Consider the following 56,202-nt stretch of genomic DNA (forward strand, 5'->3'; position numbering starts at 1 on the left):
TTGCTCACCCGTTTCTGCTGTTGAAGCAAAAACGTAAAAAGATTTGTATTATCAATAGATTGGAATTTTTTATCGGTCAATATTTTGAGGGTTTCACGTCAAAAGTTTTAATAGCGCGGTCATTTGACGCACCCTAAACTCCCCAATAGAAACATTCTGAATCACCTCGCTCGTTCATCTTGCGCCGCCCATGTTCGTGTGATTGCCGCTGGCCCCAAGCCCTGCGGGCGCTGCCGTGCGCGCATGGGAAACGTGCCTGATCCTCTAAGGAACCCCCATGCAGCGCAGAGACTTCTTATCATCGGCCATCGCGCTGGCGGCTGCGTCGACATTACCCGTTGCACGCACCGAGGAAATTACCGGTGGCCAACCCTGGGAACCGGCCACGGCCAGCCTGCCAGCGTTGCCCAGCGTACGTCAGGGCGGCCTGGCGTTCTTCAATCAACATGAATTTCAAACCACCGAAGCGATTGCCGAACGGTTGATTCCAACGGACGAGCTGTCGATCGGAGGCAAGGAAGCCGGTTGCGCGACGTTTATCGACCGCCAATTGGCCGGTGACTACGGCAAGGGCGCCACGTTGTATCGGCTGGGACGTTTCGTCAAAGGTACGTTCGAGCAAGGCACGCAGTCCGCACTCACCCCCGCCGACCGCTGGCGCAAGGGGCTGGTAGCGATTGACGAATACAGCCAGGGGCAGTTCGGCAAACCCTTCTTGCAACTGCAAGGCGAGCAACAGGACCTGGTGCTGCACAGCTTCGAAAAAAACGCGGTCAAGGTTGGTTCCGAGTTTGACGACGGCGCCAAGGAGATCTTCGAACAGGTGCTGGCCAACGTGCGTGAAGGCTTCTTGTCTGACCCGATCTACGGCGGCAACAAAGGCATGGCGAGCTGGAAAATGCTTGGTTTCCCCGGCGCACGCTATGACTTCCGTGACGTTATCGCCAAGAAGGGCCAGAAGCTCAACATCATCCCCACCAGCCTGATCGATAACACGCTCTGATCCCCTAGAACACTTGAGTGATGAGGCCTTGCCATCATCGCCGACTGACCGTGATTCGCTGTAACGAAGAGGAATTCCTGAATGTCCAATGTACGCCCCAAAGTCGACGCAGTGATTGTCGGCCTCGGCTGGTGCGGCTCGCTGATTGCCGAAGAACTGACCCGCGCCGGGCTGAATGTCATCGCGATCGAGCGTGGTCCGTGGTTTGAAACCGCCACTGATTTTCCGCCCTCGGTAGACACCGACGAGCTGCGCTGGGACACCCGCCGCAGCATGCTGCTACCGCCGGCCATCGAGACCACCACGTTCCGCAACAACCGTTCGCAAACTGCCCTGCCGACCCGCGACTGGAGCATGAACGAGTTGGGCTACAACGTCGGCGGCTCAGGTACGCACTGGGCCGGCATGGCGTGGCGCTTCCTGCCGTTCGACTTCGAGCCTTACAGCTTTACCCTTAAGCGCTACGGCAAGCAGCAGATTGAAAAGGGCCTGATCGTGCAGGACTGGGGCGTCACCTATGACGACCTGGAGCCCTTCTATGAGCGCTTCGAACGGATCGCCGGCGTATCGGGAAAGGCCGGTGTGTTGAAGGGCGAGAAGATCGACGGCGCGAATATCTTTGAAGGCAACCGCAAGAGTGAATTCCCGCTGCCGCCACTGGCGACCACTCGGCTGACCGACCTGTTCACTGACGGCACCAAAAAACTTGGCCTGCACCCGTTCATGGTACCCGCCGGCCAGGCGTCGCAGGCCTACACCAACCCGCTGGGAGTGCGCATGGGGCCTTGCACCTACTGCGGTTACTGCCTGTATTACGGCTGCGGCAACTTTTCCAAGTCCAGCCCCAATGCCTGCGTGATCCCAGCATTGATGCAACGCAGCAACTTTACCGTACTGACTGAGTCGGCCGTGCTGCGCGCCAACCTCGCCGCAGACGGAAAAACCGCCACCGGTGTGAGCTACCTGGACCGTAATAAGATGGAGTGGGAGCAACCGGCAGACATCGTCATTTTCTCTGCCTTCCAGATGCAAAACGTACGCTTGCTGTTGCTCTCGAAAATCGGCAAACCCTACAACCCCGAAACGCGCACCGGGGTCGTGGGCCGAGCCTACAGCTTCCAGACCGTGTCCGGTGCCAATCTGTTTTTCGAGGACGAACAACTCAATCAGTACATTGGCGCAGGCGCCCTCTCCGCCCAGGTCGACGACTATAACGGCGACAACTTCGACCACACCGGCAAGGACTTTATCGGCGGGGCCGGAATCCTCGTGGTCGCCCGTGGCGCACGCCCCATCGGTAACGCCGATGCCGTGCCGCCAGGCACGCCACGCTGGGGCAGCGAATGGAAAAAGGCCTATAACCATGCCTTCCAGAACGGCACATTCATCTTCAACCAGGGCACCAGTTTTTCCCACGACGAGTGCTATCTAGATCTGGATCCGGAGTACCACGACGCCCACGGTGACCCGTTGATTCGCGTGACCTTTGACTACAACGAAAACGATCGGCGCATGGCCCGTTTCACCGAAGAAAAAGCTGTAGAAATCGGCAAGGCCATGGGCGCGAAAATCGTTAACGGCTTTGATGCCGCCGCAGTCAACTACGGGCCGTACTTACCGTCCAGCGACCACACCATCGGTGGCGCGGTCATGGGCCTGGACCCGAAAACCAGCGTACTCAACCGCTATCAGCAGAGCTGGGATGTGCACAACGTATTCGTGCTGGGCGCCTCGTCGTTCCCCAACAACGCCGGCTATAACCCCACCTCGACCATCGGGGCCCTGAGCCTGTGGACCGCCAAGGCGATCATCGATCAATACCTGGCCAAACCCGGTCCACTGGTGGAGATGCCAGCATGAACCCGCGTCTTCGCATGGCCTTGACAGCCACCGCCGTATTGTCCCTGGGCTCGGCCATCGGCCTGTACGGTGCATTCAGCGTTGCCGATGCGGCGGACAGCATTGCACAGCCAGGGCAACAGGCCGACCACAGCGCCGGGATAAAGGCGCCCAGCACTCAGCCACAGGAAGACCCCGCCGTAACGCGCGGCCGTTACGTTGCCATAGCCGGTGACTGCGCGGCCTGCCATACCGACCCCCATCGTGGAAAACCCTTTGCCGGTGGCTATGCACTGGAAACGCCGTTCGGCAAGCTGCTCGCCAGCAACATCACCTCCGACAAAAACACCGGCATTGGTGCCTGGACTGAGCAGGAGTTCACCCGAGCGGTGCGTGAAGGCAAAGGCCGGCATGGCGAGAACCTTTACCCGGCGATGCCCTATAACGCCTACGTAAAAGTCAGCAACCAGGATATGCACGACCTCTGGGCGTACATGCAAACGGTTCCGGCGGTAAATAACGAAGTCGTGTCCAATCAACTGCCCTTCCCGTTCAACATCCGCCTGATGATGACGGGCTGGAACCTGCTGTTCTTTGATAACACGCCGTTCAAACCGGTGGCAGGTGCTACCGAACAGATCAACCGCGGCGCCTACCTGGTCGACGGCCTCGGGCACTGTGCGGCTTGCCATACGCCGAAGAATTTCCTCGGTGGTGACAAGAAGGGCGCGTACCTGCAAGGCGGCGAACTGGCGGGCTGGCATGCACCGGAAATTACCGCCAACCCCTACGTCGGTATCGGCGGCTGGAGCGATATGCAAGTGGTGCAATATCTCAAGACCGGCAGTAACCACGTGGCCGTAGCGTCCGGGCCGATGGCCGAAGCGGTCACAAACTCGACCCAGCATATGCGCGATGAAGACCTGTTCGCCATAGCGGCCTACCTCAAAACTCTGCCGGGCTCGGACGTTCGCAGCCCTCGCCCGCTCCACGCCAGCGACAAGACCATGCAACAAGGCGCCAACGTGTACTCGGCCAATTGCTCGGCGTGCCACAACAGTGATGGCAAGGGGATCAATCAACTGGCGTCGAGCCTGGCTGGCAACCCCGGAATCCAGGCTGAAAATGCGCAAAGCTTGATCACCACGGCGCTGGAAGGCGGGCGCGGCGCGGTGACCCTCGACAATCCCACCAGCGGCGCAATGCCCAGCTTTGCGTGGAAGCTATCGGACCAGCAGATTGCGGCAACACTCTCCTACATCCGCAACAGCTGGGGTAATGCCGCGCCGCAGGTGACCGCCCAACAGGTTGCAGAGGTACGCGAGGCACGCAAATTGCCAGCGCAATTGAGCGCGGACGGCACATCTCGCTGACACCATATCGGGCCTGCCGGTACACTCACAGGCCCACCCTCTCACAGGAAGCGTGCTTGGCATGAGCAGCACAGTCAAACGTCACGGTCTGTTGAAGGTCGCAGAATTGGCGGGGGTCAGCCTGAGCACCGTGGACCGTGTGCTCAATGACCGTGGCAAGGTGTCTGATGTTAAACGGCGCAAGGTGCTGACCGTGGCACGCGCCCTGGGCATCCGCCCGGGCCTGCCTGCGCCATTTACCGGCCCAATGATTGTCGATGTGTTGCTGAGCGACAGCGCCACCGACCACTTCAAGCGGCTGGTTGCAGCCTTCGAACGCCAAGCCCAACGCCTCAGCGCCCACCTTACGCTGCGCCATCAACGCTGGGCGGAGGGCGCACCGCAGCAACTGCTCGACGCCCTGCGCAAACCGCGCTCGCGTCGCCACGGCATGATTGTGGTCGCCCCCGATACGCCCACCGTGCAGCAGGCGTTGAACGCAATCGTGCAGGGCGGCACGCCCACCGTTTTACTCACCAGCAACCTCACCGATGTACAAGGTGCTGTGTATGTCGGCATCGACAACCACGCCGCGGGGCGCAGCGCCGGACGGTTGATGAGCCAGTGGGTCGGGCCGCAGCCGGGGCTGGTTCTGCTGGTGGTCAACTCACTGGCCTTTTTTGCTCACCAGGAGCGGGCCAAGGGCTTTATCGACGTGATGACGCAGCATGCCCCCGACACACGCGTTATCGGCCCGATCGAGTGCTTCGACGACGATGAACTCACCCGCGCAGTCGTCGCGCAATGCCTTGCAGATCAACCTTTGGCAGGGCTATACGACACCGGCAGCGGATCGCTGGGTATTCAAGCGGCCCTTGCCCAGGCAGATGCACACCCCGTGTGGATCGGTCACGAGGCCAGCGCATTGCATGCAAGCCTGCTACGCCAGGGCGTGATGTCGCTGGTACTGGACCAAGACCCGGAAGGCCAGGTGCAAGCCTGTATCGATTACCTGCTGCATCAGCAGGGAATAGTCGATGCGCCCCCCGTACTGTCGCTGGCGATGAAGATCGTTATCGACGAAAACCTCTGACCTCCCAAGACGCGTTCTGCCATTCAGTTTCGATCAATAAGTCACAGCATAACCAATCAATAATATTGACACATTGTAATACAATTAATTAGAGTGATTTTCGCACTCACTACCTACGCGCGTCGTTTGCTTTTACGAGTTGATTGACTCCATTCATCCACACAACGGCGACCCGCATTGCGATAAGTGCGAAATCATTCACCTTAAAAACAAGAAGACCATGATGAAAAATGAGCGCATTACAATCGGCAAAAAGGCACTTGGGTTGGGCTTGTGCATGGCGGCTGCGCTATGCGGCGCAGGGTGGGTCAACGCCCAAACACTTCCCTCTTCACCCACCCAGCATCGGCCTGCAATGGCCCCGCTGCCGATCGTTAAAACCTTGCGCGTCTACGTGCTCGATTGTGGACAGCTGATATACAACCACCCGGAGTCTTACAACCTGACGCGTGAGGAAGTGGTTGATACCAACATGCCGGTCACCTGCTATCTGGTCATGCACCCCAAAGGCGTTTTGTTGTTCGACACCGGACTGTCTGACCGTTTGATTGGTCGTCCGGTGTATGAAAATGCCATCGATGGGTACGGGCAAATCGTTACCAAGACACTGCTCAGCCAGTTGGCCGACATCGGAGTCGCACCCTCGGACATTAACTACCTCGCGCTTTCACATTCGCATTTCGATCACGTGGGTAACATCAGCGAATTCCCCGCCTCAACGTGGCTGACTTCCAAAGCCGAGCAGGACTTTATGTTCAGCGCACAGGCCACTCCGGAGAACGCGGCCTCTTTTGCCTCACTCAAACACAACCCACAGCAGTTGTTTAAGGGCGACCACGATGTTTTTGGCGATGGCTCAGTCATTTTGAAACAAACCCCTGGCCATACCCCCGGCCACCAATCGCTGTACGTGAAGCTCAAGCAATACGGCGGGGTCTTGATTTCCGGCGACCTTTACCACTATCCCGAAGAACGTACGAAGAACCGTATGCCTGACAAAGAAAAGCATGCCGGCACGCCAGAATCGCGACAGGCCATGGAAGATTTCCTCATGCAGACCCACTCGCAATTGTGGATCGGTCACAGCACTGAGTTCGTGCGTAACGCGCTGAAATCGCCTGCCTGGTACGACTAAGCATTAGCGCCACACAACGGGGGCCAATGTCGGAAGTGGCCCTCGTCCAGCGCGCTCGTCAGGTACGGAAACGCCGGACCAGACTGTCCAGCTCCGCAGATAACCCGGCCAAGCCTGATGACTTCAAACGCGCCGATTCAGCCAACTCTGCGACACGTTGCGCATCGCCATGGATCTGGCTGATATGCAGATTGATGCCTTCGGCGACCTGATGCTGCTCCTCTGCTGCCGTGGCGATTTGAGTGTTCATGTCTCGAATCACATCCACTGAATCGCGGATCAGGCCAAAGCTGGTGCGCGCCACGCCGATACGACTAACCGACTGTTGCGAGACATCCAGGCTGGCACGCATCTGGTGTGTAACAAGCCCCGTACGCTTGGCCAAGGTGCCCAGCAGGCCGTCGATCTCGGCGGTGGAGTCGGCCGTGCGTTTGGCCAACGCCCGAACCTCGTCTGCGACCACGGCAAACCCACGACCCTGTTCGCCAGCGCGTGCAGCTTCGATGGCGGCGTTCAGCGCGAGCAGGTTGGTTTGCTCGGCGATTGAACGAATGGTGCCAAGGATCGACTGGATATCGTTGCTGTCACGCTCCAGTTGTTGCATCGACTCGGCGGACTTCTCGATTTCATGACTCAACTGATCAACGCTGCTGACCGCCGCATCAATCTGCTGCTGACCCTCGCGCGCTTTGCTCCAGCCGCTGTCCGCTGACTCCGCAGCCTGACTGCAGGCACGCGCAATCTCGTTGGCGGTGGCCACCATTTCATGGAACGCAGTGGACACCATATCCACGGCCTCACGCTGGCGCCCTGCAACCTCAGCCATGTCGCTGGACACCTGCGTGGCGGCGTTGGATGTGGTCAGAATATTATGCGCTGCTTGGCCGATGCTGCTGATCATGCTGCGGATCGCGGTGAGGAATTGGTTGAACCAGCTGGCCAACTGCGCCGTTTCATCGTTACCGCGTATTTGAAGGCTTTGGGTCAGATCGCCGTCGCCTTCAGCAATGCCTTGCAGGCCGCTGGCGACGCTGCGGATCGGTCTTACGATCAAGCCTGCGAAGCTCGCCCCCACCAGCGCAAACACCAGCGCCAGCACGCCGGCAATGGTCGCAATCACCCACGCCAAGTGGGTCGCCGAGCTCATCACTTCCTGTTGTTTGATCAGGCCCACAAAACTCCAACCCAATTGGTCGGAAGGCCAGACATTGGCCATATACCGTTCACCGTTGAGCTCAACTTCAAACGCACCTTTGCCGGAGCTGGCCAACTGTTCATAGCCGCTGCCGATCTCTGAAAGCGTCTTGAAGTTATGCGCAGGTTGCTGAGGGTCAACCAACACCTTGCCGTCGCGTTCGACAAGCATCAGGTAGCCGCTCTCGCCGAGTTTGATGTGCTTGATGATTTCGGTGAGTTGTTGCAACGACACATCGATGCTGATCACGCCGCTGTTGCTGCCCAACTGGGTATCGATGCTGCGAACGACACTGACATACACCGCATCCTTAGGCGCGTAGTAGTAAGCGTCAGTGCGCAGGGTCTTGCCCGGGCTGCTCATCGCAGATTTATACCAAGGCCGCTCACGAGGGTCGTAATTGGCCCGGTTCGGATTATCAGGCCAGGACACAAAACCGCCCGCGCTGTTACCGAAGATGATGTTGGAATACGCCGAATGGCTATTGGCCAAGTGCGCATAAAACTCAAAGATCTGCTTATCCAAGGCGCCCTGCGCAATGCTGGGAGCATTGGCGCCGCTATAGTTTTTCAGGCTGCCGTCAACGTTGCGCAATAACGGCTGAGAGGCAAGGTAATCCACGTTCTGGCGAATACTTTCGAAGTACAACTGCATGGCCGTGTCGACCTGGCGTATTTCGCGGTTACTGCCCTCGATAAAATCATCGCGGGCGTCATTGCGCAAATCCATGACCACCAGTGTCGCAATCAGGCACACAGGCAAGCAGGCGATCACCACAAACGCCCAGGTCAATTTCTGTTTGACGTTCATCTGCACTCCGGAATGTTATCGAGTCATTTTTATAAGAGGGTTGCGTAGAACGAGGTGGCCCTGAGGTTGTGGCTTGGTTACGCGCGGAATGGACAGTAGCGGGCGGCCGCAAAAAATAAAAACAATAAGATTTAAGTTTTCATACAAATAATATTGATCAGTAACCAACAGTCGAGAGCGTCTGGAATCAACGGTATATCGGGGGCTCATGGAGCACGCAGATTGAGCCTTCCGACGCGCCAGGAAAGGGTGGATAGCGATTCATCACCAAGGGATCGTGCCCTGGGACAATGTGATGTTCGGAGTCGGCTAATGATCTGATTCGGGCCCAGCCACTGCGCATATCGTCCACATTGAAGACGATCGGGAATGGACGGTCCTCAATGAAGTTGCGGTAGTAGTGGCTGGCGTCTGAGGCCAGAACCATCCAGCCTCGGCGGGTAAAAATGCGCACGACTTGCAAGCCCATGGTGTGCCCGCCCACCAGGTGCACCGACACGCCGGGAGCCAATGTGGCGTCGCCTTCATGGAACTGCACACGCCCGCGGTAGACCTCGCGGACCATCCCGACTACATTTTCGACGTCATAGGCCTCGTGCGCGCATTTGTGAGCCATGTGCCGCCCAGTCGCAAACAGCATCTCGTTGTCTTGAAGGTGATAGGTAGCCGCAGGGAACAGATCGAAGTTGCCCACATGGTCGTAATGCAGGTGGGTAATGATCACGTTGTCGACGGCGGCCGCATCAATACCGAGCATCCGCAATGATTCAGCCGGGCAACGAATCAAGTCTCGCCCACGCTGGCGGGCCGTGGCCTGGTTGAAGCCGGTATCAATCACCCAGGTGCCGGTACTGTTGGTCGCGACCCAGATAAAGTAATCCATGGGCATTGGCCCATCGTGCGGGTCGCCGCCCAGGAAGTTCGAGGAGGCGGTGCGCCGATGCTCGGCATATTTCACCGCGAACACGTCAAAAGGCTCAATCGTGGGGGCGATGTTCATGGTTTTAATACCCAGGAGTTGGAAGAAGAGCCGGGGCGTAGCAATGACGCCCCGGACGGTAGCGCGCAGCTTGTCGACTAGCCGTGGCCGTCGATGATGCGGTACATCTCGGTGTGATCGGTCTGAGGCGTGGTGCTTTGCGCCGCCTCCTGCCAGACCGCCAGGCACTCATGGCCGAGCTTCATCTGCTGCCCCATCTGCTCCGCAAGGGTGACAGCGATTTTCAGGTCTTTGACCATCAGTTGCAACGCGAAGCCTGAGGCGTAAGTGCCGCTGAGCATGAACTGGTTGACCTTGTTGGCCGTGGTGAAGTTACCGCCGGAAGCATTATTGAGCACGCTGGTCATCACTGCCGGATCTACGCCGAATTTCTCACCCACATGCAGCGCCTCAACGGTGGCCAACAACCCGGTGGCAGACACAAAGTTGTTCAGCGCCTTGACCGCATGACCTGCGCCATTTGGGCCAACATGGGTTGAGTTACCCATGACGTCCAGCAGCTCGCGGTGTTGCTGGAGCACGTTGGCGTCGCCACCCACCATGATTTGCAGCGTCCCGGAAATAGCGCGTTTCACACCGCCTGAAACCGGGGCATCCAGAAAGCTCAGCGAGAACTCACTTAACTGTTCAGCCAACGCCTGGGTTTCGAGAGGCTCGGAGGAGCTCATGTCGATGATGCATGCCCCCGGCGCCAGTCGCTTGGCGACGCCGTAATCGCCCACCAGCACCTGATTCACGATGCGGGAGTTAGGCAACATGGTGATAACGATACGGACGTCGGCCAGTGACTGTGCGTTTTCCAGGCGATGGGCGCCCACTTCGGCACACAACTCGCCGACAGCCTGATCGTTGGTGTCGCTCACCAATAAGGGGTAACCGGCCTTGGCAATGAGACTTGCCATCGGGCGCCCCATCATCCCCAATCCGATGAACAGAACTGTAGGACGCATGCCTTGGTTGACGTCGTTCATAGTGTTTCTCGCTTGTAGAATTATTCTCTAGCCACTTTGCACACAAACTGTGGCCTGCTTTGTGAGAACACCCTAAGCATTGTAATACAATCTGTCAATATTACATCTAAGCCATTAATCGCTATCTTCCAGCATGCCTAGCGCAGCATTTTCGGCGTTCTTGATATGCAGTTGCGCAACCTCGCGAGCGCCTTCCGCATCGCGGGCCTTGATGCGAGCCACCATTTCGTCAATTTCCGCCAGACTCTCCGCCAAACGTTCAGGGCGGGAGAACGAGGTAGCGCGTAGCAGGTTGATACGCGACAGGAGGCCCTGGAGCACCTCGTTGATCAGGCGGTTACCGCTACCACCCAGCAGTACGTCGTAAATTTTTGTCTTGGCGACCAGCAGAGCTCGACGATTGGGAATCTTCGCCTGCGCGTGCAACTCCTTCACAGTTCGCTCCAGCGCTTTGATCTGCGCCGCATCCGCCAAGCGCGCAAATTCGTGCACCGCAAAGCCTTCAAGCAAGGCGCGCAATGCATAGAGTTCCTTGGCCTCGCGAATATCCAGGCTGGCGACCACGGGCCCTTTGTGCGGCACGATCACCAGTAGTTTTTCCGCTTCCAGTCGACGCAGTGCCTCACGCAACGGCGGCCGACTCACCTGCAACAACTCGCACAGTTCACGCTCGACAAGCCTTTCGCCTGGCGCGAAGCGGCCATTCATGATCGCCTCACGCAGAAAGGTCTCGACTTGGCCGCGCAAGGTTTCCGGCCGGCCCATCACCGGCATTTCTTCGTTTTCCATTCCCGTCTCCGTGGCCTTTGGTGACATTAGGCACACCTACGATCTGATTGATTGACCGGCTTATTGTATTGCAATTTTTTCCTATCCGCTGTGCAACAACCGTGTTGTTGATGCTGTAATATTGTAATACAGTGATACGAATCGAGTGATAACTTCACTACACAAAAACAATCGATTCAGAGGAGATCCCCTATGCAAATCAGAGCCGCCGTGCTGGACCAGATGGGTTTGCCGACTCCATTTGCCCAAAGCCGACCTTTGCGCATCGAGACGATTGAGCTACGAGACCCGGGACCCGGCGAGGTATTGATCAAGATCGCCGCAGCCGGCATCTGCCATTCCGATCTGTCCGTGATCGAAGGCGTGCGGCCACGTCCGCTGCCGATGGTAATCGGGCATGAAGCCGCGGGTGTGGTCATGGCGGTCGGTCCTTATGTCGACGACTTGGTTGTGGGTGATCATGTCGTGACTGTGTTCGTCGCCTCCTGTGGCCATTGTGTTGAATGTTCGGGCGGGCGCCCTGCTCTTTGCGGCCCCGGTGCGGTGGCGGGCGCGGCCGGCACGCTGCTGCGCGGTGATCGACGCCTGCAGCGCGGGGAACAAGTCCTCAATCATCACTCGGGCATCTCCGCATTCGCTGAATACGCCGTGGTTTCGACACGCTCTCTGGTGCGCGTGGCCCGAGATATTCCCTTGGAGCATGCGGCACTGTTCGGCTGCGCCGTCTTGACCGGCGTTGGCGCAGCGACCAATACCGCCAGTATCAAACTGGGCTCGACCGTCGCAATCGTCGGCATGGGTGGCGTAGGCCTGGCGGCGCAGCTAGGCGCGCTAGCGGCGGGCGCCAGCCAAGTGATCGCTATCGATACCAATGCGGAAAAACTGGCGATGGCCAAATCGTTGGGGGCGCAGCATGTGTTTAATGCGGCCGACCCGGACCTGGTCGAAGCCATCCGCGACCTGACCGGCGGCGGTGTGGATGTGGCACTGGAATTCGCGGGGGCATCCGCCGCGTTGCAAACGGCCTGGAAAGTCGGCAAGCGCGGCAGCGAGGTAGTCACCGCCGGCCTGGCTCGACCGGACGCGACATTCGAGGTGCCGATGGTCGGCCTGGTGGCTGACGAGCGCACCTTGCGCGGCAGCTACATGGGCAGCAGCGTGCCCAGCCGTGACATCCCACGCTACCTGGAATTATTCCGTCTCGGTCGCCTGCCAATCGAGAAGCTGGTGACGCACCGATTGACCCTGGATGAGATCAACGTCGGCATGGATCGGCTGCGTGACGGTGAAGCCGTTCGCCAGATCATCACGTTCGATTGAGCAGGAGTGTCGCCATGTACCCTACAGACAAGTTCTACATTGATGGGCAATGGGTCGAGCCGATGGGCAAGGCCACGTTTACCCTGATCAACCCGGCTGACGAGCAAGCCTACGGCGAACTGGCCATGGGCAACGCCGACGATGTGGAGCGCGCAGTACACGCTGCACGCCGCGCGTTCGCGGACTATTCACGCTGGACGCCTGGGCAGCGCCTCGATTTGCTTGAGAGGGTATTGAGCATCTATAAGCGCCGATACGAAGAGTTTGCCCAGGCGATGACCCTGGAAATGGGCGCGCCAATTGCATTTTCCCGGGCGGCCCAGGCGGCACGGGGCTCGCTGCATATCGAGGAAATCATTCGTGTTCTGCGCAACTTCGAGTTCGACGAGCAGCATGGCACGACCCGGATACGTCGCGAAGCGATCGGTGTATGTGGGTTGATCACTCCGTGGAATTGGCCGATCAACCAGATCGTGGTGAAGATCGCACCGGCGCTGGCGGCCGGCTGCACGATCGTCCTCAAGCCCAGCGAATTCTCTGCGCTCTCAGCCTTGCTGTTTGCCGAGGTGCTGGACGAAGCGGGCGTACCGCCAGGGGTCTTCAACCTGGTCAATGGCGACGGACCCAGCGTGGGCCACGCTATCAGTGCACACCCGGATATCGACATGGTGTCGTTCACCGGCTCTACCCAGGCCGGCGTCCGCGTGGCGAAAACCGCGGCCGACACGGTAAAACGCGTCGCTCAGGAGTTGGGGGGCAAGTCGGCCAATATTGTGCTGGGCGATGCTGATTTCAGCCAGGCAGTCGCCAAGGGTATCGCCGCGTGCTTTACCAATAGCGGGCAATCCTGCTCGATCCCGACCCGCATGCTGGTACCGGCAGAACGTATGGCCGACGTGGTGCGAATCGCTCGCGCGGAGGTCGCGAAGTACCGTGTCGGTGATCCACAGGATGAAACCACTCAGCTGGGGCCGTTGGTCAACAGGGCTCAGTTCGAGCGCGTACAAACCCTTGTGCAGCAAGGCATTGATGAAGGCGCCGAGTTGATCTGCGGTGGCGTCGGCCGTCCCGAGGGCCTGCAGCAAGGCTATTACGCCCAGCCCACGGTGTTCGCCAACGTAACCCCGCACATGACCATCGCCCAAGAAGAAATCTTCGGCCCCGTGCTGTCGATCATTGCCTATCACAGCGAAACAGAAGCGATTGAAATTGCGAACGGCACGCCCTACGGCTTGGCGGCCTACGTGCAATCCGCCGATTTGAACCACGCCCGCGACATAGCCGGTCGCCTGCGTGCTGGCCAAGTCCACCTGAACTATCCGCCGGCCGATATCGGCGCGCCATTCGGCGGCTTCAAACAGTCCGGCAATGGTCGAGAGTGGGGGGCACACGGGCTGATGGAATACCTGGAAACCAAGGCCATCGTGGGCTTTGCACCTGCAAACTGAACACGCCAATAAAAACAATACAGGTTGTGAAAAAATGAAAACGACTGCTGAGTCGGTGGACTTGAAATCCACCCAAGGTGTAGACCGCTCTACGCTCAAGGTAATCGCTGCCGCGTCCCTGGGCACCGTGTTCGAATGGTACGAATTCACCCTGTATGGCGCGCTTGCGTCGGTGATCGCGCTTAATTTCTTCTCCGGCCTGGATACCGCCACCGGGTTTATCTTCGCATTGCTGACCTTTGCGGTCGGCTTTGTGATGCGACCGGTTGGCGCCATTGTATTCGGACGTATCGGCGACCGCATCGGGCGCAAGAAAACCTTCCTCATCACCATTGTGATCATGGGTATTTCTACGGTGGCGGTGGGGTTGTTGCCGACCTATGAATACGCCGGGATCCTTGCGCCCAGTCTGTTGATCGCACTGCGGATGCTCCAGGGTCTAGCGCTTGGCGGCGAATATGGCGGAGCGGCGACATACGTCTCCGAGCACTCAACCAATCGCCAGCGCGGCCTCAACACGGCGTGGATCTCGGCCACCGGCACCCTGGGGCTGCTGCTGGCTTTCGGTGTGATCCTGACGTGCCGGTACATCAGCGGCGACGACTTCAACACCTGGGGCTGGCGCATCCCATTCCTGTTCTCGCTGGTGTTGCTGGGTATCTCGATATCCGTGCGGATGGGCATGGAAGAATCGCCGGCGTTCAAGAAAATGAAAGCCGAGAAACGCCTGTCAAAATCACCGCTGCGCGAAACCTTTCTGGACAAGGCCAACCTGCGCCGCCTGATAATCGCCTTGTTTGGCATTTGTGGCGGCATGACCTGCGCTTACTACATCGCAGTGCTGTACCCCACGTTCTTCATGACCCAGAATCTCAAGGTCGATCCTCAACAAGCCAACACCACGCTGACGCTGGCGTTAATGACGGCACTGCCAATGTTTTTGCTGGCGGGCTGGCTGTGTGATCGCCTCGGACGCAAACCCGTCCTGTTGGCGGGGTTCCTGATGTCGGCACTGTCCATCTTCCCCATCTACAAAGGCGTTGCGCTCTACGCCAACCCTGACTTGATGGCCGCAGAACAGCGCACGCCGGTGACGTTGGTCACTGACACGTCTCAATGCTCGTTCATGTTCAATCCGACCGGTACCCGCACCTTCAGCAGCCCGTGCGACGTTGCCAAACAAGCCCTGTCCGCAACCGGCATCAGCTACGAAACCCAGTCGCTTCCTGGGCAAGCCCACGCGGTGATCAAGGTGGGTTCGGCACAGTTGATCTCTGAAGGCACGGTAGGCCTCGATGCGGCGGTCGCCAAGGATCGCATGGGTGCGCTGAAAACCTCGTTGCAGAGCCAATTGGACCAGGCGGGATACCCCCTCAAAGCCGACCCGGAGAAGTTCCAGCGCGGCAAGGTGTTCCTGCTGTTGATGGCGCTGGTGTTCTGCGGCGTGATCTCGCTGACGCCGGTTGCTCCCATGCTGGTGGAAATGTTCCCGGCGCGTATTCGTTATACGTCCATGTCGTTCCCCTACCACTTTGCCAGTGGCTGGATCGGGGGGCTGCTGCCCACCATCGCCTTCGCCCTTTCGGCACAGATGGGCAATATCTACTTCGGCCTTTGGTATCCGGTGGCGTGGATCGGCGTGTCGTTTGTAGTTGGTCTGTTTTTCCTGCGCGAAACGCGCGATATCGACATCAATCTCTAACCTCCCCTCCCGTGAGCCAGGTGAAACCATGAGCAATAACGAGCTGTTTGATAAAGGCTTCGAGAATCGCAAAGCCGTACTAGGTGCCGCCCACGTCGAAAAGTCCTGGTCGTCGGCAGACGACTTCAATAAACCCATGCAAGCGCTGGTGACCGAGTATTGCTGGGGCGCTGTGTGGGGTGACGAGACCTTGCCGTTCAAAACCCGCAGCCTGCTCAACATCGGCATGCTGACGGCCATGAACCAGCACCATGAACTGGGCGTGCATGTGAAGGGCGCGCTGACCAATGGCGTGTCCGTCGAGGAGATTCGCGCCGCGTTGATGCAGGCTGCAATCTACGCGGGTGTGCCGAGCGCATTGGCGGCGTTCCGAGTCGCCACGGAAGCCATCAAGGCCTGGGACACCGAACATCGCCGTTAAGCCTGGAAACCAAAACGCAGCCCTCGGGCTGCGTTTTGCGTTGTGATTACAGTGCCGCGATTTGCCGACAGCCATCAAACGACATCAATAACCACCTTCCCAACCATCTTGCCCGACTCCTGCAACCTATGCGCTGCGTATGCGTCGGCCAGTGAGAAGCGCTGCTCGTCCAGCAATGGAACGAGCCTGCCTTCCTCGGCAAGGCGTGTGGCATGCCGCAGAATCTCACCGTGATGGGCACGCCCCTCCCCGCTCAACATCGGCAACAATACGAAAATCCCGGACACCGTCACGCACCGCAGCGAGCTTGGCGCCAGGTTGTGAGTGCCGAACGCAAAGCAACTCAATACATGACCATAGGCGCGAGCGGCGACCAGCGAATCATCAAGGGTCTGACCGCCAACGGTATCGTAAACCAGATCGAAACCTGCCCCACCCGTATGCTGTTTTACATACTGCTCAACGGTACTGCTGCGGTAGTCGATGGCCGTTGCACCATAGGACTCAACAATTCCGCGCTTTTGGGATGATGCTGTGGCGAACACCTTGGCGCCATGAGCAACCGCGATTTGCACCGCCATGTGCCCTACTCCGCCGGCGCCGCCTTGCACCAGCACAGACTGACCCGCTTGCAGGCCAGCACGATCGATCAGCCCCTCCCACGCGGTCAGAAATACCAAAGGTATTGACGCGGCTTCGCGCATGCTGAGGTTGTTCGGCTTGAGGGCCAGTAGGTCGGCGTCTACGGCGGCGTACTCCGCCATGGAACCTTGCAGGCCACGCACGCCACCTGTCAGCCCATACACTTCGTCCCCAACCTTGAAGCGGGTGACGCCCTCGCCCACGGCTTCCACCACGCCGGCGAGATCAGTGCCGAGGATCGCGGGAAGCTCAGGCATCGCATAGGGCGCCTGTCCCTTGCGGATCATGAAATCAATCGGGTTGACCCCGCTCGCCGCTATCTTGACAAGCACCTGGCCTGCTCCAGCCAAAGGGCGATCAACCTGGGTCAGGGTGAATGTACCTTCGGCATAATCGCTCAACACCTGAGCCTGCATCTGTGTCTGTATGCTCATGACGCTCTCCTGTTTACAGCCTGGTAAAACGACCGTCTTTACCTTTGAGTAACAATGGTTGGCGCAGTTTGGAGACCTCGTGTCAGCGCGGGAAATTGCGGCACGATGAACTCGGCCAATTCGTCCAGAACCTCCTGGGCCGGGCGCTGCCCATATTTGAGCTGGATCATCACATGGTTAACCCCAAAGGATTGCAGAGTGTGCAGCATCTCCAGCAGCGCATTACGGCCTAACCTGAAGCCTTGGTGAATAGGTGTAGGGGCGGTATCGGGGTCGTGGGTCAGGTCGATAAAGAGGGACTGACTGAATGGCTTGAAGGCATCACCTGCCTGCTCGCGCACAGTCTCGTGCCAGAGGCGAACAATATCCCTTTGCTTATCCAAGGCGCGCGGATAAGAGATCCAACCGTCAGCCTCCCTGGCAATCCACTGCAACGTCTGACGGCTGCTGCCGGTAATGAATAATGGAATGGACTGGCCTGAGGGTTTGGGCACCAGGTCTGCATGCCTCAGCTCGCCCTCGCTCCAGCGAATCGGCTCGAACTGAGTGCTGAGGGATTTGCGCATAACCTCCAAATGCTCGACGAATCGCTCCCCACGGCTGTGGGATTCCACATTGAAAGCCGGGTATTCAACCGGACGGTCGCCAGAGGCCACGCCGAGCAACAACCTGCCGCCGCTGAGTTGATCGATGCTCGCTGCAGCCTTGGCCAAATGGAGCGGATGACGAATGGGTACAACGATTGCGGCGGTTCCCAGTGCGATATCGCGGGTTTGCCCGGCAAGATAGCCCAGGTAAGTCCAAGGGTCGTAGATTTGCCCAACATCGCCAAATGTCGGATCGCGCAGCGGGACGTCGCGAAACCATAAGGAGGCAAAACCGGCCCTTTCCGCCTGCAGAGCCAACGCTACCTGGTTGCGCATTGTGGGCATATCGCCCTCGTAGGCTTCTATTGGAAAAAACAAACCGAGGGTCAGTTTCCCAGGCTGGAAGCTCCGACGAAAACCCGGTAACGCCTGGTACGGTGTACTGGACAACGAAAACATAAAAACTCCTTATTGATGATCGACGTGGCGGGCCCAATGCGGGAATTTGCGCACGCGCTCGTCCATGCAGCGAAGCGCCTGCAGCGACTTGCGCAGCTTGGTAAAGGCATCGCCGCTTTCATCCCAGCCTTGCCAACCGATAAAGCCGTCGTAACCCAAACGCTTCAACAGCGCCATGACCGCAAAATTGTCCATTTCGCCTTGGTCGAGGGTTTCAATGGTCGCGGTCTGGCCCCAGCCCAGAGGGCTGCGGCGTGAACCTGAAAGATTCACTTGCTTGAGAAAGGGCAGCGCACGCCTGAGCGTGGCGCCCAGCCGCTCACCGTCGCCGGCGTACCAGTGGTAGCCGCAGAAAACGATACCCAGATTGGGGTGATTGAGTCGCTCACAAATGCGCAGGGCGTCGTCGTGCTTTTCGCTCCAGTGCAGCAAATGCGAGTAGATCAGGATGCGGATATTGCGCTGCTGCGCGATAGACAAGGCTTCGGCCAACCAGCGCACCACAGGCTCATCGCCCGCAGGGTCCGAACGCGGGAAGTCCCCCGCGGTTTTAATCGCCAATTCAACGGTGGAGCCTGGCGGCGCCACTTTCAGCATTTGATAGATGCCCGCGTTTTGCTCCGCCTCTAGGCCCAGGCGCAGGTTGAGTACCACGTAGATGCCCGCTACCTCCAGGTCGTAACGCTCCTTGACGCTGCTCAATTGCTGGACAGCTGCCCAGTTGCGTCCATCCCAGATTGAAAGATAGGTGGCGTCATAACCCACCTCCTTAGTCATCTCGCACCTGTCCTCAAAACTGTAGGTGCCCATGGAGCTGTAGAAACAGGTGTCCTGCGCGTAAAACTTTTGCGTCATGGTGCTCTCCCGCAGGCCGTCAGGCATTGGTCGCAAAGCACCGCCAAACGTCCGCTTCGCCTTCACCAACACCGACAGCAAATGTCTTGACACTAACTGTAGTGACCGCTATAGAATACACACACAATACGTAGCGATCACTATTTAATTAGCTGGCAATGATGCGCTGGACCGCAAGCACCCCCACCGACCGAGAGAATGGAATAGGCGAAGTGATAGACCTGGCCGTACACAACATTGCGCACTGGATCGAGGTTGTTCGCTCGCTCGACGCCGTCGGGATTGCGCTCTATGCCGCAATATTTGTGCTGGCCACTATCGCTTTTGTGCCCGCCTCGATGCTCACCGCGCTTGCGGGTTTTTTGTACGGCCCGATTTGGGGAACGCTGCTTATCTCGCCCGCTGGCTTGCTGTCCGCAGCAGTCGCGTTCGCCTTGGGCAGATCGCTTATGCGCCCTTGGGTCAAACGACGCCTGGCGAACAGCCCCAAATCGGCAGCGGTCGACCTCGCTATCGAATCAGGCGGTTTTCGGATTGTTTTTCTCTTGCGCCTGGCGTCCATCGTGCCGTTCGCTCCGCTGAGCTATGGCCTCGGAGCCAGTCGAATCGTCCGTCGTGATTTCCTGCTGGCTACCTGGATCGGCCTGCTTCCTGGAACATTTCTGTATGCGTACCTGGGCTCTCTGGCGGCTGATGTCGCACAGATAATCAGTGGCGAGGTGACGACCAATCGCTCGACTCAAGTGATGACTTGGGCGGGTTTGGTCGTTGCATTGATCGCCTTACTGACCATCGCTCGATATGCACGCAAAGCAATCAACCAAGCCCTTCTTCAACCCTCTTCAAACTAGGAGTAACACCATGAGCAACCCAACTTACGTCGAAGACTACAACGCCATCGTCGCGGTGCTGAACCTTTACAACGAAGGCGGAAAGCAAGCCAAAAGCAGCGTGATGAAGCCTGCCTTCAGCGAGCAGGCCACCATCTTTGGTGTCGATGGCGAAGGCAAGCTGACCGGTGGGCCGATCCAGGGTCTGTTCGACATCATCGACAGCGCTTTCCGCCCGTCTCCGCAATCCAAAGGTGCCATCGTCAACGTCGATATTGTGGGCACCGCTGCCAGCGCTCGTATTGATACCAATGACATCTCCGGCTTCTGCTTCACCGATTTCTTCAACCTGCTGAAGGTCGATGGAAAGTGGACCGTCATCAGCAAGATTTACCACACCCACGTTGCTCCTTAACCCACCCGCCTGAACCGCGCCCCATTGGCGCCAAAACCATGCAAAGGAGTTTGACCATGAGCAAAAACATCAAAGCAGTACCGACCCAGGACTACAACGCCGTTATCGCTGTAGCCCAGCAATACGCAGACGGCCTGCGTGCCGGTAGCCCCGAAGTTCTGGAGCAGGCCTTCCACAAGGAAGCTGTGATGTACGGCTTCACCAACGGCAAATTGTTGGGCGGTCCGATCAGCAACCTGTTCGACTTCGTTCGCACCAATGGCAAGGCCCCGGATATCAGCACACGCCTGGACGTGCTGGCGATCACCCCGACCACTGCCGTGGTACGTGTGGATATGGAAAAGGACGCGATTGGCGCCGACTACAACGATTACCTGACGCTGATCAAAATCGACGGCAGCTGGAAGGTAATCGCCAAGGTTTATCACCAGTTCGAAGGCTGATCCGAGCGGCCTGAACGCAATGCTGTTTCTTAAGGTGGTAAATCATGGCAAAAGTTGAATACAGCGCCGTTGTAGACGGCGGCGCCGAGCGCGTTTGGGATGTACTCAAGCGCTTCGGGAAGATCAGCCAGTGGCACCCGGCGATCCCACAGAGCGTCATCGAAGACGGTCAGCCTGACGGTCTGGTTGGCTGCATCCGTCGGCTGACATTGCAGGACGGCGCCATTCTGCGCGAGCAGTTGTTGTCGGTAGACGCGGTGAATCTGCAGTTCTCCTACCGCTTCGTTGAAGCGCCACTGCCCGTGGATAACTACGTGTTGACCGTGCGATTGATCCCGCTGACCGGCGAGCAGAAAACCGTGATTCTGTGGTCTGCGACCTTCGATACACGCGAGCCTGATCCCCAGGGCCAATGGACCTCGACCATCGAGTCGCTCATTGTCGGTGGTCATGAAAGCCTGCAGGTTTACCTGAACCAAACCGCCACAGCGTGAATGTGCCCTACCCCGCCCCAGTAATGGGTGCGGGGTTTAATTTTTCTGGAGTTACGATGCACGACCACATTGAGCAAGTGCCGCTTGAAAAAGCCTATCGGCTGATCAACCACGGCCCCACCGTGCTGGTCTCTGCTGAACACGGGGAGACTCGCAATGTGATGGCTGCGGCATGGGCCTGTGCATTGGATTTTTCACCGCCAAAAGTCACTGTGGTGCTGGACAAGATCGCCAAAACCCGCGAACTGGTAGAGCGTAGCGGCCTGTTTGTGATTCAGGTGCCCACCGTGGCACAGCTGCAATTGACCCGCGATGTCGGCAGCGTCAGCCTGCAGGAAGACCCAGAGAAGCTGGCTCATAGCGGCGTCGAGTTGTTCAGTATCAGCGGCCATGACGTGCCATTCGTGGCGGGCTGCTCGGCTTGGCTGGTGTGCAAGCTGCTGCCCGAACCGCACAACCAATCGACGTACGACCTGTTTATCGGTGAAGTCGTCGCTGCCTGGGCCGACACACGGGTATTCAGCGACGGCCATTGGCACTTTGAGCGTGCGCACCCGGACTTTCGTAGCCTGCACTACATCGCAGGTGGCCACTTTTATGCGATCGGAGAAGCGTTGGACGTCGCGACAAAGGAGGACACGTAATGAACCCCATCGAGAAACGCCCGCTCGGTCAATCCAGCGTGGCACTCAGTGCCGTCGGCTTGGGCACGGTGCAGATCGGCTATAACGCCCACATCGATTACGACCAGGCGCTGGCCATCGTGCGGTCAGCTTATGAAGCGGGTATCCGCTATTTCGACACGGCACCGATGTATGGCACTGGCCGCGCGGAATACACCTTGGGTCGTGCGTTACGCGAACTGAATATACGCAACGATGTGGTCGTCAGTACCAAGGTAGGCCGCGTACTCGACACTGGCGACATCCTGGCTGCCCACCGCCCGGCGGACTCAAGGTGGTTCCTGCACAACCCTCACTATCAGTACGACTATACCTATGACGGATTCATGCGCTCGGTGGACCACAGCCTTGAGCGCTCCGGCCTGGATCGTATCGACGTACTCCTGGTGCACGATCTGGGACGTGCCTGGCATGGTCGACGGGCTGAGGTTTACTGGAAACAGATCCGTGAAGGTGGATTCAAGGCGCTCGACGAACTACGCAGCACAGGGGTGGTGTCTGCCGTCGGTTTGGGTGTCAATGAAACCGAAGTGGTCGTGGAGGTTGCGCGGGAGTTTGCCATCGACTGCGCAATGATTGCCGGCCGTTATACGCTGCTCAACCATGCGCCACTCAACGGGCATTTTGTTGAATTGCAACGTCGCGACGTATCGATCATCGCTGCGGGCGCCTTCAATTCAGGCGTGCTGGCGATGGGTGCACGCCCCGACGCAATGTTTGATTATCGCGCCGTGCCGGACGACATCGCAGAGCGCGTGGCTGTCATACAGTCGATCTGCGCCGTCCATGGTGTGGCAATGTCGGCTGCAGCGTTGCAGTTTTGCGCCAGCCACCCAGCTGTACGGGCGCTGGTGTTCGGCGCTCAGTCGGTGGCGGAGGTTCAGCAGAACGTCGCAGCGTTTTCGACACGGATTCCCGGCGCATTTTGGGCGCAACTCAAGCAGCAGAAACTTATTCCCGAACACGCACCGGTGCCTGGCGAAACCCCGCGCTGACGCGCCAAGAGCGCAGCCCACCAGGCGCTGCGCACTCCCAGTCAATGATCTAGTGCAGTTTCAACCGAGGCTCGGTGCCTCGTCCCAGGCGGTTACCCAACATCAGCAATGCTGTACGCACCGGTCCATAGAGCGCGACCTGGTGCATGCGGTACAGCGATGCATAGAACACTCGCGCCAACCATCCTTCCAGCGTCACACTGCCCGTCAGTTTACCCATCAGGTTACCCACCGCCGAAAAGCGTGACAGCGAAACCAGCGAGCCATAGTCCTTGTAGACATAAGTCGGCAGGGCTTTACCTTCAAGCCTGGCCTGCAGGCTCTTGACCAGCATTGACGCTTGCTGGTGGGCGGCCTGAGCACGCGGCGGCACATTCTGCTCACTCCCCGGCTGAGGACACGCGACACAGTCACCGAACGCAAAAACATTGTCGTCCAGCGTGGTTTGCAACGTGGGTCGCACCTTCAGCTGGTTGATGGGGTTAGTCTCCAGGCCATCAATATCCTTGAGGAAGGACGGGGCACGAATACCGGCTGCCCAAACCTTGAGGCTGGCCTCGATCAACTCTCCGTTGCGGGTTTTAAGGTGCTCGGCGGTAACCTCACTGACGGCGGCGTTTGTCATCACCGTCACCCCCAGTTTTTTCAGCGTGCGGTGCACGGGATCACTGATGCGCTTGGGCAGCGCTGGCAGCACACGGGCGCCTGCTTCTATCAAGGTGATGTGCATGTCATGCGGCTGAATGCGATCCAGCCCGTAGGCGGCCAGCTCATGGGCAGCGTTGTGCAACTCGGCAGCCAGCTCCACGCCCGTTGCGCCGGCACCGACGATCGCCACACGGATTTTCTCACCCGCAACGCCGAGCGCCTGTGCACGCAGGTAGTGGTTGAGCAACTGCTGATGGAAGCGTTCAGCTTGCTGGCGGGTCTCGAGGAACAGACAGTGCTGTGCGGCTCCTGGAGTGCCGAAATCATTGGTGGTGCTGCCGACGGCGATGACCAGGCTGTCATAGTTCAAAACACGTTCAGGCACCAACTGCCGGCCGGCGCCATCCAGGGTAGGTGCAAGCCGAATGGACCTGGCGACGCGGTCCAGGCCGCTCATGCGGCCGAGCTGGAAGTGAAAGTGGTTCCACTTGGCCTGGGCCACGTAGTTCAATTCGTCATCGTGGGCATTCAGTGAGCCGGCCGCGACTTCATGCAACAGTGGCTTCCAGATATGCGTGAGGTTGGCGTCAACGAGGGTGATATGAGCGGTGCCGCGCTTGCCAAGGGTCTTGCCCAAACGCGTCGCAAGTTCCAGACCGCCAGCACCACCGCCGACAATCAAAATACGGTGTGTCATTCAAGGGTCTCATTGCTTTTACAGGAGAGACAGGACGGAGCCTGTAGCGCCCAGGCACACGACGTTGCGCCGGTGCCTGGGCTGGAGGATTTCAACGCTTATGACTTACCAATCCTGGCGGGTCGGCGAAATGATCAGGTCGTTGACGGTGACGTTTTCAGGCTGATTCAGTGCATACACCACCGCGCGACCAATATCGTCCGGCGAGATCGCGATTTTATTCAGCTCTTGAGCCGCTTTACGGCCAGCCGGGTCGGTGACTTTATCAGCCCAACCGGTGTTGATCACGCCCGGGCTGACCGTGTTGACACGGATGCCGTGCTGCACGCCCAGCTCTTTGCGCATCGACTCAGTCATGGCCTGCACGAAGAATTTGGTGGAGCTGTAGATACCCGCGGCAGGCCCAACCTGGTGACCGGCGACTGAATCCATATTCAGGATCTGGCCCGACTTCTGTTTCAGCATGAACGGCAACACCGCGGCGATACCATGCAGGTAGCCTTTGATGTTCACGTTGATCATCTTTTCCCAATCATCGGTGGCCAGGTCGACCCAGTTGGAAAACAGCATCAAGCCTGCGTTGTTGATCAGGATATCCACCGAACCGAAAGAGTCCTGGGCGAATTGCGCGAGCGCTTTCATATCCTCAGGATTGGTCACGTCGCTGACGCGACCTACCGCTTCACCGCCTTTGCCTTTCAACTCGCTGACGATGGCGTCCAGGCCTTGCTGGTCCAGGGCTGCGGCGACAATTCGAACGCCTTTCTCGGACAAGGCACGTGCCGATGCAGCACCCAGGCCGGACGATGCGCCAGTGATGATCGCGGTTTTATTCTGCAGATAGTTCATGGGCGTTCCTCTCGTTAGTGACTGCCCGTCAGTGCGGGCAGTTTTTTGGGGTTATCGCGGATATACGGGGATCAGTAGTTGCCGACCGGCCAATCGGTGTAGCCCTTGGCGCCGCCGCCGTAATACGACTCGCGCGGTGCGATGGTCAGTTCGGCCCCACGACGAAGGCGCTCGACCAGGTCCGGGTTGGAGATAAACAGACGACCAAACGCTACGGCGTCGATCTTGCCTTGGGCACGGCGCTCGATAGCCATGTCCAGGTCGTAGTTGTTGTTGCCGATGAAGGGACCGTTGAACTGCGCGCTCAATGTGTCCATGTCGACGCCTTCCGGCACTTCTCGCGAGGTGGCGGTAGCGCCTTCTACGAAGTGCAGGTAAGCCAGGTCGAAGGCGTTCAACTGCTGGATCAGGTAGCCGTACATCGCCATTACGTTGCTGTCGGGCGGCGTGTTGCCGGCGTCGGGCGTAACCGGCGACAGGCGGATGCCAACCCGGTCGTTGCCCCAGATCTTGACGATTGCTTCGGTCACTTCCAGGGTCAGCCGTGCACGGTTCTCGATGGAACCTCCGTACTGGTCGGTGCGATGGTTGGTCGAGTCCCGCAGGAACTGGTCCAGCAGGTAGCTGTTGGCCGAGTGAACCTCTACCCCGTCAAAACCAGCACGCTTGGCATTCTCGGCAGCACGTTTGTACTGCTCGATGATCCCCGGGATCTCATCGGTTTCGAGCGCCCGTGGCATCGACACCGGGACGAAGCCGTTGGTGGTATAGGTGTCGCCTTCGGCCTTGATCGCGGAAGGCGCGACCGGTGAGGCACCGTCGGGTTGCAACTCGACACTGGAGAACCGCCCCACATGCCACAGCTGGCTGACGATCTTGCCACCGGCGGCATGCACGGCGTCCGTGACTTTCTTCCAGCCCGCAACCTGCTCCTCGCTCCAGATGCCGGGGGTGGCCGCGTAACCGCGACCTTGGGCGGAAATGTTGGTGGCTTCAGCGACGATCAAGCCGGCCGTGGCGCGTTGAGCGTAATACTCGGCGTGCAGCTCGTTGGGGATGCCATCTTCGGCGTAACGGCTACGGGTTACCGGCGCCATCAGAATACGGTTGGCGAGTTGCATCGCGCCCAGGTTGATGGGGGTGAATAAGTCAGTACGGGTGGTGTTATCTGTCATGATAGACCTCAATTAAATAGACCGGTCGTCTAGTAAGTTGATAAAAAATAATTACGCCAAAAGTCGCTTTGCCAGAGTCAGAGACGTTTCAAAGGCGTCATCGCGCTTGCCGATCTTCATCATCAACGAAGCGCCGAGCCAAACCTGATAGAGCGACTGCGCGAGTGTCGCGCTGGGTGCCGTGGACGTGATCGAACCATCGACAAGCCCCTGCTCAATACAGCGCTCGAGCTTTGCGTGAATGCTCTGCGTACCGCGGTCGAGCACCAGGCGCATGCCTTCCGAGAGGTCACAGACCTCGGCGCCTAATTTGACCACCAAGCACTTGTCGGTGGGCAAATCAGAGCACTGGGTTTGCGCCCAATACTGGAAGTAACTCAGCAACCTTTGCGCAGCAGGTGCAGAACCCATAAGCAACGTGTCGACCGTTGCGAGGTAGTCGGAAAAATACTGTTCAAGCAATGCCTGACCAAACTCTTCCTTGGATTTGAAGTAGTGGTAGAACGAACCTTTAGGCACGCTCGCAGCCGCTACCACCTCAGCTAATCCTACGCTGGTGTAGCCTTTGTGAGTCATCAACGTCCTAGCGACATCCAGGATGTGTTGGCGTGTTTCAGAATGATGCTTTTTCATAATGCAGCCACTCTAATTAAAACTAGACCGGTCGTCTAGTAAATTTTAGAATGGCCTCACGTTCTACGACCAACGGCGGACGAAGACAAATGACAGGGTCAAGCTCATGAACACCCCTCCCCCCACGTCAACGTTCAATACCGAGTGCCTTGCGCAATTCAACCTCAATTGCCTGGTGATCTTCGCTGCGCTTTATCAGGAAAAAAGCGTCACCAGGGCGTCCGAGCGCTTGAATATTGGGCAGCCCGCGGTCAGCAACAGCCTGTCCAAACTCAGGCTGATTTTTCAGGACCCACTGTTTTTTCGCCGAAACGCAGAGATGGTGCCCACCGCAGTCGCAGATGATATTGCTAAGCATGTGATACCGCTATTGAGCGGTATTGGCCAGGTGCTAGAGCGACACACCGTACCGCCCTTTGGACACGCGTCACGGTCGACCTGAAAGCTCAGAATGACGCTACGCAACCGAAAATTTCATTTTGTGTATCATTGGGCAGAACTTTATTCCAGGCATGCTCGTCTGGCGATACGCCCCCAAGGTGCTGCACTCAATGACCAACTCCACCCCAATCCCTGTTCCACGCGCAAAAGGCCGCCCGCGCGCGTTCGACCGCGACCAGGCTCTCCTGCATGCGCTGGCAGTGTTTTGGAAGCGTGGCTACGAGCCGGCCTCTGTGGCGGAATTATGTTCAGCCATGAACATCAGCCCTCCCAGCCTGTATGCGGCGTTTGGCAACAAAGCCAAGTTGTTTCTGGAAGCGGTTGCCTACTACGAAGCGACCTTCTGGGATGCCACGTGGGAGCGCATGGACACCGAGCCAGACATCGTGCGCGCCATCAGCGACTTCTTCCACACCTCTGCGTCGATCCTGACCGAACCCGAGGCCCCCTGCGGCTGCATGGTCGTGCTCGCGGCCGTCAATGTCTCCGACGATGCCGGTGAAGTCACCGCCACGCTCAAGGCTTTACGCCAGGAAGGCCGTGACTATTTACAGCAGCGCCTGGATCGCGCGGTGGAACAAGGTCAGCTCAAACCGGACACCAACACCCGCCTGCTCGCCGCCGCCCTGAATACATTGCTTGAAGGCATGTCCCTGCAAGCACATGACGCTGCCAGCCGCGAAGATCTGCAAGGCATCGGCGCAACCGCCATCGCGATGCTGAGCCCTTCCCTCTCAGCTTGACGGAAATCGAAGCCGCCATACCCGGCTTTGTGTTCAGGCAAGCTGTTCACATGCAGCCTTAATGCGCGCGCACGCCTGCTCCAGCAGCGCTGTAGAGGTTGCAAAGGAGATGCGGAAATAACCTTCCAATCCAAACGCACTCCCCGGCACTACCGCCACCTGCGCGGCCTCGAGCAGGTATTGGCAAACCTCCACGTCATTGGTCAGCACTACGCCCGAAGGGGTTTTGCGGCCGAACAGCGCCGAGCAGGCAGGGAAGAGATAGAACGCGCCCTCCGGACGGCGACACTCCAGACCGGGTGTGTTGTTGAAAGCCTCCAAGCAAAGGTCTCTGCGCTGACGAAACACTTCATTGCGCTCAGCCAGAAAATCTATAGGCCCATCCAGCGCAGCCACCGCAGCGGCCTGGGATATCGCGCAGGGGTTGCTGGTGGTCTGAGATTGAATGGTGGCCATGGCAGCAATCAGCGCTTTAGGACCGCCCGCATAACCAATGCGCCAGCCCGTCATTGAATACGCCTTTGAAACACCATTCACGGTCAGCACGCGACCATGTAACGCCGGCACCTGCGAAGCCAGCGTGGAAAACACCCAACCGTCGTAACTCAGGTGCTCGTACATGTCGTCCGTCAGAACGTAAACCTGCGGATGCTCCAACAATACGGCGCCCAATCGATCAAGCTCAGTCGCGCTATAACCCGTACCCGTCGGGTTGCTTGGCGAATTCAAAATCAGCCACTTGGTACGCGGAGTGATTGCCTGCTTGAGTTGCTCGGCAGTGATCTTGAAGTGCTGATGGGCCGCACAAGGGACCTCAACGGGGGTGCCCCCTGCCAGGCGCACCATGTCCGGATAAGACACCCAGTAAGGCGCGGGAATGATGACTTCATCCCCAGGGTTAAGGGTGGCCTGCAGCGCATTGATCAGTACTTGCTTGCCGCCGGTGCCGACGCTGATTTCGTCGGTCGTGTAGGTGATGCCGTTTTCACGCTGAAACTTGCGAACGATCGCCGCTTTGAGCTCCGGAGTTCCATCTACATCGGTATAGCGGGTCTGGCCTGCATCAATCGCCGCTTTGGCAGCTGCATTGATGTGATCAGGGGTGGGAAAGTCCGGCTCACCGGTCGACAAACTGATGATATCTACCCCATTGCGGCGCAGCTCCGCGGCCTTACGTGTGATTGCCAAAGTTGGCGAGGGTTTAACCGCTTTAAGCAGATTTCCGAGCAATTGCACGGGGCTACTCTTTCAGCTTTTGTTGATAGTGCCTCAATGCTAACGGCCTCCGGCAGACAATTAAAACAATATATATGGATGCAAAAAATCAATTTTATTTGTTTATTCCCACCCGATTTTTGGTCCATTCCGCCGATTGAAAAGCACACACGTGGCCGGGGATAAATCCCCCAGTCGCTTGACAAATTCTGTAGTGATCAATATAGAATAACCCTCGCCGTGCACTCGCCAAGGGCGTTTGCAGGTTCGCTTGAGCGGGCCATTTTTGAAACATCGCCTGATCTGGAGGAGCTATGCACTCAGTTTTTATCATCGGTGGTTCGGGTAAAGTGGCCCGAAGCCTTGCTCAACAGCTGGCCGAACGAGGCCATCAACCACATTCGTTATACCGTCATGCGGAACAAGCCGAGGGCCTTAAATCGCTCGGCGCCAACCCAGTTGCCGGTAACTTGCTTGAGCTTGACACAGAGGCACTGGCCAAGCTGATGGCAGGCAGTGATACCGTGGTATTCGCGGCCGGTGCCGGCGGCAAAGGTGGCGCACAGATGACGGACGCCATTGACGGTAAAGGCCTGGAGCTGTCTGTAGCCGCGGCTCGGTTAGCAGGCATTCAACGATTCATTCTAGTCTCGGCGTTTCCAGAAGCGTCGCGTGGAAAATCCGTTTCCGAGACCTTCGAAAACTACATGGCCGTGAAAAAACGCGCCGACGTGCACTTGGCCGCGAGCGATCTAGACTGGGTCATTCTGCGCCCCGGTACCTTGCTGGACTCACCCGGCACTGGCAAGGTCCACGCGGGCCCGGCTATCCCCTATGGTGACGTGCCGCGCGACGATGTCGCCGCAGCCTTATTGCAGATCATCGAACAGCCTGACGTGAGTCGCGTCATTATCGAACTGACCCAAGGCACCACGCCGGTCAACGAGGCCATCCATAACTTTTCGCGGGATTGCCCTCAGGCATGAACGAGCCAAAAATATTCAAGCTGCTGCTGGTCGGCGCAAGCGGGCTGGTTGGCAGCCATGTATTGGATCTGGCGCTGGCGGATCCACGGATCGGCAAAGTCTACGCGCCAACACGCAAGGCTTTGGCGGCGCACCCTAAACTCATTGCCACACCCATCGATTTTGATCACTTGGACGAACAGGCTGATCTCTGGCAAGCAGATGCTGTGATCTGCACGCTGGGTACCACGCTCAAAACAGCCGGCTCGAAAGCAGCCTTCGAGCGAGTCGACCACACCTATCCATTGGCAGTGGCCAAGCTCGCGCGCGCTCACGGAACGTCGACCTATGTGCTCAATTCGGCTATCGGCGCCGATGCGGGGTCTGCGTTTTTCTATAACCAGGTCAAAGGCCGCCTGGAACAGGATCTGGCGAAGTTGGGGTTTGAATCGCTTACATATGTGCGGCCGGGTGTCATCGGGGGCAAGCGTGAAGAGGTGCGCCCTGCCGAGCGTGCGCTGATCTTGATGCTCAAGCTTGCGTCGCCGCTGTTACCTGACAGCTGGCGTCTCAACCCACCGATGCTAATCGCATGGGCGTTGCTGGAAGCCGCGATCAGTCCGGTACCTGGCATTCATGTGGTGCCATCAAGCAGCATGACCAAGCCCGCCGATCAAGCCTAAGCCAACAAGCGCCGGCTCATATCAAGCGCAGCGTCAAAAGGCTCGCGTGTTCTGTTGACCTTGACCAGCAACGAGGCGCCCAACCACATCTGGTAGAGCGCTTCAGCCAGCATCGGAGCGTCAACGGACGCGGCGATGGAGCCATCCGCCTTACCCTGCTCAACACAACGAATCATCCGCTCGATGATCAGGGCAGTCCCCTTCTCAAGCACTCCGCGCATGTTTTCGGACAGATCACACACTTCCGCACCCAATTTGACCACCAGGCATTTTTGATCGGTGTGATCAAACGCCTGTGTCTCGGCCCAATAGCGTAGATAGCTCAGCAGACGTTCAGCGCCGGAGCCCTCGCAGGCCAATTGCACATCGACCCGGGTGAGGTACTCTTCAAAGTACTCTTCGAGCAGCGCCTGGCCAAACTCATCCTTGGAGCGGAAGTAGTGGTAGAACGACCCTTTCGGTACACCCGCGGCCGCGAGCAGCTCGGTAAGGCCGACTGCGGTGTAACCTTTCTGGGTCATCAGCGACCGGGCGACATCAATGATGTGCTGGCGCATATCTTGGGTGGGTTTCTTCATAATGCGGCGCATGCTAGCAAAAAAACGCTCAAGCGTCAGGCGCCCGGCTGAGCGCCTGCCGTTGTTCACATGTGCAGCAAGAAAGAGGAAGGAAACTCAACCCACCTGTTTCAACAGCGCAAATCTCGCCGGGCTCATCACCTTCATCATCAAGGCAGCGGCACAGCCCACGACAAACGAGATCATCACGATCATTTCCATGATAGAGGCTGCCAGCCCGGCATTTTCACCGCCAACTAATGCCGGCAGATTCTGGACCGCCACGATCAAACACGCGACCAATCCGAGGAACCCGCCAGTGGGCGCCACAACCGTGTTCCAAAATGGATGCGGAGTGTCGCTTCGGCGGAAATACACCAGTACCGAAACACACGTCAGGGACAGGATCACCATGTAACCCAGTGTTCCCGCGGTCGCACCCCACGCATAGATCTGGGTGACCGGGTCCATCCCGATCAGTGCGCAAATGGCGACCGCCAGCAGCGACAACGTCGTTTGCAATACCGAGGACACAAAGGGTGATCCGTGTTTCTGATGCACACTCCCCAGCTTTGAATGCAGCACACCAAAGCGTCCCAGCACGTATTGATAGCGAACCACGATGTTATGCAGCGACAACACACACGCAAATAGACTGGTCACCAGCAAAACCTGCATTACATCCACAAAGGCTTTGTTGGTGTATCGCTCCACCATGTTCAGATACATATCACCCGGGTGATCGGTCGCTTGCTGGACCACTTGCGATAATCCCACCCCGTTCACCTGGCACCACATCGACACGGCGTAGAACACGCCAATCACAAATACCGCAATGTAAGTGGCCTTAGGGATGGTCACATTCGGGTTCACCGCTTCTTCGCGATAGACCACCGTCGACTCAAACCCGGTGAAGCAATAGATAGCAAACATGATCCCAAGGCCCGGCGACCCCGACAGAATGGTGGCCGACGAAAACGGCTCCAGCGCATCCGGGCCAATACTGCCGCTGCCGATAATGGCGGCATCCACCACCAACACGATGAGGATTTCCAGCACCAACGCCACACCCAGGAACTTGCTGCTCAGTTCAATCTTCTGATAGCCCAGGATCCCAACCAACGTGGTAATAACCAATGCCAGAAGCCACCAGGAAATGGTGATACCAAGCGTGGTCAGCAACAGCTGTGACAAGGCGAAGCCGATATAAGCCTCCAACGCCACCAGAATCATGAAGTACGAGATCACTGCCAGGGTCGCGGATCCCAACCCAATGGACCGGCCCATGCCTTTCTGGATATAGGAATAGAACGCCCCTGCGTTGGTGATGTACCTCGACATGTAGATGAAACCCACACTGAAGAGAAACATGATCACTGTTGCAATCATTGCGTCAAAGGGCGCTGCGGCGCCATTGCCCATGGAAATAATCAGCGGCGTATTGGCAACCATCACGGTTAATGGCGCGGCCGTTGCGATCACCATCAACACAATCGAGGTAACACCTAAAGATCCGGACAAGCCCGGTTTGTTATCAGTAATGCCTGGCTCTGCAGTGTGCATATTCGCCCCTATGGATATTGTTTTTCCAGCAAGAGATCACTGATCCATCTTCGACATCCCTGCCCTGAAGTTTTCAGTAAGTTCGCAGTTGTTTGACCCGCAACTAGAGTTACAAGGGTTTAAAGGGAATATCCCTGATACGCCGACCCACCCCAGCGACAACATGCGTCGTGGTCATTGTTGCGCCCGCGCAAAATTCGCCGCTATCCAATATCGGCGCGTCATGCACGCCACACACGACTGTTCTCCCGTACGCACCAAAAGGAAAATCCTCTGCGTCGTTACAGTGCATTTAGCGATCAATTCTTTTACCTGAAGCGCTGAATACAGGCGGCAATCTGGAACGAACATTGCTGCTTCAACGGCAGACTTCGGAGACTGTCGTGATTCAACTCAATCCAGATACTGCACACCCGCCCTGCGCACTTCCAAGAGTTGCCTGTGAGCGGTCAAATGATCCGTTCCTTCAATCGAGAATTCTTCCTGACTGGATGCAGGAATACACCCAGCTCTCCTGCGGCAACTTTGAAGGCGGCGTCGCGCGTGCGTCTCTTGGACGAGTCCAAGTGTTCAGGGAATGGATCAATCAAGCCGTCGATCAACGCTCGGTCGCTGACACCGATGTCGTGATGATTGGTGTCACCTTGCATGAAGGAACATGCTCCTGGCAGAACAGGGAAATGCAGGCCGACTCGTTATTCATCATGCGCCAAGGTGAAGAAGCCCGTTTCTGTGCGACAACCAAGTCCGACATCCTTGCGGCGACCATTGACGTGTCATTCCTGAACACGCTGTCCCAGGGCCTTTACGGGGTGAGCGCCGACCGCCTGGTCAACGGCGCCTGCCTGCTCAAAGGCGATACACAGGGGATCGCTCGATACAAATCCTTGCTGCTATCAGGCCTGGGTTCAGCCGTGGCGTGCCCGGACTCGATCGACAGTGAGGCCACGCGCCTGCAACTCTGCGAGGATGTCGCCGTCGCGGCACTGGAAGCGATGGGCAGTTTGTCCCATACCTCATCCTCTTCACCGCGCGATCATCGGGTTCATCGAGCGATGGTAGACAGGGCACGCGCTTTTATTTTGAGCCAGCCCGCTGCCAACCATTCAGTGGAGGCCTTGTGCGAACACTTGCACATGAGCAGGCGTGGGTTGCATAGCGCATTCATCCAGGTGGTGGGTGTCAATCCTTGCACCTATATCCGCCAGGTTCGCTTGCACGGCGCCCGCAAAGACATTTTAAGTAGCGTGCCCACGGTGTCCGAAGCAGCCATGCGCTGGGGGTTTTGGCACTTTGGAATGTTCTCCCATTACTACAAAAACCAGTTTGGAGAGTTACCTTCGGAAACGTACCGTAACCCGCCCAGTGTAGGAATGGGGACCTGGCCCACACTGAGTTGATCGAGCAGCCCAGCGACAAAAATATGAATATATTTCCAAGCGAAACATAACTATTATTTGCGCATGATCAAAGAACTGAAAACCCTTATCGCCGTAGCGAGGGAAGGCACGTTTGCAGCCGCGGGCAGCAAAATCGGCCTGACTCAAGCAGCGGTGAGCGCGCAGATGCAACGCCTTGAGGCCGAGCTTGGGGTCGAGTTGTTCGACCGTAAAGGGCGTTCGGCGCAACTCAATCAGATGGGGCATCAAGTACTGGCGCAAGGCCAGGAACTGGTACTTCAGTTTAAAAATCTGGGCACCAGCTCGGTGGGCCTGCCGGCCAGCGTTCCGGTGACTATCGGCGCGATTGCATCGGTTCAACGCTCTTATCTGCCGGAAGCGCTGGCTGAATTTCACCAGCGCTCCCCGGCCTGCAGAACACGCGTCATACCGGGCCTTTCGATGGAGTTGGTGAATCAGGTCGACTCGGGTGAGATCGACATGGCCGCAATCATCCGCCCACCCTTTTCTCTTCAAAGCGATCTGCGCTGGACCACCTTGGCGCGCGAACCGTATCGACTGATTGTCCCGGTCGATATGCCAGGAGACGATTGGGCCGAGTTGGTCTCGACCCAGCCCTTTATCCGCTACGACCGTTCATCTTTTGGCGGGCGCCAGGTTGATCGGTTCTTGCGACAGACCCATTTTTCATTGCATGAAGTCTGCGAACTCGATGAGCTCGATGCGATCATCAAGCTGGTCGCAAACGGCGTCGGTGTGGCCCTGGTACCGGAAACGGCCACCCGCAAGGAGTGGCCTGCTGAAGTGCGCGCGATCGACCTGAAACAACGTACGTTCCATCGCGATATCGGCCTGGTGCATCGCGCGCGCCGCAGCCTGAGCGAACCAGTGAAGTTACTGGCGCAACTGATTACCGAGCAAGCGGTGAAAAAACACTAGAGGGGTCGCGAGGCTTAGTCTTTGACCTTGCGCGCGCGGACCAGCGTCCACCGCCCACGCTCATCCAGGAACTTGCGCCCCGAATGGTTGATGAACCCCAACAGCACGCCCAGGCAAAGCGTGACCATGATGTAAAACCACTTGTCCGGCCCGACAAAGAACGTACACGCCACGGCACCAAACATCATCGGAATATTTGAAAACAGCCCCCATGGGGTGAACAGCAGGTGCGTCGCGCACAGCGCTATGGTGACCAGGCCAACCGAAAGTGCAGACGCCACCAGCGGGTGCAATCCCTCATGTGCGAACAGCGAATCCAGGTAAATAAAAACGAGCCCCCATACCACTCCCGCCACCGCACTCAGGCAGGCGTCCGCGAGTTTGTCGGCTCTGGCGCCACCGCTCAGGTAGATGGGCAGCGCAACAAAGGTGCACGGCAGCGCGCCCAATAAACCGAGCGGGCTCATCAGGTACAACAGCACGTAAAGCCCTACGGTAATACCGATCCACATACTCAAATTCAATGAGAATCTTGTCGACATCCTATTCACTCCTGCAACGCGTTTATTGTTATTTGTCGTGCATCAGGCGCTTCTGGAAAACATCGATTTGTGTATCTTTATCGCGTGCGAACGTCAGCCAGGCCTCATTGATCATGAGGCCTGGCTTTGTTGGCTCAACACTCAGCGACGCAGGCCTGCCTGCTTCAGCAATGGCATTACCCGCTCATTAAAAAACGGCAGTTCTTCGTTGTAATCAACCATGGTCAATAACGTACCGTCGACCCCGGTTTTCTTCAGGTCGATCAGGCCTTGTGCCACTTGCTCAGGCGAACCAATCAGTGGATAACCGCCCCAGCCCGCGATGAAGCGTTCCTTGAACTTCGCGTACATCTCTGCGGAGTGGTTCTGCGATTGAACTTGCAGCACATCGGCCAGGTTGTCGCACGCCACGCGGTCGCCCTTTTCTTTGACGTAGTAGTCGTAGTATTCGCGCGCTTCTTTTTCCGTTTCTCGCACAATCACCGGACACGAGGTAAAGGTCCCCAGTTCGCGGCCAAACTTGGAGCGGGCCAGGTCCTTGACGTGCTTGACCCAGGCTGCGCCTTTCTCCATGTCCTGCATGAAGCCGAAGTTGAAATCACAGTGCTTGGCCGTGAAATCCAGACCTTTACCCGACGACCCGGCGCAGATCATCACCGGGCGCCCCGCCTTGTTGTAAGGTTTGGGCTCCATGACGGCGTCTTTGGTCCTGTGGAAGTCACCGTTGTAATCCACACCATTACGCGCCCACAACGCAGCAACGATATCCATCCATTCATCCGCGTATTCGTAGCGCTGGTCGTGCTCCATCATCTCGCGACCAAACATCTCCATTTCCGGGGTAAACCAGCCGGTCACCAGGTTCAAGCCAAAACGGCCCTTGGAAATATGGTCGATGGTGGTCGCCATTTTAGCCGCGACGATTGGGTGAATAGTGGGCACGTGGGTGGTGGAGAAAAACTGCAGCTTGGTGGTAACTGCAGCCATCGCAGCGGCCCAGGTGAACGTCTCCATGTTGGTGCCGTTGAAGTTGGTCTCACCACCGAAACCACGCCAACGCGCGATAGGCACCATGCACTCCCAACCCGCCGCTTCCAGCTGCTGAGCGATCTTTACGTTGTGCTCGAAGGTCGGCTCAAACGTGGATTCAGCCGTGGTGATTGCGCAGGCGTTCGAGCAGTTGGTTCCGAACACACCCAATTTCAGCGCGTTGTCGTTGAACATAGGATTGCCGGTTTCGTGAAAGCGTTCTTGCATGTCCATTTCACATTCCTCTTTTTATTGTTGTTGATGCTTACGGAGCGCTGGGTCAGACGCCCATATCGTCAAACACTTCCTGCGCCAGGCGGAAGCCATCAATCGAAGCCGGAACACCACAATAAATCGCCACCTGGAGCAGTACTTCGCGAATTTCTTCTTTGCTCAAACCATTATTGATCGCGCCGCGCACATGCAACTTCAACTCATGGGGGCGGTTCAGTGCCGAAATCATGCCCAGGTTCAGGAACGAGCGTGTACGACGATCCAGACCCGGACGATTCCAAATAGCGTCCCAGCAATACTCGGTCACCAACTCCTGCACCGGCCAGTTAAAATCCGTGGCCTTTGCAATGGAACCATCCACATAAGCTTCACCCAGCACTTCACGGCGGGTCTTGAGGCCATCATGGAAACGCTCGGAAAGTTGGTTGCCATCGGGCGAAGTAATTTTTGCTTGGCTGTTCATTTCATCTTCCTCGGGGTGAGTTAATACCTTGGCGACCGAATGACTGCCTACACAGCCATCGCGCCAAAGTGTTACGGTTAAAAATTCTGGGTTGGAGCTATGCCACCAAACTGGGCCTTACTTGTTTAGTGCTAACAGCATTCGCTGCTTTCCACACAATCAACTCTGCAATCGAAATAATGATGAGTTCATGCTGTTGTGCGAAAACGTCCAGATCAGCACGACGCGCCATGCTGCCGTCGTCCTTGAGGATCTCGCAGATCACACCTACCGGTGACAACCCTGCCAGCTCAGCAAGGTCCACAGCCGCCTCGGTGTGACCAGCGCGCTCTTCAACGCCACCATTGCGGGCGATCAGCGGAAAAATATGCCCTGGCCTTGAAAGTGCCTGCGCCGTCGTGTCATCCGCAGCGAGCGCTCGAAGCGTTAACGCGCGCTCCGCCGCTGAAACGCCGGTGGTGACGCCTGCTATCAAATCGACAGAAACGGTGAACGCGGTTTTCATGGAGTCGGTGTTGCGCTCCACCATCAGCGGTAATTCCAGGCGCCGAGCAATGCGTTCAGGCATCGGCGCACAGACGATCCCACGGCATCGGCTGACCATAAACGTCAACGCCTGCGTGGTGGCGAACTCGGCAGCCATCACGACATCACCTTCGTTTTCGCGGTTCTCGTCATCCACCACGATCACCATCCCGCCGGTGGCGATGACTTCCAGTGCTTTCTCAATCGTTGCAAAGCCCATAACAACCTCTACGGTCTCAAGTCTCAGGAGATATCACTTGATCGCGGCGGATCTGGCGAAGCGTCCGTCTTCGTACAAAAGGGGCGAAATATCCGGCCGAGTGTCGACCCACAGCACTCGGCCGAAAATCACATCGTGAGAGCCGATGGTCGCAACTTCACACACCTCGCACACCAGCGCCGCCTGCGCGTCGGCCAGCACCGGCACGCCGTGCTCCTCGACCCACTGGCCATGCTCAAAGCGCTCCTGCCCTTTGAGCTGGCCGCTGAAAATCGGCACCAGATCGACGTGGGAGAGGTGCAGCATATTCACCGCAAAGCGACCGCTCACCTCCAGCGCGGTACTGATGGAGGCCGAGCGATTGACGCAGACGAGGATGGTGGCGGGATCGGCAGTGACCGACTGCACCGCCGTCGCAGCCATACCGAACGGCTGGCCCAGGTGGCGCGTGGTGATCAGCGAGATGGTCGATGTCAATCGACGCATCGCCAGTTTGAAGTCGTTAACGAGTTCTTTTTCTTGTTGTTGTTCTTTCATGTCTGCCTCTTCCAAGGAGTCCCATGGGGTGTTGGAATGAAAACCTACAGATCGTCAGACAATCTGTCAAAATATTTTGCATGATTGACAGATTGTCTGACGACTTTTATAAGTGATCGAGAATTTAATTCAACGAGGGACACACCCATGCCACGCACGCTGTATGGCCATATGAAATCCAGCAACGTCATGAAAGTCGTCTGGCTGATGGACGCGCTGGGGCTCGACTACGAGAGGATCGACTTGGGCAACGTCTTCGGCGGGCTTGAAGAGGACGATTACCGCGGGATGAACCCAACCAGTCTGGTTCCAACCCTGGTCGACGGTGACTTTACGATCTGGGAAAGCAACGCAGTGATGCGCTACCTGTGCAACGCTTATGCACCGACCAGCCCCCTCTACCCGGCGGCGCCCAAGCTACGTGCGTTGGTCGACCAGTGGCTCGATTGCCAACAGACACAGCTCACCCGACCACAGACCGTGGTGTTCTTCCAGTTGATTCGCACCGCCCCGGAAAAACGCGATACATCCGCGTTGGAAACCGCGATTGGCGAAGCCGGCAAGGTCTGGGGCTGGATCGAACAGCGCCTGGCCACACATGAGTACGTCTGCGGGCAAACGATGACCATCGCCGACATTGCCTGGGCCGTGCACGCACACCGGTGGCTGAACATGGACTTCGACCGAGCGGAGCTGCCCAACCTCAAGGCCTGGTACGCAAGGATGCTCAAGCATGAATCCTACCGTCAGAAATGGGCCGGCCCGGTGGTTTGAACAGAGAGATGAGCGCTATGGAATTAAACAATAAGGTCTGCATCGTCACGGGCGCCGCCAGCGGCATTGGTAAAGCGGTTGCCACTTTGTTCGCAGAAAACGGTGCCTCGGTGATTGTCGCCGATGTGAACATTGAAGCCGCGCGCGCTACCGCAGAGGAGATCGGTGCCTTTGCCGTCGCTTGCAATGTGGCGGTTAATGCTGACGTAGAATCGATGGTGGAAACGGTGTTAGAGCGTTTTAGCCGTATCGATGTATTGGTCAACAATGCCGGCTTCGGCATGACCGGCAACGTGGTCACCATTGAAGAAGAGGATTGGGACCGCCTGATGTCGGTCAACCTCAAAGGCATGTTTCTGTGCGCCAAGCATGTCGTGCCCGTGATGGCTGCGCAAAAGTCCGGTTCCATCATCAATACCACGTCTTATACGGCCACCAGCGCCATTGCCAACCGTACTGCTTATGTTGCCTCCAAGGGCGGCGTGTCCGCGCTCACACGTGCGATGGCACTGGACCATGCGGCCGATGGCATTCGCGTGAACGCCGTCGCGCCGGGCACCATCGACAGCCCCTACTTCGACCGGATTTTCGCCCAGTCAGATAATCCGCAGGCGCTGCGTGCAGCTTTCGATGCACGCGCCGTATTGAATCGAATGGGTAAACCGCAGGAAATCGCCGAAGCCTTCCTGTTTCTCGCCTCCGACCGCTCACGTTTTGCGACCGGCAGCATCCTGACCGTGGATGGCGGCTCTTCGATCGGCAACCACCTGGTTGACTGACCTATACCTGTGACCTTTGCCCGGTGAATGCCGGGCTTTTTTTGCACACGAATAAACCAACGCCGCCGGCCACACGAAAGGTACGACCGACGGCTTGTTCACGCTTAATCAGGCGTTTTTCAGCCCTTTTTGCTGTGCAACATGGGCTAGCCCCTGGATCAGATAAGACCGAAAATGATCCGGATGTTCAGTCATCGGGAAATGCCCCAGCCCATCCATCACCAGGTGTAACGAACCCGGTATCAACTCAGCCAGTTTGGCACCGTCCGCCGGCGTCGCCGAGTAATCATAAGTGCCCGAAAGCAGCGCCACCGGTGTACGACCAGCATCGATCCGCGGCGCGGTCACGGCCCCGTCGAACTCGTCGCTGTAGAACGCCAAGTCACCGGGGTAGACACCTGGCCCGCCCTGGGAGTAAATCCAGCTGGCACGGCGCCGATCCTCGACAGGGCTGGTCGGGCTCATCAAGCCTCGCACATACGCGCCATTGTGCAGCCCACCGTGAACCTGCACATGATTCTGGTAAGGGTTGCGACGGCCGCGCGACTGAAAGGGCGGCTCCAACGCCACCACACCGATCAGTTGCTCCGGGTGTTCGGCCGCCAACACCAGGGACATTGCCGCGCCCATGGAGCCACCGACCACGATAGCCGGCGTGCCGATCACCTGTTCAATAAAGGCCGTGCACCATTGTTGATAACGTTCGCTGGTCAGCAGGTACGGTGCCCCATCCCACGTTCGCGGTGGCATCGACTTACCATGGAACGGCAAATCAATCGCATACATACGAAATTGCTGCGCCATCTGGACGTCCGCCATCTGCGCGAAATACTGCCGCCCATCAGCACCTGCAGTGTGCAGGAACAGCAAGGGGACGCCCTCCCCGGCCACTTCGTAATACATCTCGTAAGCCTGCCCCGCCGCGTGTACCTCGGCATACCGGCCTTGAATCTGGGAAAGGGACCGCTCGACGGCGCCGGCCGGGGTAGCAGGGGTCAGGGTGACCAGCTCGAACAAACGCTCGAGAAACGGTCGCGCCTGGGCAATCAGTTGTGCATCGCCGCTCACCTCAAATGCCGGGTTGGCAATCTGCAGCGCTGTAAAGCTGTGGTAAGTGGCAGCCGGCGGAGTAGACAACACGCTCGCCCACTCAGGTTCATCGGCCTCGATGCGGATTGTTGGCTCACCTGTAAAGCCTTTGAATAGTCGCCCGTCGACAACACTCAGACCAATGGATTGCCCGCCCACTCTGAACTCGACAGCCACCGATAACCCGGGCGCAAGTCGACGCAACTCGGGGTCCGGGTAAGCGTCAACCAGCCGCTCATTCAAACTGATGAAAGTCATTATTTTTCTCCTGCGTCACTGTTGCAGTGCCGCGTCATCACGTCAGTGTCCTACCGCCCAAAGTGGGCTGCATAGAGTGCAAACCGGTGCGCATTTATCAACTGCCAGGCGACAGGATAAAGGCGAGACCACGCCGTGATGAATATCTAGATTTGCAGACAATCTGTCAATCGGACAAAGTTATGCTTCCTCCTCGACACTCTCCAGATAGCTGATAGCAACATTGGCCGAAAGCTGGATATGCTTGCGACAGGCCTCCCCCGCCCTGGCGCCGTCTCTGGCTTTGATCGCCGCCACAATCTCTTTGATCTCCTCAACCGAGTGCTGGAGCCTACCCGGTTGAGTCATGGACATCGCCCGCAACAGCGTGATGCGGTTGTGCAGGGTCGTCAGCATCTGCACGATAAAGACGTTGTTACTGCCTTCCATCAAGCACACGTAGAACTGGGTCTTCGCTTCGATCAGGGCATCACGTGCAACGCGTGTGCTATCCAGGTCGCGATCAGGATATTGCCAGTACTGTTGGGCGCGAAACTCGAACATCGCAGCGGCTTCCTCCAGTCGTCGGATCTGCGCATCTGTACCGAGCAAGGCGAATTCTTGGCCGGAAAAACTCTCCAGCAGACCGCGCACGGCATAGAGCTGACGCGTTTCATCCAGGGAGATTTTATTTACCGACGGCCCTTTGTGAGGGTTGCAGGTAATCAAGCCTTCCGCCTCGAGTTGGCGCAGTGCCTCGCGAATGGAGGTACGCCCCACCCCTGTCATCTCACACAGTTCACGTTCGACCAAGCGCTGCCCAGGGCGCAAAACTCCGGTGGAGATAGCTTCCCGAATCTTGTCTTCCACCAACAAACGCAGGGTCGCGCCACGCTTGGGCACTTGAAGGCTTGATTCACTCATCGACGCACTCTCCTCATACGAATCTTCTTTCTCAGGGCTGCTCACGGGTCAGCAGGCGAGCTCGGCGACATCGGGTGTCGAAACTCGCTGCTCCCGGAACCTGAGATTGTCTGATTGTATGTGAACTACGCAACCTACAGCTACAAAAAGGCAGCTTTGCAGGCACGACCATGCCCTCAGCCAAGTAGCAGCAGAGACGATCGATGAACGCTGATGTGTGATAAGCGTACTTTTAAGGGGCGTATAGCGCGCCCCTTGCTTCGCTATTTAGCAATCGAGGTCACGCCCCTCCCCCTGGGATCGGACACGGGTTCAGGTACGCCGTGTTCCACCTTGATCGCCTGGATATCACCATTGAAGCCCTGGTTTGCGAGGTTATACCCTGCGGCCTCAACATCCGGTGCCAGTTGCCCGGAAATCGGCGCATAGGGTTCCCAGAAGATCGTATTGGCAGGCAGCAGTTGGTGGTGAAAACGCATGGCACCCACCGCGTCTTTCAGCCCCATGTGGAAGTCATATACGTTACTGACGACTTGGAAGATGGACGTGAAAATCCGCGAGCCGCCCGGTGTACCAATGACCAGGGCGACCTTGCCGTCCTTCAGGAAAATCGTTGGAGTCATCGAGGACAATGGCCGCTTTCCAGGTTCAATGGCATTGGTGTCGGTGCCGACGACGCCCATCTGATTGGGCACCCCTGCCAGCGCTGAAAAGTCATCCATCTCATCATTGAGCAAAATGCCGGTTTTTTCCGCGACGACGCCGGAGCCGAAAAAGCCATTGAGCGTGTACGTGTTGGAAACGGCATTGCCCCATTTATCGACGATTGAGAAGTGCGTCGTCTGGGGTTTTTCCGGCGATTCGATATTCAGACCGGCGACGACCTTATTGGTGTCCGAAGGGACCGACAAATTGACCTGCGACGCCCGGCCAGCCAGGTAGTGTTCATCGATCAATTCATGCACCGGCACGGTGTAAAAATCCGGATCACCCAGGTACTGCGCCCGATCGGCAAACACCCGCTTTTCGATCTCAGCCACCAGGTGCATATAGCGCGCGGAATTGAGCGGCACGCCCTTGAAATCATCGCGGCGCATCTCTTTCATCTTCAACAGTTGCACCAGCGCGACCCCGCCGGAGCTGGGTGGTGGAGCGGTGACGATTTGAAAGCCATTCCAATTGGCCTGTATGGGCTCTCGCCAAACGGCTCTGTAGTCGGCGAGATCCTGCGCGCTGATCAGGCCGCCATTGGCACTCATATCGGTCACGATCAACGCAGCGGTTTTACCGGCGTAAAAGCCTTTCGGTCCCTGCGCGGCGATGCGCTTGAGAACCGCCTCAAGTTCGGGCTGCTTGAAGGTGGTACCGGCCTGCAGTTTGCCGAAATGTTCAGCGAAGTTGGTTTTACCGGCGAAGCGTTTAGCGTTTTCGCTTGCAGCAATACTGGCCAGTGCTTCATCGACGACGAAGCCATGGTGCGAATAGCCAATGGCCGGCTCGATCAGCTGCGCCCATTTGAGCTTGCCAAAGCGCTTGTGAGCCTCCCACAGTCCGGCGACCGTTCCCGGCACGCCCACCGACCGGTGGCCGATCACACTGCCTTGCGGTTGGTCGGCAGCAATCACTTTTTTACCCGAGCTGTCGACGAACATGTCTCGCGTCGCTTTCAGCGGCGCACGCTCGCGGTAATCGAGAAAGTAGGGTTTGCCCTTGAAGTAGACGGTCATGAAACCGCCGCCGCCGATATTCCCGGCTTCGGGGTACGTCACGGCCAGCGAAAAGGCAACGGCGACGGCCGCATCTACGGCATTCCCGCCTTTGGCAAAAATTTCGTTGGCGGTGTCCGCAGCCAATTGGTCAGGTACGGCCACGGCAGAATGCGTCAACGCGGTGCGTGGGCTGGCGACCGCCAGTTGATAAGTTCCCATAAATAGCAACACCATCCCTAGTGCGACGCAGCAACGCGTCCGATAGAACACTGATTTCTTGCACATAGACCACCTGTTTTTTTTATAAATAATGGCAGCACAGTGGCAACTAACAGGGCGCGATTCTTTATCTGAACCGAGCACCCCGGCGCCTTAAAAGAATGAATACGCAATAACTTCTTATTGGTTTTTCAGCCAAAAAAAGAGCCCTCGACGCGGCTAACGTGGAAGGCTCTTGTGTGTCGCTGATTAAGCGTTCTGCTCGACCCCTACTGAGCTTTTTCGCTCCAGTGGGGCTTTCTCCCACTTGGCGATAACCAGAGGTGCAATTGCATTACCCAGCACGTTCAAGGTGGTGGTGCCGCTGTCGATGATCCGGAAGATCCCGGCAATCAACGCGACCCCTTCCAGCGGCAGCCCCGCAGAAGCCAAGGTGGCCGACAGGATGATGATGGCGAACCCAGGTACACCCGCAGCGCCCTTGGACGTCAGCACCATCGTGACCACCAGCAAAATTTGCTGAGTCAGTGACAGGTCGATGCCATAGAGTTGGGCAATAAAGATCGTCGCCACACCGAGGAAGATCGAAGCACCGTCCAGGTTGAACGCATAACCCACCGGCACCACGAAGCTGACGATTCGCCGAGGTACGCCGTAGGCTTCCAGCTTGGTCATCAACTGCGGCATGACGGCCGCAGACGCCGCACTGGAGAAGGCCAGAATCAGCTCATCACGGAAGTACTTGATCAACTTGAAGACGTTTTCGCCGATCAGGTAGCAGATGCCGCCGAGCATCACTAGCGCAAAGGTAATCAGCGCCAGGTACACCACACCGATCAACTTGAGCAGCGGCAGCAACGACGCAAATCCGAAGGTCGCTACAGTGGCGCCGATCATGCCGAATACACCGATCGGTGCGTAGGCCATGACAAACGACACAACTTTGAACATTGCATCGGAGAAGCCCTGCACCACCGCAATAACCGGTGCGCTTTTCTCTTTAGGCAAGGTGTTCAACGCCATACCCAGCAGCACGGCAAAGAACAGCACCGACAACAACTTGGCTTCCGACATCGCGACAATCACGTTATCGGGCACGATGTTTTGCAGGATGATCAGCGCGCCTTTCGACGGTTCCATGTGCACGGCTGCCGCGTTGTGGGCGATCCCTGCGATTTCGGTGCCTTTGCCCGGCTCGAACAGGTTGGCGAAGCACAAGCCAAGCACGATGGCGAGGCTGGTGATTGCAAAGAAGTAGATCAACGACTTTGCGCCCATGCGCCCAAACGATTTGTTATCACCGCCCCCGGCAATGCCAAGGATCATGCAGCAGAAAACAATTGGCACGACGACCATCTTCATCATCTTGATGAAGATATCCCCGAGCGGTTTAAGGATTTCGGTACTTACCCATACTTGATTTTCCGGGTGGGTATTGAAATACCAACCCACGAGCACGCCAAGCAACAGCCCGGCAACGATTTGCCAAACTAAGGGGATACGTTTCATGTCTAGCCTTTTTGTTGGAATGAAAGGACTGCTTTAAGCAGTAGCTAGATTCATGAGCTTCCAGCTCATTTATGTGTTCCTGGCGCACTCTTTGATGTGCGCCAGGTTTTTATTATTTAGCGAAGAGCTGGCTCATATCCTTGAACGCCTTGAACTCCAACGCATTGCCGCACGGGTCGAACAGGAACATGGTGGCCTGTTCGCCGACCTGGCCCTGGAAGCGGATGTAGGGTTCGATCACAAACTGGGTCTCACGCGCTTTCAAACGTTCGGCCAGGGCCTCCCATTGCGCCCACTCCAGGATGATGCCGAAGTGCGGAACCGGCACGTCGTGGCCGTCTACGGGGTTGCTGTGCACGCTTTCCTGCGAAGCAGTTTTTGGGTGCTCATGGATGACCAACTGATGGCCGTAGAAATCGAAGTCGACCCACTGGTTGCTGGAGCGACCTTCGGAAAGACCGAACACCTCACCGTAGAAGTGACGTGTGGCGGCCAAGTCATACACAGGGATTGCGAGGTGGAAAGGAGAAAGACTCATCAGGACTCCGATAACAACTTTTTATTGGTTTGTGGTGCCGGACACCGTGGTCGCTGCCCGGCGGCTTTTTGAAGGTGGATTTATGCTAAGGCCGCTCCACCTTAAAAAAAATCAATATAAATTTTTCACAAACACAATTTTATTTTGTTAATTGGCAATCTCTGCTTACTGTTCCCAACCCGCTTGAATCGCATGTGTAATTTGATCGACAAACACCCTTGTCTTCGTCGGAACCAGCCGCCCCGGAGGCATCACGGCGTAGATGCCTCCCGCTTCGGCCCCCTCCCATTGGGTCAGTACTTGCACAAGCTTGCCATCGCGCACCGCCGCGCCAGCCAGCCAATCAGGCGTGAGAATGATCCCAACACCTTCTACCGCCGCCTGTAAAAGCGACTCCGAACTGTCGGATATCAGCGGCCCCGTCGGTCGAAAAGTCTTTTGCTGGCTGCCGTTTTTCAGCACCCAATCCGGCCAGCTGGAGAGGCTGCAGAATCCCAGGCACGCATGCTCGGCCAACCCTTCAAGGGTTTGGGGCAGGCCATGGGACGCGATGTAGCTGGGCGCGGCATATAGCCGATTGCGAAAAGGCGCGATCTGTTTGGCTACCAGCGTGCTGTCGCGCAGAACGCCGACGCGAATCGCCACATCGAAGCCTTCCGCCACGACATCCACGAACCGATCAGCAAAGCGTGCATCCACACGGATTTTCGGGTGCTGGGCAATAAACGCAGGCAGCAGCGGCGCAACCCATCGACGGCCAAAGGTGATGGGCAGTGACACCCTGAGCAAACCCTGAGGGCTGGTGGCGAAGTTACTCGCCTCCTGGGTAGCGCCGTCCAACTCATCCAGCAATGCGCGAACCCGTTGGTAATACAGCGTCCCCACCTCGGTCAGCGCCACGCGCCGCGTGGTCCTGGAGAGCAAACGTATACCAAGGCGCTCCTCCAACTGCCCGACCCGACGCGAGACAATCGTAGCGTCGCGCCCTATCACTTTGGCCGCTTCAGTGAAGCTGAGCGCTTCCACCACTGCCACAAACGCCGCCAACTCATCCAGCGTCACGCGGCCCAACAACTCGTGCATTTTTTGCATGATAGTTATTCACCGTCCAATGATTATCTCCAATTATGCAACTGTTAGCCTGCGTGCAACATCCAAACCTGATAGAGAGATAACCGTTATGAAGACTTTTCTAAGCATCGGCACCGGGCCTGGCATTGGCTATGAAACTGCTGCACTTTTCGCCCGTGAAGGCTTCCGGGTCGTACTCAGCGCGCGCAACCTGGACAACACCCAGGCACTGGTAAAGCGCCTGCAGGATGCGGGCTATGAGGCTTACGCCGAGCAGGTCGATGCCGCAGATCCGCAGGCTATCGCACAGTTGGTCGAACACACGCACGCACGCTTTGGCGGTCTCGATGTGACGCACTACAACGCCGCGATCATTCGCCAAGCAACCCTTGCCGAGCAGCCGCTCGACACCTTCAACCACGACCTTAACGTCAACATCGGTGGCGCACTGGCCGCAGCGCAGGTCAGCCTCAACCTTATGTACGCGCGCAAGAGCGGCACACTCCTGCTGACGGGTGGCTTCTTCGGCATCGAACCGAATGCAGATTATCTTTCGTTGAGTCTGGGTAAGGCCGGTATTCGTGCATTGACGACAGGCCTCTTCGAGTCGGCCAAAACCCACAACGTGCATGTGGCCACGGTCACTGTGGCCGCGTTCGTCGAACCGGAATCCGAGGAGGCGGTTGGCATTGCAAAGGCGTTCTGGGACCTGCACAACCAGAAAACGTCGAACTGGACCGCAGAAGTCACCTACTCGCGTTAATTCCTGGCGTAGCACCGCACAGCCTTCCAGTGAGCACCGCCAAAAGCCGTGCTCACTTTGCGTTTCAACGCCTGTGTTCTCAACGCTGAAGCCTGGCAGCGACCCGCGGCGATGTTAAATATTGTTAAATCAAAAAATAACTTCACATAATCTGATCATTGGTGGATTATCTATTCAACCCGCATGACACCCTGACAAAAAAACAAAACAGGATGGCAACGATGTTCGACACCTCCCCGAATAAGCTTCCCGCCCCTTACCTGTATCTGGACGATCGCCTGCACCTCTGCGGCGCCCACGTACCCACAGCCTTGCTACGGAGCCTCCATGAATAACAAGAATGTTGGTGTTATCGGCTTAGGCGCGATGGGGCTGGGCATTGCCCGCTCGTTGTTGCGCAGCGGCTTCAACGTGCATGCCTGTGATGTGCGAGAAACCGTCACGCAGCAGTTCGCCAGTGAAGGGGGCGTTGCCTGCAGCTCGCCTGTCCAGATGGCCGCCGCGTGCGATGTGATCATCACCGTCGTGGTCAATGCCGAACAAACCGAGACGGTCCTGTTTGGTGAACATGGCGCCGTCGCCGCCTTGCTCCCTGGCAGCCTGGTGATTGGTTGCGCCACGGTGGCCCCTACCTACGCGGTAGACCTGGGCCAGCGCTTGATCAACGCAGGGTTGCTGTACCTGGATGCACCGATCTCCGGTGGTGCAGCCAAAGCGGCGGCCGGTGAGATGACCATGATGACTTCCGGCCCAGCCGAGGCTTATGCAAAAGCCGATGACGTGCTCACGGGCATGGCCGGCAAGATCTATCGTCTGGGCGATGCCCATGGCCTGGGCTCAAAGGTAAAGATCATCAACCAACTGCTGGCCGGCGTGCATATCGCCGCTGCCGCAGAAGCCATGGCACTGGGGCTGCGTGAAGGCGTCGAGGCCGATGCACTGTATGAAGTGATCACCCACAGCGCGGGCAATTCCTGGATGTTCGAGAACCGCGTGCCACACATTCTCAAGGCTGATTACACGCCGCTCTCGGCCGTCGATATTTTCGTCAAGGACCTGGGCCTGGTGCTGGATACCGCACGGGCCAGCAAGTTTCCGCTGCCATTGTCAGCCACCGCTCACCAGATGTTCATGCAGGCCTCCAGTGCCGGGTTCGGGCGTGAGGACGATTCGGCGGTGATCAAGATTTTCCCTGGCATTGAGCTCCCGACTGCCAAGACCGAAACCGAATAAGGATTGCCCATGAACCTACCTAGCGCACGCCCGTTGCTGGGCTGCATCGCCGACGACTTCACCGGGGCCACAGACCTGGCCAATATGCTGGTGCGCGGCGGCATGCGTACTGTGCAAAGCATCGGTATCCCCAGCGATGAAGTCGCTGCGACGCTGGATGCCGATGCGATCGTGATTGCGCTGAAGTCGCGTACTGTCCCGGCGGCGCAGGCGGTAGCCGACTCCCTGGCCGCCCTTGAATGGCTGCGCGCACAAGGGTGCGAGCAGATTTTCTTCAAGTACTGCTCCACCTTCGACTCGACGGCCGCCGGCAATATCGGCCAGGTCAGCGAGGCCCTGCTCAAGGCGCTGGACAGTGATTTCACCCTGGCCTGCCCGGCGTTTCCGGAAAATGGCCGGACCATTTTCCGCGGTCATTTGTTTGTGCAGGATCAACTGCTCAATGAGTCAGGCATGCAGCACCACCCGCTGACCGCGATGACCGACGCCAACCTGGTCCGCGTACTGCAATCACAAACCACCCAAAAGGTTGGCCTGCTGCGCTACGACACCATCGCCCAAGGTGTGTCACACGTGCGCGAACGGATTGCAGAGCTGCGCGCCCAAGGCATAGGCATGGCCATCGCGGATGCCCTAAGTGATCAAGACCTGCACACCCTCGGCAGCGCTTGCAGTGATCTGCCGCTGTTAACCGGCGGTTCCGGCCTGGCCTTGGGCCTTCCCGACAACTTCCGCCGGGCCGGCAAACTTCGCGACTTCGATCCAGCCTCCTTACCTACCGTACCCGGTGGCGAGGTGGTGCTGGCAGGGAGCGCGTCGATTGCCACCAACGGCCAAGTCGCCGCGTGGATCGAAGCCGGACGACCGGCGCTGCGCATCGACCCTCTAGCCCTGGCGGCGGGTGAGTCGGTAGTGGCGGATGCCGTGGCGTTTGCCCTGAGCAACCCACACACCGTACTGATCTATGCCACCAGCCCTGCGGATGAACTCAAGGCGGTGCAACAGCAACTGGGCGCCGAGCGCGCAGGCGAATTGGTAGAGAACGCCCTGGGAGAAATTGCCCAAGCCCTACGTCAGGCCGGCGTAAGACGCTTCGTGGTCGCTGGCGGTGAAACCTCTGGCGCCGTAGTCACCGCCCTGGGCGTGCGCCTACTGCAGATTGGCACGCAGATTGACCCCGGTGTTCCCGCGACCCTCAGCAACACTGCCGAACCGCTGGCGCTGGCCCTAAAGTCGGGCAATTTCGGCGGTAGAGACTTTTTCGACAAAGCACTTAAGCAACTGGCAGGAGGTGCGCAATGAGCAACGAAAACGCCTTGCGCGAAGAGATCTGCATCGTCGGTCACAGTCTTTATCAGCGAGGGTACACAGTCGGCAGCGCTGGCAACATCAGCGCGCGCCTGGATGACGGCTGGCTGATCACGCCAACCGATGCGTGCCTGGGCCGCCTTGACCCTGCGTTGATCGCCAAGGTCGACCTTACGGGCAAATGGGTCTCTGGCGACAAACCGTCAAAAACCCTGGCCTTGCATCGCCAGGTTTACGATCGCAACCCTGGCGTCGGTGGTGTGGTGCATACCCATTCCACACATTTGGTGGCCCTGACGCTTGCCGGTGTTTGGCGCCAGGATGACATCCTGCCCCCGCTGACGCCGTATCAGGTGATGAAGGTCGGGCATATCCCGCTGATCAACTATCAACGCCCCGGCGCGCCCGATGTGGCGGACCAGGTCGCGCGCCTCGCCAACAGTGTGCGTGGCGTAATGCTCGAGCGCTTGGGCCCGGTGGTCTGGGAAAGCTCAGTTTCCAAGGCCAGTTACGCCCTCGAAGAACTCGAAGAAACCGCACGGCTGTGGCTGATGAGCAACCCGCGTCCGGCGCCGCTGGATGCTGCAGCGCTGGCCGAGCTTAAAAGCGTTTTCGGCGCGCACTGGTAGGCGCCGCTCCCACCCGCAACACCCTTAACAATAAAAACAACAGGACCTTCCAGCATGACCACTATCAAGTTTCGTGTTGATGTTTGCAGCGACAAAAAACCATCCTGCGTTTTCCATGAAGGGCCGCGCTCATGAGCCCGCTTATCCTGATGGCAACCGCAGGCCTAGGCATCGCCTTGCTGCTGTTCCTAGTGCTCAAATACAAATTCCAGCCGTTCGTGGCGCTGATGTTGGTCAGCATTATGGTGGCCCTGGTGGCGGGAGTTAAACCTGCCGATCTGGTCGCCACCATTGAAGGCGGCATGGGCAAGACCCTCGGCCACATTGCGATCATCATTGCCTTGGGCGCGATGATCGGCCGCATCATTGAGTTGTCGGGCGGTGCCGAGGCGCTGGCCAAGACCCTGATTGAACGCTTCGGTAATCGACGCACGCCCCTTGCCTTGACGATTGCCGGTTTCATTATCGGCGTGCCGGTGTTCTTCGAGGTGGGGGTGATCATCCTCATGCCGCTGGCCTACGGTGTGGCTCGTCGCGCTCGCAAGCCGTTGCTGATGTTCGCGTTGCCGATGTGCGCAGCGCTGCTTACGGTGCATGCATTTCTGCCACCGCACCCAGGTGCGGTCGCCGCCGCCAGCCAACTGGGTGCGGACCTGGGCCGGGTGCTGATGTTCGGGCTGCCGCTGACGGCGTTCCTGTGCTACGTCGGCTATCGCGTGGCGGGGCGCATGACGCGCCGCTTCTACCCGATGTCCGATGATATCCGCGCCGAAGTCTACGGCCCGCACGTCACCAACGACGACCTGCGCGCCTGGCAAGACGGCAAAACCCAAGAGGCGCAACAAGGTGCAGAGACCGTCTCGCACATGGGCCTGGAGGAATCCACCAGCAGTATCGTGGCCAAGCTGCCACCCGCCCCTGCGCCGGGTTTCGGCTTGATCGTCAGTTTGATCCTGTTGCCGATCGTGTTGATTTTGCTGGGTACGCTGGCGACGTCACTGCTGCCTGTCGAATCAACCCTGCGCGGCATCATGACCGTGCTCGGTGCGCCCCTGGTGGCGCTGCTGCTCGACACCTTGCTGTGTGCCTGGCTGCTCGGTTCCCGTCGCGGCTGGAGCCGTACCCAGGTCTCCGATGTAATTGGCTCGGCGCTGCCGGGTGTGGCCATGGTGATTTTGATTGCGGGTGCCGGTGGCGTATTCGGCAAGGTACTGGTGGATACCGGCATCGGCGCGGTGGTCTCCGACCTGCTGCGTACCACCGGGCTGCCGGTGCTGGCCTTGGGCTTTTTGCTGACCATGTTGCTGCGCGCCGTGCAAGGCTCCACCACCGTGGCCCTGGTAACCACCGCAGGTATCATCAGCCCGTTGATCGCCACGCTTAACCTGACGCCCAACCACATGGCCCTGCTGTGCCTGGCTATGGGCGGTGGCGGGCTGGCGATGTCGCACATCAACGACGCCGGCTACTGGATTTTCACCAAGCTGGCCGGCCTCAACGTGGCAGACGGCCTGCGGACCTGGACGGTGATCACCACCCTCCTCGGCACGCTCGGCTTCCTTATCACCCTGTTGATCTGGCCTTTTGTCTGATCGTTTTTCATCAGGAGTTCACATGCCTCGCTTTGCTGCCAACCTAAGCATGCTTTACCCCGAACACGCTTTTCTGGAGCGCTTCGCAGCGGCTGCGGCCGATGGTTTTGATGCCGTGGAGTATCTGTTCCCCTACGAATACAGCGCCCAGGTACTCAAACAGCACCTGAGCGACAACGGCCTGGTTCAAGCCCTGTTCAACGCGCCGCCCGGCGACTGGGCGGCGGGTGAACGCGGCATCGCCACCCTACCGGGCCGCGAAAGCGAATTTCGCGCCGGCTTCGACCGTGCCCTGGAATACGCCGCCGTGCTAGGCAATACCCGCATCCACGTGATGGCCGGCCTGCTGCCCTCGGAGCAGCACCGTGAGCGCCATCACGCGGTGTACCTCGAGAACCTGGCTTACGCCACCGCCCAAGCACGTCAGGCTGGCGTGACGGTGTTGCTGGAACCGATCAACACTCGCGACATGCCGGGGTTTTTCCTCAACCGACAGGACCAGGCACACGCGATCTGCAAGGAGGTCGGCGCAAGCAATTTGAAGGTGCAGTTTGACTGCTATCACTGCCAGATCGTCGAAGGTGATTTGGCGGTCAAACTGCTTCGCGACATCAACGGCATTGGCCATATTCAGATTGCCGGCGTACCCGACCGACACGAACCGAACCTGGGTGAATTGAACTACCCCTACCTGTTCGAGCTGATTGACGAGTTGGGCTACGACGGCTGGGTCGGTTGCGAATACCGCCCCAAGAGCGACACCTCGGCAGGGCTGCAATGGTTGCGGGACTGGAAAGCGCGCTAAGTGATCAAGCCCCTGCATACCTTGGTGCGCACGGGCTCCTAAAACAAAAACAATAGGAAATACCCATGCACAGATTCAGTCCACGGCCCGCGGTCGGGCTGTTGTTGTCCCTGGCGTTGATCAGTTCCGCCGTCGGCGCCGCGTCGTTACCGGCCGCGACCGAGGGCGATTGGATCGCCCCGCAGTTCACCTTTCACACCGGTGAAAAACTCGCCAACCTCAAACTGCACTACATCACCCTCGGCAACCCCAAGAACCCCGCCATCCTCTACCTGCATGGCACCTACCGGCCCGGCAGCGATGTGCTGAGCAAGGATTTTGGCGGCGAACTGTTCGGCCCCGGGCAGCCGCTGGACGCCAGCAAGTACTACATCATCTCCACCGACGGTATCGGCGTGGGCCAGTCCAGCAAACCCTCCGACGGCCTGCGCGCAAAGTTTCCCGAGTACAACTACACCGACCTGGTTCAAGCCCAGTATCGATTGGTTACCGAAGGCCTGGGGATCAAGCACCTGCGGCTGATCATCGGCAACTCCATGGGCGGTATGCAAACCTGGATGTGGGGCCAGACTTGGCCTCAGATGATGGACGCGCTGGTGCCCATGGCGTCCCAACCCACCGAGATGTCATCGCGCAACTGGATGATGCGCCGTTTGCTGGTGGAGTCGATCAAGCAAGACCCGGCCTGGAACAACGGTAACTACAGCGCGCAACCGCCGTCCCTGCGCCTGGCAAACGTTGGCACCAGCGGCGGCACCCTCGCCTATCAGGCGGCGGCACCGACCCGAGCGCTGGCCGACAAGTTGGTGGATGAGCGCTTGAATGCCGCGCAAACCGCAGACGCTAATGACTTCATCTACCAATGGCAATCCTCCGCCGACTACAACGCAGCCCTGGGTCTGAACAAGATCCAGGCGCCGGTGCTGGTCATCAACTCGGCGGACGATGAGCGCAACCCTCCGGAAACCGGACGGTTGGAAGCGTCGATGAAAGAGCTCAAGCATGCACGGCTGCTGCTCATCCCCGCCAGTGCCGACACCCGTGGCCATGGCACCACGAGCATGGCGAAGTTTTACAGCAAGGAGCTGGGGCAATTCATGCAAGAGACTGAAAAGGCGCGTTAGGCTGGCTGGGGGTCGGACGGCAACATCAATTCGACCCCTTGCTTGCGAATCCCATCCGCCGCCGCAGGCGCCAGTGCGTCATCACTGATGATCACATCGAACTGCTCCAACCCGGCAATTTTGTACATGCTGAACGTGCCGTACTTGGAGCTGCTGGCCACCAGCACCACTTGGGACGCCGATTGCATGGCCACCTGCTTGACCTCCACCTTCAGCGCCGACGGTGTGGTGATGCCGCGTCGCAGGTCCCAGGAGCTGGTCGAGATAAACGCGATATCCGTCACCACCTGACGCAGTGTCGCCACCGCCAGGCCGCCGACACAGGAATGATTGGAATGGTCGAGCTGCCCACCGGTATGAATCACAGTCACGTGGGGTGCATCCATCAACGCCTGAACCACGCCGAAGTCATTGGTCACCACCGTCATGCCACTGAGCAGTTTGATATAGGGCACGATCTCCAGGGTGCTGGTGCCGGCATCCAAATAAATAGTCATGTCCGCCAACAGGAGACGGGCCGCGAGTTTGGCCATCGCTTGCTTCTGCGGCAACTCAACCACGGCCTTGACCTGGTGGCTGGGCTCACTGTGAAGCTGGCTGGCAATGCGCACACCGCCCGTCACCGAATACGCCAGGCCTTCCTGCTCAAGCAACGCGATATCGCGGCGCACCGTCATGTGTGAGCAGTCGAACATCTCCATCAACTGGTGAACACTCAGCACATGCTGTTTGCGCAACTGACGCAAGATCAACTCGCGACGCTGTTCAGGAATCATCGGCGCGCCGCTTTCGGCGGCCACGTCCTTCTGGCTTGGCATTCGGTGCTCCAAAGGCTTAGATCGGGTGGCGGTGATTGGCGTACATAGTAGCGAATCCACCCGCCGATCTGTAACTCACTGCACCTAATTCAGCTCGCTGTCCTTGAT

Annotated in this window: 57 protein-coding genes and 1 pseudogene (1 of these 58 cut by a window edge); 30 read left to right on the plus strand and 28 right to left on the minus strand. The window is 58.0% G+C overall.

Going from position 1 to position 56,202, the window contains the following annotated elements:
* Positions 1-277: 277 nt before the first annotated feature.
* The 5 genes from AB4N82_RS24430 to AB4N82_RS24450 all read left to right on the plus strand — a co-directional run bounded on the left by AB4N82_RS24430 (position 278) and on the right by AB4N82_RS24450 (position 6,422).
* Complete coding sequence (locus tag AB4N82_RS24430; protein ID WP_034105421.1) at positions 278-1,003, plus strand: gluconate 2-dehydrogenase subunit 3 family protein; 726 nt, start codon at positions 278-280, stop codon at positions 1,001-1,003.
* Positions 1,004-1,084: 81 nt separating this feature from the next.
* A complete protein-coding gene (locus AB4N82_RS24435) occupies positions 1,085-2,863 on the plus strand; it encodes a GMC family oxidoreductase (protein ID WP_459759061.1) in 1,779 nt (592 codons plus the stop codon).
* On the plus strand, positions 2,860-4,215 hold the full coding sequence (locus tag AB4N82_RS24440) for a c-type cytochrome (RefSeq protein ID WP_034105425.1): 1,356 nt from the start codon (positions 2,860-2,862) through the stop codon (positions 4,213-4,215). Before AB4N82_RS24435 ends, AB4N82_RS24440 begins: the two co-directional genes overlap by 4 nt.
* Positions 4,216-4,276: 61 nt before the next feature.
* Entirely contained in the window at positions 4,277-5,287 is a 1,011-nt protein-coding gene (locus AB4N82_RS24445; RefSeq protein WP_460103360.1) for a LacI family DNA-binding transcriptional regulator, read from the plus strand.
* A gap of 223 nt (positions 5,288-5,510) precedes the next feature.
* The gene (locus tag AB4N82_RS24450; protein ID WP_252994242.1) at positions 5,511-6,422 is read left to right on the plus strand and encodes an N-acyl homoserine lactonase family protein; all 912 of its coding nucleotides are present in this window, start codon (positions 5,511-5,513) and stop codon (positions 6,420-6,422) included.
* Between the two features lie 58 nt (positions 6,423-6,480).
* Here the strand turns inward: AB4N82_RS24450 and AB4N82_RS24455 are convergent, their stop codons facing one another.
* The 5 genes and pseudogenes from AB4N82_RS24455 to AB4N82_RS24475 form a co-directional block, all read right to left on the minus strand.
* A complete protein-coding gene (locus AB4N82_RS24455) occupies positions 6,481-7,323 on the minus strand; it encodes a methyl-accepting chemotaxis protein (protein WP_422121191.1) in 843 nt (280 codons plus the stop codon).
* A gap of 15 nt (positions 7,324-7,338) precedes the next feature.
* A pseudogene (locus AB4N82_RS24460) lies at positions 7,339-8,427 on the minus strand (cache domain-containing protein); the annotation flags it as partial.
* A 187-nt stretch (positions 8,428-8,614) separates the two neighbouring features.
* On the minus strand, positions 8,615-9,427 hold the full coding sequence (locus tag AB4N82_RS24465) for an N-acyl homoserine lactonase family protein (RefSeq protein WP_052211102.1): 813 nt from the start codon (positions 9,425-9,427) through the stop codon (positions 8,615-8,617).
* 77 nt (positions 9,428-9,504) lie between these two features.
* A complete protein-coding gene (locus AB4N82_RS24470) occupies positions 9,505-10,398 on the minus strand; it encodes an NAD(P)-dependent oxidoreductase (RefSeq protein ID WP_080758278.1) in 894 nt (297 codons plus the stop codon).
* A gap of 114 nt (positions 10,399-10,512) precedes the next feature.
* Positions 10,513-11,187, minus strand: coding sequence for a GntR family transcriptional regulator (locus AB4N82_RS24475; protein ID WP_052211103.1), 675 nt, complete (start codon positions 11,185-11,187; stop codon positions 10,513-10,515).
* A 192-nt stretch (positions 11,188-11,379) separates the two neighbouring features.
* Between AB4N82_RS24475 and AB4N82_RS24480 the strand changes: the two genes are divergently transcribed.
* The 4 genes from AB4N82_RS24480 to AB4N82_RS24495 are packed head-to-tail and all read left to right on the plus strand — an operon-like array spanning position 11,380 to position 16,078.
* Positions 11,380-12,507, plus strand: coding sequence for a zinc-dependent alcohol dehydrogenase family protein (locus tag AB4N82_RS24480; RefSeq protein ID WP_459677139.1), 1,128 nt, complete (start codon positions 11,380-11,382; stop codon positions 12,505-12,507).
* Positions 12,508-12,521: 14 nt separating this feature from the next.
* Complete coding sequence (locus tag AB4N82_RS24485) at positions 12,522-13,955, plus strand: aldehyde dehydrogenase family protein (protein ID WP_459677142.1); 1,434 nt, start codon at positions 12,522-12,524, stop codon at positions 13,953-13,955.
* A gap of 34 nt (positions 13,956-13,989) precedes the next feature.
* On the plus strand, positions 13,990-15,657 hold the full coding sequence (locus tag AB4N82_RS24490) for an MFS transporter (protein WP_252994238.1): 1,668 nt from the start codon (positions 13,990-13,992) through the stop codon (positions 15,655-15,657).
* Positions 15,658-15,685: 28 nt separating this feature from the next.
* The gene (locus AB4N82_RS24495; RefSeq protein ID WP_034105434.1) at positions 15,686-16,078 is read left to right on the plus strand and encodes a carboxymuconolactone decarboxylase family protein; all 393 of its coding nucleotides are present in this window, start codon (positions 15,686-15,688) and stop codon (positions 16,076-16,078) included.
* 74 nt (positions 16,079-16,152) lie between these two features.
* Here the strand turns inward: AB4N82_RS24495 and AB4N82_RS24500 are convergent, their stop codons facing one another.
* From AB4N82_RS24500 to AB4N82_RS24510, 3 genes are read right to left on the minus strand one after another with little or no spacing between them, the layout of a single operon-like run.
* Positions 16,153-17,154 carry a zinc-dependent alcohol dehydrogenase family protein gene (locus AB4N82_RS24500; RefSeq protein ID WP_459677147.1) on the minus strand — a complete coding sequence of 334 codons (1,002 nt, stop codon included), beginning with the start codon at positions 17,152-17,154 and terminating at the stop codon, positions 16,153-16,155.
* Between the two features lie 38 nt (positions 17,155-17,192).
* Positions 17,193-18,200, minus strand: coding sequence for an LLM class oxidoreductase (locus AB4N82_RS24505; protein ID WP_034105438.1), 1,008 nt, complete (start codon positions 18,198-18,200; stop codon positions 17,193-17,195).
* 9 nt (positions 18,201-18,209) lie between these two features.
* Positions 18,210-19,055: a sugar phosphate isomerase/epimerase family protein gene (locus tag AB4N82_RS24510; RefSeq protein ID WP_460103367.1), complete on the minus strand. Its 846-nt coding sequence runs from the start codon at positions 19,053-19,055 to the stop codon at positions 18,210-18,212.
* Positions 19,056-19,213: 158 nt separating this feature from the next.
* Between AB4N82_RS24510 and AB4N82_RS24515 the strand changes: the two genes are divergently transcribed.
* From AB4N82_RS24515 to AB4N82_RS24540, 6 genes are read left to right on the plus strand one after another with little or no spacing between them, the layout of a single operon-like run.
* On the plus strand, positions 19,214-19,906 hold the full coding sequence (locus AB4N82_RS24515; RefSeq protein WP_052211105.1) for a TVP38/TMEM64 family protein: 693 nt from the start codon (positions 19,214-19,216) through the stop codon (positions 19,904-19,906).
* Between the two features lie 10 nt (positions 19,907-19,916).
* A complete protein-coding gene (locus tag AB4N82_RS24520) occupies positions 19,917-20,300 on the plus strand; it encodes a nuclear transport factor 2 family protein (RefSeq protein WP_460103370.1) in 384 nt (127 codons plus the stop codon).
* Between the two features lie 56 nt (positions 20,301-20,356).
* Positions 20,357-20,743: a nuclear transport factor 2 family protein gene (locus tag AB4N82_RS24525; RefSeq protein ID WP_034105444.1), complete on the plus strand. Its 387-nt coding sequence runs from the start codon at positions 20,357-20,359 to the stop codon at positions 20,741-20,743.
* A 44-nt stretch (positions 20,744-20,787) separates the two neighbouring features.
* Positions 20,788-21,237 carry an SRPBCC family protein gene (locus AB4N82_RS24530; RefSeq protein ID WP_034105446.1) on the plus strand — a complete coding sequence of 150 codons (450 nt, stop codon included), beginning with the start codon at positions 20,788-20,790 and terminating at the stop codon, positions 21,235-21,237.
* Between the two features lie 56 nt (positions 21,238-21,293).
* Positions 21,294-21,881, plus strand: coding sequence for a flavin reductase family protein (locus tag AB4N82_RS24535; RefSeq protein WP_460103373.1), 588 nt, complete (start codon positions 21,294-21,296; stop codon positions 21,879-21,881).
* Positions 21,881-22,915: an aldo/keto reductase gene (locus AB4N82_RS24540; RefSeq protein ID WP_460103376.1), complete on the plus strand. Its 1,035-nt coding sequence runs from the start codon at positions 21,881-21,883 to the stop codon at positions 22,913-22,915. The genes AB4N82_RS24535 and AB4N82_RS24540 overlap by 1 nt, the downstream gene beginning before the upstream one ends.
* Before the next feature lie 49 nt (positions 22,916-22,964).
* Here the strand turns inward: AB4N82_RS24540 and AB4N82_RS24545 are convergent, their stop codons facing one another.
* From AB4N82_RS24545 to AB4N82_RS24560, 4 genes are all read right to left on the minus strand, one after another.
* On the minus strand, positions 22,965-24,260 hold the full coding sequence (locus AB4N82_RS24545; protein WP_460103379.1) for an NAD(P)/FAD-dependent oxidoreductase: 1,296 nt from the start codon (positions 24,258-24,260) through the stop codon (positions 22,965-22,967).
* Positions 24,261-24,365: 105 nt separating this feature from the next.
* Positions 24,366-25,109 carry an SDR family oxidoreductase gene (locus AB4N82_RS24550; protein ID WP_034105454.1) on the minus strand — a complete coding sequence of 248 codons (744 nt, stop codon included), beginning with the start codon at positions 25,107-25,109 and terminating at the stop codon, positions 24,366-24,368.
* A gap of 71 nt (positions 25,110-25,180) precedes the next feature.
* A complete protein-coding gene (locus tag AB4N82_RS24555; protein WP_034105456.1) occupies positions 25,181-26,284 on the minus strand; it encodes an alkene reductase in 1,104 nt (367 codons plus the stop codon).
* Positions 26,285-26,335: 51 nt separating this feature from the next.
* The gene (locus tag AB4N82_RS24560; RefSeq protein WP_034105458.1) at positions 26,336-26,917 is read right to left on the minus strand and encodes a TetR/AcrR family transcriptional regulator; all 582 of its coding nucleotides are present in this window, start codon (positions 26,915-26,917) and stop codon (positions 26,336-26,338) included.
* Positions 26,918-27,023: 106 nt separating this feature from the next.
* Here AB4N82_RS24560 and AB4N82_RS24565 point away from each other — a divergent pair, with 106 nt between their 5' ends.
* Entirely contained in the window at positions 27,024-27,359 is a 336-nt protein-coding gene (locus AB4N82_RS24565) for a helix-turn-helix domain-containing protein (protein WP_034105460.1), read from the plus strand.
* 109 nt (positions 27,360-27,468) lie between these two features.
* A complete protein-coding gene (locus AB4N82_RS24570) occupies positions 27,469-28,101 on the plus strand; it encodes a TetR/AcrR family transcriptional regulator (protein WP_034105462.1) in 633 nt (210 codons plus the stop codon).
* Between the two features lie 33 nt (positions 28,102-28,134).
* Here AB4N82_RS24570 and AB4N82_RS24575 read toward each other — a convergent pair whose 3' ends face one another.
* Entirely contained in the window at positions 28,135-29,337 is a 1,203-nt protein-coding gene (locus AB4N82_RS24575) for a pyridoxal phosphate-dependent aminotransferase (RefSeq protein ID WP_460103385.1), read from the minus strand.
* Between the two features lie 293 nt (positions 29,338-29,630).
* Between AB4N82_RS24575 and AB4N82_RS24580 the strand changes: the two genes are divergently transcribed.
* Together AB4N82_RS24580 and AB4N82_RS24585 are read left to right on the plus strand one after the other, a co-directional pair.
* Entirely contained in the window at positions 29,631-30,302 is a 672-nt protein-coding gene (locus tag AB4N82_RS24580) for an NAD(P)-binding oxidoreductase (RefSeq protein ID WP_034105466.1), read from the plus strand.
* A complete protein-coding gene (locus AB4N82_RS24585) occupies positions 30,299-30,964 on the plus strand; it encodes an NAD-dependent epimerase/dehydratase family protein (protein ID WP_034105468.1) in 666 nt (221 codons plus the stop codon). The genes AB4N82_RS24580 and AB4N82_RS24585 overlap by 4 nt, the downstream gene beginning before the upstream one ends.
* Here the strand turns inward: AB4N82_RS24585 and AB4N82_RS24590 are convergent.
* Entirely contained in the window at positions 30,961-31,542 is a 582-nt protein-coding gene (locus tag AB4N82_RS24590; protein WP_034105470.1) for a TetR/AcrR family transcriptional regulator, read from the minus strand. The genes AB4N82_RS24585 and AB4N82_RS24590 overlap by 4 nt on opposite strands.
* Before the next feature lie 96 nt (positions 31,543-31,638).
* The gene (locus AB4N82_RS24595; protein WP_459759073.1) at positions 31,639-33,084 is read right to left on the minus strand and encodes an APC family permease; all 1,446 of its coding nucleotides are present in this window, start codon (positions 33,082-33,084) and stop codon (positions 31,639-31,641) included.
* 383 nt (positions 33,085-33,467) lie between these two features.
* On the opposite strand from AB4N82_RS24595, the gene AB4N82_RS24600 reads away from it, so the two are divergent.
* Together AB4N82_RS24600 and AB4N82_RS24605 are read left to right on the plus strand one after the other, a co-directional pair.
* Positions 33,468-34,484, plus strand: coding sequence for a helix-turn-helix domain-containing protein (locus AB4N82_RS24600; protein WP_460103389.1), 1,017 nt, complete (start codon positions 33,468-33,470; stop codon positions 34,482-34,484).
* A 63-nt stretch (positions 34,485-34,547) separates the two neighbouring features.
* A complete protein-coding gene (locus AB4N82_RS24605; protein WP_034105475.1) occupies positions 34,548-35,423 on the plus strand; it encodes a LysR family transcriptional regulator in 876 nt (291 codons plus the stop codon).
* A gap of 14 nt (positions 35,424-35,437) precedes the next feature.
* Here the strand turns inward: AB4N82_RS24605 and AB4N82_RS24610 are convergent, their stop codons facing one another.
* The 5 genes from AB4N82_RS24610 to AB4N82_RS24630 form a co-directional block, all read right to left on the minus strand.
* A complete protein-coding gene (locus tag AB4N82_RS24610; RefSeq protein ID WP_252994224.1) occupies positions 35,438-35,965 on the minus strand; it encodes a DUF1097 domain-containing protein in 528 nt (175 codons plus the stop codon).
* 141 nt (positions 35,966-36,106) lie between these two features.
* Positions 36,107-37,228, minus strand: coding sequence for an LLM class flavin-dependent oxidoreductase (locus AB4N82_RS24615; protein WP_034105479.1), 1,122 nt, complete (start codon positions 37,226-37,228; stop codon positions 36,107-36,109).
* Between the two features lie 46 nt (positions 37,229-37,274).
* Positions 37,275-37,691 carry a carboxymuconolactone decarboxylase family protein gene (locus tag AB4N82_RS24620; protein WP_034105481.1) on the minus strand — a complete coding sequence of 139 codons (417 nt, stop codon included), beginning with the start codon at positions 37,689-37,691 and terminating at the stop codon, positions 37,275-37,277.
* 97 nt (positions 37,692-37,788) lie between these two features.
* Entirely contained in the window at positions 37,789-38,436 is a 648-nt protein-coding gene (gene ribB, locus AB4N82_RS24625; protein WP_052211106.1) for a 3,4-dihydroxy-2-butanone-4-phosphate synthase, read from the minus strand.
* A 33-nt stretch (positions 38,437-38,469) separates the two neighbouring features.
* Positions 38,470-38,973: a flavin reductase family protein gene (locus tag AB4N82_RS24630; RefSeq protein WP_034105483.1), complete on the minus strand. Its 504-nt coding sequence runs from the start codon at positions 38,971-38,973 to the stop codon at positions 38,470-38,472.
* A gap of 147 nt (positions 38,974-39,120) precedes the next feature.
* Between AB4N82_RS24630 and AB4N82_RS24635 the strand changes: the two genes are divergently transcribed.
* Both AB4N82_RS24635 and AB4N82_RS24640 read left to right on the plus strand, forming a co-directional pair.
* Complete coding sequence (locus AB4N82_RS24635) at positions 39,121-39,747, plus strand: glutathione S-transferase family protein (RefSeq protein WP_460103396.1); 627 nt, start codon at positions 39,121-39,123, stop codon at positions 39,745-39,747.
* A gap of 17 nt (positions 39,748-39,764) precedes the next feature.
* Positions 39,765-40,526 carry an SDR family oxidoreductase gene (locus AB4N82_RS24640; protein WP_034105487.1) on the plus strand — a complete coding sequence of 254 codons (762 nt, stop codon included), beginning with the start codon at positions 39,765-39,767 and terminating at the stop codon, positions 40,524-40,526.
* Positions 40,527-40,634: 108 nt separating this feature from the next.
* Here the strand turns inward: AB4N82_RS24640 and AB4N82_RS24645 are convergent, their stop codons facing one another.
* From AB4N82_RS24645 to AB4N82_RS24670, 6 genes are all read right to left on the minus strand, one after another.
* Positions 40,635-41,873 (minus strand): alpha/beta fold hydrolase, encoded by a 1,239-nt coding sequence (locus tag AB4N82_RS24645; RefSeq protein WP_034105489.1) that lies wholly within the window; start codon positions 41,871-41,873, stop codon positions 40,635-40,637.
* A 180-nt stretch (positions 41,874-42,053) separates the two neighbouring features.
* Positions 42,054-42,776: a GntR family transcriptional regulator gene (locus tag AB4N82_RS24650; protein WP_034105491.1), complete on the minus strand. Its 723-nt coding sequence runs from the start codon at positions 42,774-42,776 to the stop codon at positions 42,054-42,056.
* 263 nt (positions 42,777-43,039) lie between these two features.
* Positions 43,040-44,719, minus strand: coding sequence for a gamma-glutamyltransferase (ggt, locus tag AB4N82_RS24655; RefSeq protein WP_460105161.1), 1,680 nt, complete (start codon positions 44,717-44,719; stop codon positions 43,040-43,042).
* Between the two features lie 234 nt (positions 44,720-44,953).
* Entirely contained in the window at positions 44,954-46,213 is a 1,260-nt protein-coding gene (locus AB4N82_RS24660; RefSeq protein ID WP_034105495.1) for a cation:dicarboxylate symporter family transporter, read from the minus strand.
* A 112-nt stretch (positions 46,214-46,325) separates the two neighbouring features.
* Positions 46,326-46,751 carry a VOC family protein gene (locus AB4N82_RS24665; protein WP_034105497.1) on the minus strand — a complete coding sequence of 142 codons (426 nt, stop codon included), beginning with the start codon at positions 46,749-46,751 and terminating at the stop codon, positions 46,326-46,328.
* Between the two features lie 165 nt (positions 46,752-46,916).
* Positions 46,917-47,843, minus strand: a complete 927-nt coding sequence (locus AB4N82_RS24670) for a LysR family transcriptional regulator (protein ID WP_034105499.1) — start codon at positions 47,841-47,843, stop codon at positions 46,917-46,919.
* A gap of 88 nt (positions 47,844-47,931) precedes the next feature.
* Here AB4N82_RS24670 and AB4N82_RS24675 point away from each other — a divergent pair, with 88 nt between their 5' ends.
* The 7 genes from AB4N82_RS24675 to AB4N82_RS24705 all read left to right on the plus strand — a co-directional run bounded on the left by AB4N82_RS24675 (position 47,932) and on the right by AB4N82_RS24705 (position 55,276).
* Positions 47,932-48,585: an SDR family oxidoreductase gene (locus tag AB4N82_RS24675; protein ID WP_460103402.1), complete on the plus strand. Its 654-nt coding sequence runs from the start codon at positions 47,932-47,934 to the stop codon at positions 48,583-48,585.
* Between the two features lie 273 nt (positions 48,586-48,858).
* Positions 48,859-49,818, plus strand: a complete 960-nt coding sequence (gene ltnD, locus AB4N82_RS24680) for an L-threonate dehydrogenase (protein ID WP_460105163.1) — start codon at positions 48,859-48,861, stop codon at positions 49,816-49,818.
* A 9-nt stretch (positions 49,819-49,827) separates the two neighbouring features.
* A complete protein-coding gene (otnK, locus tag AB4N82_RS24685; protein ID WP_032885516.1) occupies positions 49,828-51,120 on the plus strand; it encodes a 3-oxo-tetronate kinase in 1,293 nt (430 codons plus the stop codon).
* Entirely contained in the window at positions 51,117-51,755 is a 639-nt protein-coding gene (otnC, locus tag AB4N82_RS24690; protein WP_032885517.1) for a 3-oxo-tetronate 4-phosphate decarboxylase, read from the plus strand. The genes otnK and otnC overlap by 4 nt, the downstream gene beginning before the upstream one ends.
* 131 nt (positions 51,756-51,886) lie before the next feature.
* Positions 51,887-53,347: a GntT/GntP/DsdX family permease gene (locus AB4N82_RS24695; protein ID WP_032885519.1), complete on the plus strand. Its 1,461-nt coding sequence runs from the start codon at positions 51,887-51,889 to the stop codon at positions 53,345-53,347.
* Between the two features lie 22 nt (positions 53,348-53,369).
* Positions 53,370-54,152: a 2-oxo-tetronate isomerase gene (otnI, locus tag AB4N82_RS24700; protein ID WP_122753774.1), complete on the plus strand. Its 783-nt coding sequence runs from the start codon at positions 53,370-53,372 to the stop codon at positions 54,150-54,152.
* A 65-nt stretch (positions 54,153-54,217) separates the two neighbouring features.
* Positions 54,218-55,276: an alpha/beta fold hydrolase gene (locus AB4N82_RS24705; RefSeq protein WP_460103407.1), complete on the plus strand. Its 1,059-nt coding sequence runs from the start codon at positions 54,218-54,220 to the stop codon at positions 55,274-55,276.
* On the opposite strand, the gene AB4N82_RS24710 is transcribed toward AB4N82_RS24705, so the two are convergent.
* Positions 55,273-56,094, minus strand: coding sequence for a DeoR/GlpR family DNA-binding transcription regulator (locus AB4N82_RS24710; protein ID WP_032885529.1), 822 nt, complete (start codon positions 56,092-56,094; stop codon positions 55,273-55,275). The two genes, AB4N82_RS24705 and AB4N82_RS24710, sit on opposite strands and share 4 nt — an antisense overlap.
* An 84-nt stretch (positions 56,095-56,178) precedes the next feature.
* Positions 56,179-56,202, minus strand: the 3' portion of a protein-coding gene (locus AB4N82_RS24715) for an oxidoreductase (RefSeq protein ID WP_460103411.1). It continues 1,074 nt past the right edge of the window; 24 of the gene's 1,098 nt are visible here — the last part of the coding sequence; the start codon falls outside the window, past its right edge; it ends in the stop codon at positions 56,179-56,181.

The sequence above is a fragment of the Pseudomonas sp. H1_D04 genome, assembly GCF_054683855.1.

Bases quoted from the DNA above. Each gene is read 5' to 3' on its own strand.
- AB4N82_RS24430 (WP_034105421.1), top strand. From the start codon at position 278: ATGCAGCGCAGAGACTTCTTATCATCGGCCATCGCGCTGGCGGCTGCG.
- AB4N82_RS24435 (WP_459759061.1), top strand. From the start codon at position 1,085: ATGTCCAATGTACGCCCCAAAGTCGACGCAGTGATTGTCGGCCTCGGC.
- AB4N82_RS24440 (WP_034105425.1), top strand. From the start codon at position 2,860: ATGAACCCGCGTCTTCGCATGGCCTTGACAGCCACCGCCGTATTGTCC.
- AB4N82_RS24445 (WP_460103360.1), top strand. From the start codon at position 4,277: ATGAGCAGCACAGTCAAACGTCACGGTCTGTTGAAGGTCGCAGAATTG.
- AB4N82_RS24450 (WP_252994242.1), top strand. From the start codon at position 5,511: ATGAAAAATGAGCGCATTACAATCGGCAAAAAGGCACTTGGGTTGGGC.
- AB4N82_RS24455 (WP_422121191.1), bottom strand. From the start codon at position 7,323: ATGATCAGCAGCATCGGCCAAGCAGCGCATAATATTCTGACCACATCC.
- AB4N82_RS24465 (WP_052211102.1), bottom strand. From the start codon at position 9,427: ATGAACATCGCCCCCACGATTGAGCCTTTTGACGTGTTCGCGGTGAAA.
- AB4N82_RS24470 (WP_080758278.1), bottom strand. From the start codon at position 10,398: ATGAACGACGTCAACCAAGGCATGCGTCCTACAGTTCTGTTCATCGGA.
- AB4N82_RS24475 (WP_052211103.1), bottom strand. From the start codon at position 11,187: ATGGAAAACGAAGAAATGCCGGTGATGGGCCGGCCGGAAACCTTGCGC.
- AB4N82_RS24480 (WP_459677139.1), top strand. From the start codon at position 11,380: ATGCAAATCAGAGCCGCCGTGCTGGACCAGATGGGTTTGCCGACTCCA.
- AB4N82_RS24485 (WP_459677142.1), top strand. From the start codon at position 12,522: ATGTACCCTACAGACAAGTTCTACATTGATGGGCAATGGGTCGAGCCG.
- AB4N82_RS24490 (WP_252994238.1), top strand. From the start codon at position 13,990: ATGAAAACGACTGCTGAGTCGGTGGACTTGAAATCCACCCAAGGTGTA.
- AB4N82_RS24495 (WP_034105434.1), top strand. From the start codon at position 15,686: ATGAGCAATAACGAGCTGTTTGATAAAGGCTTCGAGAATCGCAAAGCC.
- AB4N82_RS24500 (WP_459677147.1), bottom strand. From the start codon at position 17,154: ATGAGCATACAGACACAGATGCAGGCTCAGGTGTTGAGCGATTATGCC.
- AB4N82_RS24505 (WP_034105438.1), bottom strand. From the start codon at position 18,200: ATGTTTTCGTTGTCCAGTACACCGTACCAGGCGTTACCGGGTTTTCGT.
- AB4N82_RS24510 (WP_460103367.1), bottom strand. From the start codon at position 19,055: ATGACGCAAAAGTTTTACGCGCAGGACACCTGTTTCTACAGCTCCATG.
- AB4N82_RS24515 (WP_052211105.1), top strand. From the start codon at position 19,214: ATGATGCGCTGGACCGCAAGCACCCCCACCGACCGAGAGAATGGAATA.
- AB4N82_RS24520 (WP_460103370.1), top strand. From the start codon at position 19,917: ATGAGCAACCCAACTTACGTCGAAGACTACAACGCCATCGTCGCGGTG.
- AB4N82_RS24525 (WP_034105444.1), top strand. From the start codon at position 20,357: ATGAGCAAAAACATCAAAGCAGTACCGACCCAGGACTACAACGCCGTT.
- AB4N82_RS24530 (WP_034105446.1), top strand. From the start codon at position 20,788: ATGGCAAAAGTTGAATACAGCGCCGTTGTAGACGGCGGCGCCGAGCGC.
- AB4N82_RS24535 (WP_460103373.1), top strand. From the start codon at position 21,294: ATGCACGACCACATTGAGCAAGTGCCGCTTGAAAAAGCCTATCGGCTG.
- AB4N82_RS24540 (WP_460103376.1), top strand. From the start codon at position 21,881: ATGAACCCCATCGAGAAACGCCCGCTCGGTCAATCCAGCGTGGCACTC.
- AB4N82_RS24545 (WP_460103379.1), bottom strand. From the start codon at position 24,260: ATGACACACCGTATTTTGATTGTCGGCGGTGGTGCTGGCGGTCTGGAA.
- AB4N82_RS24550 (WP_034105454.1), bottom strand. From the start codon at position 25,109: ATGAACTATCTGCAGAATAAAACCGCGATCATCACTGGCGCATCGTCC.
- AB4N82_RS24555 (WP_034105456.1), bottom strand. From the start codon at position 26,284: ATGACAGATAACACCACCCGTACTGACTTATTCACCCCCATCAACCTG.
- AB4N82_RS24560 (WP_034105458.1), bottom strand. From the start codon at position 26,917: ATGAAAAAGCATCATTCTGAAACACGCCAACACATCCTGGATGTCGCT.
- AB4N82_RS24565 (WP_034105460.1), top strand. From the start codon at position 27,024: ATGAACACCCCTCCCCCCACGTCAACGTTCAATACCGAGTGCCTTGCG.
- AB4N82_RS24570 (WP_034105462.1), top strand. From the start codon at position 27,469: ATGACCAACTCCACCCCAATCCCTGTTCCACGCGCAAAAGGCCGCCCG.
- AB4N82_RS24580 (WP_034105466.1), top strand. From the start codon at position 29,631: ATGCACTCAGTTTTTATCATCGGTGGTTCGGGTAAAGTGGCCCGAAGC.
- AB4N82_RS24585 (WP_034105468.1), top strand. From the start codon at position 30,299: ATGAACGAGCCAAAAATATTCAAGCTGCTGCTGGTCGGCGCAAGCGGG.
- AB4N82_RS24590 (WP_034105470.1), bottom strand. From the start codon at position 31,542: ATGAAGAAACCCACCCAAGATATGCGCCAGCACATCATTGATGTCGCC.
- AB4N82_RS24595 (WP_459759073.1), bottom strand. From the start codon at position 33,084: ATGCACACTGCAGAGCCAGGCATTACTGATAACAAACCGGGCTTGTCC.
- AB4N82_RS24605 (WP_034105475.1), top strand. From the start codon at position 34,548: ATGATCAAAGAACTGAAAACCCTTATCGCCGTAGCGAGGGAAGGCACG.
- AB4N82_RS24610 (WP_252994224.1), bottom strand. From the start codon at position 35,965: ATGTCGACAAGATTCTCATTGAATTTGAGTATGTGGATCGGTATTACC.
- AB4N82_RS24615 (WP_034105479.1), bottom strand. From the start codon at position 37,228: ATGGACATGCAAGAACGCTTTCACGAAACCGGCAATCCTATGTTCAAC.
- AB4N82_RS24620 (WP_034105481.1), bottom strand. From the start codon at position 37,691: ATGAACAGCCAAGCAAAAATTACTTCGCCCGATGGCAACCAACTTTCC.
- ribB (WP_052211106.1), bottom strand. From the start codon at position 38,436: ATGGGCTTTGCAACGATTGAGAAAGCACTGGAAGTCATCGCCACCGGC.
- AB4N82_RS24630 (WP_034105483.1), bottom strand. From the start codon at position 38,973: ATGAAAGAACAACAACAAGAAAAAGAACTCGTTAACGACTTCAAACTG.
- AB4N82_RS24635 (WP_460103396.1), top strand. From the start codon at position 39,121: ATGCCACGCACGCTGTATGGCCATATGAAATCCAGCAACGTCATGAAA.
- AB4N82_RS24640 (WP_034105487.1), top strand. From the start codon at position 39,765: ATGGAATTAAACAATAAGGTCTGCATCGTCACGGGCGCCGCCAGCGGC.
- AB4N82_RS24645 (WP_034105489.1), bottom strand. From the start codon at position 41,873: ATGACTTTCATCAGTTTGAATGAGCGGCTGGTTGACGCTTACCCGGAC.
- AB4N82_RS24650 (WP_034105491.1), bottom strand. From the start codon at position 42,776: ATGAGTGAATCAAGCCTTCAAGTGCCCAAGCGTGGCGCGACCCTGCGT.
- ggt (WP_460105161.1), bottom strand. From the start codon at position 44,719: ATGGTGTTGCTATTTATGGGAACTTATCAACTGGCGGTCGCCAGCCCA.
- AB4N82_RS24660 (WP_034105495.1), bottom strand. From the start codon at position 46,213: ATGAAACGTATCCCCTTAGTTTGGCAAATCGTTGCCGGGCTGTTGCTT.
- AB4N82_RS24665 (WP_034105497.1), bottom strand. From the start codon at position 46,751: ATGAGTCTTTCTCCTTTCCACCTCGCAATCCCTGTGTATGACTTGGCC.
- AB4N82_RS24670 (WP_034105499.1), bottom strand. From the start codon at position 47,843: ATGCAAAAAATGCACGAGTTGTTGGGCCGCGTGACGCTGGATGAGTTG.
- AB4N82_RS24675 (WP_460103402.1), top strand. From the start codon at position 47,932: ATGAAGACTTTTCTAAGCATCGGCACCGGGCCTGGCATTGGCTATGAA.
- otnK (WP_032885516.1), top strand. From the start codon at position 49,828: ATGAACCTACCTAGCGCACGCCCGTTGCTGGGCTGCATCGCCGACGAC.
- otnC (WP_032885517.1), top strand. From the start codon at position 51,117: ATGAGCAACGAAAACGCCTTGCGCGAAGAGATCTGCATCGTCGGTCAC.
- AB4N82_RS24695 (WP_032885519.1), top strand. From the start codon at position 51,887: ATGAGCCCGCTTATCCTGATGGCAACCGCAGGCCTAGGCATCGCCTTG.
- otnI (WP_122753774.1), top strand. From the start codon at position 53,370: ATGCCTCGCTTTGCTGCCAACCTAAGCATGCTTTACCCCGAACACGCT.
- AB4N82_RS24705 (WP_460103407.1), top strand. From the start codon at position 54,218: ATGCACAGATTCAGTCCACGGCCCGCGGTCGGGCTGTTGTTGTCCCTG.
- AB4N82_RS24710 (WP_032885529.1), bottom strand. From the start codon at position 56,094: ATGCCAAGCCAGAAGGACGTGGCCGCCGAAAGCGGCGCGCCGATGATT.